The following is a 57,671-nucleotide window of genomic DNA, read 5'->3' as shown; positions in this document are numbered from 1 at the left end:
AATACACGTAATAAAATCGGCAATTTCAACCCTAAATTCATTATGGGTCTGCAAACTGCCATCACTTATAAAAACTTCACACTGAATCTGACCCTCGACTGGAGAAATGGTGGTGACTTCGTTTCCCAGACCTACAGATATGGGGAAGAACATGGTAACTCTCAACTGTTCCTCGATAAACTTACGAATCCGGGTGATATGAAAGGTCAGGAGCTAAGAGATTACCTGGTGGCACATCAGGATCAACTGGTTATTCCAAGCGGTAAGAATTTCCCGTTAATAGGTGGCCCAACACCAGAGTATAATGGATATGGCTTTGCCTATGGACCTTATGTTTTACCATATGGCGGTGTATTTATTCCGGGAGTACGGGCTAAGGGGTACGATACAAATGGTGTTCCTACCGGTTATATCGAAAATCTGGGTAACGATGGTACACTCACACTGCCATATGCAGGTAGTACTGCCTGGTCTTTCACCCGTGCTTTCCTCTTTCCTGCATCATATCTTAAGTTAAGAGAAGTTTCTCTGTCGTATGAGTTGCCAAAAAGATGGATTTCTTCTGCAAAACTGCAAAATGCCAGCGTCTCTGTTTACAGCAGAAATATTATTCTGTGGACAGCAGCCAAGATAGGTATAGATCCGGAAAATGCTTATCAACCTGCCACTTCTGTACAGGGTTCTGGTATGCAGTTTAAACAGGGTATTGAAAGATATAATGTTACTCCATGGTCTATACCTATGGGAGCGAAGTTGAACATCACTTTTTAAGCTTTAATTGCTGAAATATGAAACTAATTAGTAAATCAATCATATTGTGTGCGGGGTTATTGAGTTTTTCGGTGACGTCCTGCAAAAAGGATCTCCTGAAATATAACGTAAATCCAAATGGTTCCAACCCAGGAACCATTAATCCCAACCTGGTACTATCTACCGTACTGACACAAGCCGGTATAGAAATCGTTACGCTTGGGTACCAGGATATGGCCGGTGTTATGCAACATACCCAGAAAGATGGATGGACCACCGCCCATAATGAGTATGACTGGAATGGTAGCAATAGCTGGACAAACTACTACGACATCCTGAGAAACAATCAACTTGTTTATGATCGGGCGGTTAGTTTAAATAATGAATTGCAACAAGGTGTATCATTGGTTATTAAATCGATGATGTTTGGACTGATCACCGATTTATGGGGAGATGCACCTTATACCCAGGCATTAAAAGGACAATTAGGTGGTGCAGAAACCACTCCGGTTTATGATCCGCAGCAGGTAATATACAATGGTATCCTGGCCGATCTGGAGAAAGCCAATACATTACTTTCCAAATCAAAAAGTGAGTATATCAATCCAATTGATGCAGTAGATGTATACTATAAGGGAGATCCAACCAAATGGCGCAAAATGGCCAATTCACTGGCTTTGAGATATTATATGCGCCTGTCGGAGAAATTACCGGAAGTGGCCAGGGCAGGTATTGAGAAGATTGTAGCTGATCCGGCTAAATTTCCGATTATCGCCGATGCTGCCGACGATGCAACTATGGAATTCCCGGGTAACAGCAATGCTGATAGCTGGCCGGCCAATGCAATCTATGATTCAGACAGCAGCAACTACCGTAGATTAAAAATGTGTAATACGCTGGTTACTTATCTCCAATCTCTGAAAGATCCTCGCCTGGGGGTTTGGGCTAATAAAGTACAATGCTTTATTGTGGTAGATAATAATCTTCCTACCGGTACCGGCAACGTGTACAAACCTGTAGATACAGTGGTAAACGGAGAAAACAGGAAAGTACGTTACGTATCTCCTGATGTACTGGCGAGTAAGGGCCTTACAGTTAATGACATTAATCAGAACGTTGATTATGTTGGATTGCCACCTGCAATTCCTGGTCCTGCCGTGTATAATCTGAGTCCGGATGCCGCTCAGGCTTCCAGAAATCCACACGTTTCCTGGCTAAACGATATCTACAAACAGGCTAAAGGTCCATTGCTGAGAGCAAGGCTCATTTCTGCCGCAGAAGTACACTTTATTTTAGCTGAAGCATCAGGTATAAAGGGTTGGGCTGCCGGTGATGCAGAAACGCATTATAACGCCGCTATTAAGGCTTCATTTACAACCTGGGGATTGGCAGGCAGCTATAATGCCTATATCTCCCAAGCGGCTGTAAAGTATAATCACACCCAGCGCCAAATTATCGAACAAAAATGGGCTGCCAGCTGGACAGCTGCCGCAGAGGCCTGGGCCGACTATAAACGTACCGGTTATCCGCAGTTAAAAGCTGGTCCATATGCCAAAGGCCCTGTAGTTCCTGTTCGACTTTATTATATGCTGGATGAAAGAAACCTGAATAAAACTAATTTAGGGGAAGCATTGAAACGCCTGGAAGTTACTACCTATTCCTCCTACGGAGCTAATACCGCACAGAATAGCCCATGGTCCAAACCTTGGGTGATTCAGGGAACTGGTAAACCATGGTAAGATTCTGATTTAACACAATAACTAATCTATTATATTTATGAAGAAACTTTTTATTGCTCTTTCGGCCAACTTGTTTTTCCTGGCCACTGCTGTGGCACAAAATGCAGTCACTCCCTCCACTGCACTTAAAAGCTATCTGAATAATGACGATAAATCTTTCCAGTGGGAAGTAAAAGATTCGTTCAAAATAAATAACACTACCGCCTATAGCATATTTCTCACTTCACAAACTTGGAGGAATATTCCATGGACGCACCAGCTCACAGTTTTTGTTCCTGACAATATTAGTTATGATGGAGCCCTGCTGTTTATTACCGGCGGATCAAATAAGGAAGGTAAGCCTAACTGGAACGGCCCTACTGACGAACTATACCAACAGATAGCTGTTATGGCGAATACCAATCATGCTATTACTTCGGTATTAAGACAAACACCAAATCAGCCGCTCTATAAAAATCTGACCGAGGATGCACTGATTTCCTATACTCTCCATAACTTCCAAAATGATGGTGACTATACCTGGCCATTACTTTTTCCAATGGTAAAAAGTGCGGTACGTGCTATGGATGTAATTCAGGACTTTACTAAAAGTAAATCGACCCCTGTTTCACGATTCGTAGTTTCTGGTGCCTCCAAACGGGGTTGGACAACCTGGCTCACCGGAGCAAACGACAAACGTGTTGCTGCTATTGCCCCAATGGTAATAGATGTACTGAATATGCCGGTAAGCCTGGATTACCAGATCAAAACCTGGAAAGAATACAGCATTCAGATTGAAGACTATGTGAAGCTGGGCATTCCTCAAGCGGTACACTCAGAAAAAGGTCAGGCTATCAATATTATGGTGGACCCTTACTCCTACCGTCAGAATCTGACTATGCCTAAAATGATTTTCATGGGCACCAACGATGAATACTGGGTTGTAGATAACATTAAGAACTATCTGGATAGTATTCCTGGTAAAAACCTGATCAACTATACTCCTAATGCAGGTCATAGCCTCGGCGACAAGGTTCATGCATTTGAAGGTCTGAGCGCTTTCTTTGGTAATACAATTACTAATCAGCCTTACCCGGAATGTAGCTGGACAACCAGTGTACGTCGTGGTACCGTTAAGGTTACTGCCAAAGCCAGTGCCGATAAACTGGTAGATGTAATCCTCTGGTCGGCCAGTTCTACAGATGCCGATTTCCGTAATGATAAATGGGAGTCAAAAAGCCTGAGCATTGCACATAAATCTACTGTTCCTGTAAGTATTGAACTGCCTAAAGAAGGCTACCGTGCCTTTTATGTAGATCTTAAATACGAAAACCCTACTGGTGGTACCTATTCTGTAAGCACCCGTGTATTCGTTACCGATACTAAAAAGATATTGTAAGATGAGGAAATTACTGCTATTTACAGGATTACTTCTGTTCAATTATTCCCTGATGGCGCAACAGCCGCCATCAGGTAGTAATTATATCACACTGCGTAATGTGTCGTATGGTGGAACAGAGGATAATGTATTTGATGCTTATTTGCCGGAGAGTCACGATGCCAAAACAAAAATCATTGTGTATCTGCATGGTGGGGGCTGGACAGGAGGTGATAAGAAAGAATTACCAAAACAACTGATAAATGAGCTGGTTGGAAAAATGCACTATGGTGTAGTATCCATGAACTATCGACTGATCAGAGATGGTAAAAACGTTTATCCTGCACAGTTAGATGATATCCGTAAAGCTTTGTCATTTATTAGCTCCAAAGCAGAAAGATTCCAGTTCGACGGCTCGCAATTTGCGCTGATAGGTGGTAGTGCAGGTGCATATCTGGCATTACAGTATGCATATGCCTACGATTCTTTACGTCAGATTAAAACAGTAGCGGATCTTTGGGGGCCAACCGATTTTACTGATAAAAAAATACGTCAGGAAAATAAGGAAGCAGATGAAAAAGTAGTTAGACTACTTGGTGGAGAAACTGATCCGGGAGCTAAACTGGCTTATGCTGCCAGTCCATTTCATCAACTCTCTGCAAAGAATGGCGTACCTACTCTTATTTTTCACGGAGAGGAAGATCCGTTGGTAGATATTAGTCAATCTGTAAAACTCTATGATAAGCTCACCAGCTTACAAATTCCAGTACAGTTTGAAAAATATCCGGGCGAAAAGCACGGAGTAAGTCCGTTGGCCGCTCTGGATGTATTCTCTAAGCTGATCAACTGGTTGAAACAGTATTACCCGGCTGAATAATTTGAACAGTTGCCAAACCTACAGCGCCGTACTGCTTAATGACAGTACGGCGCTGTTTTTTATGAATAACTTAGTATTACTTACTGCTAATCGCTGTTTTTATCAATAACTAATGATTACCTGCAACAGCTTGTACTGCAAGTGATAATGCAGCAATATCTCCAATATTCTCTGCAAGACTTGCGGGTACTATTTTACAGGCTTCATATGAAGTTCTGATGGTTTCTTTTTCCAATACCTCCCTCATTGAGTTTTCCAATAAAGAGTTGGCCCTGCCATAAATACTGCCAAGTATAATTAGTTCAGGATTCAGGATATCGATTAATAAAGATAATGCCTTGCCAAGATAGCTGCCACAATCCTTATAAATCTCTATTGCAGTTAAATCACCCTGATATGCTGCTTCTGCAACAATTTTCGCTGTTATATCGGGTAACTCATCAAATCCCCGGCAGAAAGATACCGGTTCATTCATTTGCAATTTCTGGCGAACACGTATTTGTGCCAATTGTGCAATTCCACCTCCACTACACCATCCTTCAAATGATCCGGCTTTTCCAAAACCTACAGGCCCCATATCAGATAAGCGTAAATGCCCAACCTCCCCAGCAAGATCAGTAGTACCTGAATATAACTTTCCATCCAAAATAAGCCCGGCCCCCATACCTGTTCCAAAGGTCAGAAAGATCAGATTATTATAACCTTTACCGGCTCCGTACATCCATTCTGCCATTGCACATGCATTCGCATCGTTCTGCAATAACACTGGTTTATTAAACCTTTTTCGGGTCATCTCTACTATTGGAATATTATCCCAGCCCGGAAGATTTGGCGGCGATAATATTATTCCTGCTTTACTACTTAATGGTCCTCCGCAACTAATACCAATACCAGTTACAGCCGCCAGGTCAACATTGTTATTCAGTAACAAAGTTGCAGCATGTTCATATAGTAACTCAATTATTTCATAAACTGGTTTATCTGTGGGTATTACCACCTTATCCCTGATCTCCAGTTTAGAACCCTTAACCTCTTCACCTAATATAACTGCGCACTTAGTTCCACCTATATCAAATCCTAAGATCATTATTCAACAATTTTCTTTTATGGCTTTAATGGAGAAATTTTCAGGTTACTGAAGGTAACTTTTCCGTGTTTGGCAAATAAACCCAGTACAGAACCTTTTTGTTCAATTAACCGATTTACAACACATCTCTTACTACCAATGCATACATCGATTATATCACCTTGCATTACTATCTGAACTTTTGTTTTTTTGAAAAGATCTTCAACTGCATTAATACCTGTACCGGCCAGTTCTACCCGCCTATCTACTCCGGAAAACTTCAATTTATAACCTCCCTCATTATTCTTATTACCACGTAAGTAAAGGCCCCAGTCTTCTGTTATACTACTTGCTTCCATATCAAAAGTGATATAACAATCAGCAGGAACATTTTCAAAAAACACAGCATCAAGTCCATTCGCCACATTAAGTGTATAGCTGCTTGCATTGTTTTTGGTAACATGAGGACCAGGAATGCCTGTTAATGTAAGACTTGCTTCAGTACCCGGTAATCCTTCGACCGGTAAACCGGTATTCAGCGTACCATCCTTTTCCTGAGTTAATTCGCGTAATACAATACTACCACCAAATATCTCATGGCCACCATCCTTATTATCTTTCCTACTTGGAATCCACCCTGCAGCTATTCTGCGATTATTGAATTGTGCAGTTTTGGCAACATTAACCCATTCTTCGTCGAGAGCCTGGTAGCGTGGATATTCCCAGGGGCCGTAAGGGTTGCGGGATTTCAGATAGTAGGTATTTCCACTCCTTCCATAAACCAGGTAATACCAGCCATTCCACAGAAAATAATCGGGGCATTCAGGTACATCTGCCTGTCCGTAAATCAGCGGATCATTTACTTTCCATGTCTTCAAATCTTTGGATGTCAGGTGTACCATTGTACCATTTTCTCTGGTAAAGGCATGATCCAATGCCGAAGATACAAACAGGTGAAAAGTTCCGTCTTTATCTACTATGACCTTTGGATCACGAAAATTTCGTTTATCATATCCCGGAGCCGAAGTATAGAAAGGATTTGGCTTTTGTTTATTGAAATGAATACCATCTTCACTTATTGCGTAGCTAAGCTGTTCATTTACCCTTCCTTCTGCATCAATCAATCTGGTAGCATAAAAAGCATAGAACTTTTTATCGTGATACACTACTGATCCTGTACAGATCGACTTTTCCCAATCCTCATCTATACCTAAAACAACCGGATGATGTTTCCAGGTTTTCAGATCGTTGGAGGTACTTAAAGTCCATTGGTGACCTCCTAGTCCGTTTAACGCCGAGTGATGGGCAGAATCGAGCAACCAATACAGATAATAGGTGCCATCGTGATAAAATGGGATGCAATCACCTACAAACAAATTACCTGAAGGTTTAAAGTATTGTATATTATTAGTTGGCTCCTGGTCTGGATGAAAACTGCTAATGAATTGTGCATTTGCAATTAACGTTAAAAACAGCGCCGCAAATACCATCTTTAATTTCTTCATAAAAACTGATTTAATAATAATTTCGAAAATTGTTACTCGCATTCTAAAAATGCAGCAACTAGACAATTGCCGCTAATCATTACTGCAATTGGTAAAATTTAAATCTCTCTAGGTTTTTTCCCTTGTCGCCATGCCTGCTCAATCTCTTCAAGCGATTTGCCTTTAGTTTCCGGAATGTAAAAATAGCCCCAGAGAATACCTACAATACAAACGAGCGCATAACTTATAAAAGTGGCGGCAACACCGACAGAGTTCACTAATTTTAAAAAAGTAAAAGCAATGATGGCATTAAAACCCCAGTGGGCCAATGATCCTATACTCATCCCAACCCCTCTTACAGATAGTGGGAATATTTCAGAAATCAATAACCATCCTAATGGCGCAAGACTGATGGCAATAAAAATGATATAGCATACAATGCTTAAAACAGCAAAGAATGGTAAGTTAGGGCCTAATGCTTCCTTAAAATAAAAACAACATCCCAACATGGCCAGTGAAGGAGCCATTCCGCTGATCCCAATCAGGTACAGCTTTCTTCTTCCTACTTTATCCAATAATAAAACAGATACAAAGCAGGCAATTACATTTACAGCCCCAATTATAATAGCTGGTAAAATGGAATCGGTATTACTTACAATACCAGCCATTTGAAAGATTATAGGTGAATAATAAATGATTGTATTAACACCCGAAAATTGCTGGAAGAAGAAGATGCCAATTGTAATAATCAACGCCGGGCGTAACCAGGGCTTCAATATCTCCCTTAGCTCGTTCTTTTGTTGTGATGCAATGGCAAGTTCTTTTTTCAGATCTTCCAATACCTGTTCTACCAATCCTTTATCTTCGGTTTTCTGGAGAATGGCCCTTCCTTCCTCCCAATGCCCTTTGCTGGCCAGCCATCTCGGAGATTCCGGCAGGAAGAACATTCCTATTAATAAAATAATAGCAGGAACAAATCCGGCCAGAAACATCCAGCGCCAGGATGCAGGATCTGCATCATTCGACAACAAATAATCGACAATATATGATGCCAGAATGCCAATAGTTATCATTAACTGGTTGAGCGTTACCAATGCTCCCCGGTATCTGACCGGCGATATCTCTGCGATATACATAGGTACAACATAGGAGGTAATACCAATGGCAATTCCGATTACCATCCTCATAATCATTAAAATAACAATGTTCCAGGCAAAGGCACAACCTAAAGCACCTGCAGAAAATATAACTGCATTGAGGATAATCATTCTCTTACGCCCCAGCATATCCGAAAGTCTGCCGCTCCCCAGGGCACCGATAACTGCGCCGATTAATACGGTAGTAGTAACCCATTCGAGGCTTTCATCATTCAACTGCCAATGTTGTTTCAGAAAGGGTAATGCCCCAGATATAACACCTGTATCAAAACCAAAAAGTAATCCACCAGTTGCTGCAATTACAGCAATCAAAAGAACGTTGCGTTTAATACCCATAAAGTTTATGTTGAGCTGTTAAAAAGCTATTCGTTGTGATACCTACCATCCGGTATTTTGTTTGTAAACGCCTCTGCTATAGTTCAGTTGATTGAGCGGTACAGGTAAATATTCATCTTTATTCTTAGTAAATTTGGCGTCTTTCAAATAAACTCGTTTGGAAGATTCTCCTGTAAAATAATGGTTAAGATATTCTGCTGCAATACCCCATCTTACTAAATCAAAGAAACGGTTGCCCTCCATGGCAAATTCCAGTCTGCGTTCCCAAATTAATGCCTGCCATGCAAAGTCTTTGGTCCAGTTACAGTTTACACCTGGCTGGTAACTATTTATTTTATAATTGGAGTAATAGGTGCCATCTGAGTATTTCAGGCGCCCGGTGCTGGATTTTGCTCTCGCTCTGATAGCATTAATAATAGGCAATGCTTCATCCTGCCTGTTCAATTGGATAAGGGCTTCTGCTTTCCATAATAATACGTCATCAAAGCGGATGACATCAGAATTTTTGGAACTAGACATGAATGGAGGTATTTTCTGGAATGATGGATCATCTGGCGCTACGGTTTCTTTTAATGATGAGAAATAACCATAGATCTGTGGAGCTCTTGCCCATGTTTTCTGATAGATAAAACTACTATATTTATAAGGGTGGCCCGGAATTGCAACGGTATGGTCTAACCGCGGGTCAAAAGAGTTATTTGTAAAATCGGCACCTTCTTTTGCATCCTTATCATTGAAATGATCGAACATCGGTAGCCCACTATTATCTGTTTTAAAGGCATTCACCAAATCCTGGCTAGGCAAATGAAATCCGCAACAACCAAATTCCTGGTTCATTGGATAATTGAGCGCTACACCCATGTTGAGCCTTCCTTTAGGTGTACCATCATTTTTTGAGAACTGAACAGCAAAAACGGACTCTCTGCTATTATTGAATTGTGCTAAAAAGTTTTTGGCAAAATCGTCATTCAATTCATACTTCCCTGAAGTAATCACTTTATCACAAAGCGAAAGCACTTCATTTAGTTTCTTTGTATCTACGGAAACCACATTATTCTTATCATCCTGCACATATGCCTGATATAACAATGTTTTAGCGAGATAAGCAGTAGCGGCAAATTTATTGGCCCTCCCTATTTCAGGTTGTGTTTCCGGCAGATTATCCACTCCAAATCTGAAATCATCAGCGATTTTGTTCCAGAGATCATCATTACTCAAAGCTACGTTAGATACAGCTCCATAATCCTTTTCTTCAATGATTTCATCAATAAAGGGAACACGTTTGTAGAGCACCTTCAACATAAAATAAAAATGCCCCCGTATAAATCTGGTTTCTGCCTGACGTATTCTTTTATTAGGAAAAGAAGTGGAGTCTATCTTGTTTAATCTTCTCAAAGCATCATTGGCTCTTGAGATACCAATGTAGAGGTAATACCACATTTCATCTGTATTCCCCAACTCCGGCCGGTTTCCTGAAAATATCTCATAATTGTACCAGTCGGTATTATCTCCCGGACTATCCCCTCCTTTATATGCATCACCACTGCGCATACTGCCCCAGGGCCAAAGTGTAAAGGAGGTGTGGATGTTGTCATTTCCCAATCCGGAATATGCAGCGATCACCATTTTCTCAACATTCTCAGGAGTATTCAGATCCTGCCCGGATATTACTCCCTGTGGGGTCTGATCAAGTGTTTTACCGCAGGCAAATAAGCCCATTAGCCCTGCTATAATATATATGTAGCGTTTCATTTTAGTAAATTGAAAATGATTAAAGTGAAAGATTCAACCCAAACGTATAGATCACCGGAATAGGATAAGTACTGTTAGGCGCCTCAGGATCAGGACCTGTAAATTTTTTATTCTTAATTGTAATCAGGTTGCTGCTTTGGAGGTAAACCTTTGCTCGTTTGATATTAATCTGTTTTGATAACTTACTGAGGTCGTATCCGATTTGAATATTTCTCAATCGGATATAGGAACCAGGTTCCAGGTAGTAAGTAGAAAAACGTCCTTCATCATTCCTGTTTACAAGTGTTAGTGCAGGGATCCCCGAAGATGGATTCTCTGGTGTCCATGCATTTAAAGTTCTGCTACCCCAGTTCGTACCTGGCCAGATAGAGGAAAAGTCGGTATATATTTTTGTGCTGTTATTAACCATTACTCCTTTTACTCCCTGGAAAAACAAACTTAGGTCGAAGTTCTTCCATGAGAAACTTGCATTAAACCCGTAAGTAAAATCAGGATCAGCAGTGCCTATATAATCTCTGTCGTTGCCATTTATTTCACCATCATCATTCAAATCCTTATACCTTATTCTTCCTATTCCTTTACCATTCTGTTTTGCCCAGCTGTCTACGTCTTCCTTATTTTGAAAAATACCGTCGGCCACATATCCGAAATAGCTGTTTACAGAGCGGTTGAGAATTACTTTATCGTTGCCATTACCAGGGAATGCGGTCAGAGAATTTTCAGGCAGCTTGGTAATCTTATTTCTATAAGTAGCAATGTTGAAGGAAAGAGAAAAATTAACTTCATTGCCTATTCTGCCATCATAATTAATAATACCTTCAAAACCTTTATTGAGCATGGAAGCACCGTTGACAGTAGGATCGCCACCTTCACCGATGACTGCCAGACTAGGAGGAGTAAGTAAGATATCAGATGTTTTCTTAACAAAATAATCTACAGACCCGGAGATTTTCTGATTAAAAAATCCGAAATCAATTCCCCAGTTCGACTGCATGGTAGACTCCCATTTAAGAAATTTATTTCCTCGTTGTGATTTGGTAAATCCGGTAGGTAACTGACCAGCATTCCCACCATTAATATTGTAGGCAGTACCCTGATCTCTTGACCAGGTTGGATCTGTTCCATAAATAGCAGAATACAAATCATAGATAGCATTGTCGGCAATAGATTGATTACCGGTAATACCCCATCCATACCTTACTTTGAGATCTGATATAAATGATTGGGAATTTTTAATAAATGATTCTTCGCTCAGACGCCAACCGGCAGAGAAAGCGGGGAAAGTAGCAAAGCGGTTTTCTGATCCGAACCTGGAAGAACCATCCCGGCGAACGATTGCAGAAAGGAGGTAACGTGAATCATATACGTAATTGACTTTGCCGAAAAATGAGAATAATGAATTAGCTGATCCGCCACCTCCATTATCTTTATTCGAGGAACCAGCGCTCAGATAGGCATAATCAATATTTTCCAATGCATACCCTTGCCTGGAAGCATAAAAGTTTTGTGACATAAACTTAATCAGTTCACTTCCTGCCAGAAAATTGAATGCATGTTTGTTTATGTTTTTACTGTAATCGAGAGTATTCTGCCATAACCAGTTACCTGAATAGTTTTGAGAGGTAGATACCTGGTTGGAAGGATCTGAGAGAAAGCCTGATGTATATGATTTACGTAAAGTTCTTGCATAGGAACCGTTATAGTCTATTCCGATACTAGATTTTAGCGACAGACCCGGTGTGATCATTAAGTTGGCATATGCATTCCCGAACAAACGATAAAACCTTGATTTGTTTTGCTTGTTATCTTCAATCAGTCGAACTGGATTTTGCCTGTCGGTCATCCCGGCAGCTGGTCCGCCCCATCCACCACTGATTGTATGAATGGGAACAACAGGTTGAGATAATAAAGCCAATCCAACTATATCTTCAGCTGGCACAGATACTCCGGTAGTATAGGTTGCAGAAAGGTTTTCACCTATAGTCAGGCGGTCGTTCAACAATTTGTATTCAGTGTTTAACCACGTGGTTAAACGTTTTAAAGAGCTACCTTTTATGATACCGGCGTTATCATAATATCCTACAGAAAATAAGGAGCTACCCTTTTCACTTCCGTTGGAGATAGTGATGTCATTATTTTTAATTAGGGAAAACTGTGAAATTTCGTCGTACCATTTGGTATCAGCGGGTTTCATAGTTTTAGCAGCATCCAGGTATTCAGGTAATATTACTTTTAGCAAAACGGGCTTACCATTTTGAGAACCTGTTTCGAACTGGTAGATAGGGCTTGCTGTGTTGGGGTCTACCCCATCGTTGATAGCAGCTTGCCATAAAGCTCTACCTCTTTCTTCAGTATTTAATACACTTAGTTTAGTTTGATAGTTTTGGGTAGATACAGAAGAATTAACATCTATGCGGCTGGCACCTTTCTTACCTTTTTTGGTTGTGATGATGATTACGCCATTTGCGGCCCTGGAGCCGTATATAGTGGCCGAGGATGCATCTTTGAGTACCTGCATGGTTTCGATATCGGCAGGATTAATTTCATTTAATCCTCTTTCGGTAGGGATACCATCAATTACAAACAAAGGGTTATTATTTCCCAATGTACCAATCCCCCTGATTCTGATGGTAGCTCCGCTGGCAGGAGAGCCATCGGTAGTAATGAAAACACCGGGAATTCGGCCCTGAAGTGCTTTTACCGGATTACCGAGAGGAACATCTTTAACCTGTTTGAGATCTACCACCGAAACAGCACCTGTCAGATCAGCTTTTTTCTGGGTTTGATAACCGGTTACCACAACCTGATTAAGGTCGCTGAGGTTACTTTCCAGAGTAACATACATTGTGTTGGAAGCGGGTACCGTGAGCCTCAATGTTTTCATACCAACATAGGAGAAAACGATATTTTCTCCGGTATTTGCTGTTATGGAGAAGCGACCCAGGCTATCGGTAACGGATGATTGGTTTGCGAATTGAACCGAGACACCGGGAAGTGGAGTGTAGGTATCTTTATGTATAACCGTACCGGTTATCTTATGCTGGGCCAATACGCATAGGTTTAGCAGCAGCAACGGGATCATTAATAATGATAGTTTCATAACGTTTTGGATTTGTAAAAGCGTGAAAAAGTGACAGATAAGATCTATCAACCTGGTATATAGGAACTCATAATTTTAATCGTTTAAACTGTCGATTCTTAAAAAAGAAATCTATACTTAGATTTCTTTTAATCGTTTAAAATTTTTGATCGATAAAAAGGAAAATCTATTTAAAATCTTCCTTAATCGTTTAAAATATTTATGCTTAAAAAAACCCGAATACCGGGTTATCTGAATTTTAATTAAGCCTCACCACAGCTTTCGCCCTGAACAAAATCTGATTCAAGGATAATTTTCCTTTTAACTCTGTTATTGTTTATTAAATCCAGCAAAGTTGCTACTGCTTGCTTACCTATTTCCACAATCGGCTGTCGGCCATGGGTGATAGGACAATTGAATAATTCAAAGGCTTCAGACTCATCGAAGCTAACTACACCCAACTCTTTTGGCACTTTTATTTTCAATGCATTGATATTTTTTAAGCCTTGTATGGCTAATATATCAGTTGCAAAAAATACGCTGTCGGCACCCGCTGAAGTAAGTTGTTTTATTCCCTTCTTAATATCCTCTTCCAAATGCTTTTCCCTTACTTCAATAACCAGGGATTCATTAAGCTTTATTCCACTGTCTTTCAATGCTTGCTCGTACCCATATTTGCGTTCCTGCAGGTGAAAGAGTTTTGTTTTATAATTGACAAATGCCGGCCTTTTATAATTATTCTTTATCAAATGCATGGTACATTGATAAGCAGCTTTGTGATTATCGATAGCAACAAGATTTGTATCCAATCCGGGAAAATATCGATCAATCAGCACAAAAGGCACATCATTTTTTTGCAGTAACTCTATCTCCTTTTCTGAATTTTCTACCGGCACTAATATCAATCCATCTACCTGTCGATTAATCAATACATTAACTAACTCCTGGAATTTATCACTGTTCTCATCAGAACTTCCAAAAATAACTGTGTATTTGTTCTTCTTTGCCTCAGCTTCAATAGCTCTGGTAATACCAGTTGTAAAACGATAGGCTATATCTGCTACAACTAAACCTATAGTATAGGTCTTATTGATTTTCAGACTTTTTGCAATCTGGTTTGGCCGATAGTTTAACCGTGCTGCGGCCTCCCTGATTTTTTTAGCAGATTCCTTATTAACCCCCTTTTCAACTTCCTGATTATTCATTACATAAGAAACCAGCGCAGTAGAAACGCCAAGTTCCTTCGCAATATCTTTCAGGGCAACCTTTTTTTTCATAATAGTTTCTGCCTAATAGTTAAGCCATTTCAAAAATAGTATTTTAATCGATTAAAACAAATGTTTTTCTAAAATTATATAAAACAGAATAGTGGCATTATGGAGTAAAGTCATTAATTATAAATACGGTAGGCACTTTTTTTTCAATTGTGGCTATTCTTCACTTTACACCTGTTTCAAGTTAAAACCTCCTATTAACTCACCATGCTTTAATAAAAAAGCCTACGCAATGCGCAGGCTTAAACTTTTCAATAATCGGATTATTCACTTAATTCCAGTTATCGACCTTTACATCATCAGGATTCGGTTGGCCTTTTCCTGTTTCAATCAATGACTTCAGGCTCATCAAAAATATAGCCCATTTAGTACTACAATGATGCATGAATTCTACAGGCTCTTTCCAGTTCAGGTGCTTAAATAATACAATTACATAATCCCCCTCCTGCCTCAGCTCAAACCTGATAATAGTACCTATCCATTCTGCAGGCCCATCTATTACCTCCCATTCTACCAGATCGGGGGCATGAAGCTTTGTAACTTTCATATCAAACCCACCAGCAGCAAACCGGAATTGAATAATATTTCCAACCTGATCGCCTTCTCCTGTTGTGTCTGTAGTCCACCAGGCGGCAAGACCATTCCTGGTGGTTAACGCGCTGTAAACTTCGTCGATCGCTGAAGTTTTAATGCCTACTCGGTGCAAGATATCTGACATAACTAATGTTTTTTCAAAAGTATTTTTTTAGTCCAACTTTCAGGGGGTATAAATTGGACAAAATCGAGTGTTAAATTGGACAATTTCTTTGTTACAAGGCCTACTGTTTCCTCCGGTATTATTATTTTTCCCGATTTTTTTACAACCCGCTTTACCAAAAATGGGAAATGATATTAGGGAACCGGAATGGAAATGAATTGATACAAAGAACCCCGTCCGAGAACAGACAGGGTTTCACAGTTTATCGAATGTAGAATGTTAAGTTATAAAAATTTGACTATCGCAGGAATAATTTACGTACTGCCGAGTTATTCAAATCAAGTATATAGATGCTTCCATCTCTACCCATAGCAAAACCATTTACAGCTGCAGAGAATTTTGCCTGATCAAAACTACCATCCTGGTAGCCATTAGAAGCCTTCATCATCGTACTTACTTCTCCATTGCTGAAATTATATTTACGGATACTATAATTCCATTTATCATAAATCAGCAGGTTTCCTTCCTGGTCAATCAAAGCGCCAACCAGACCCGGACCAAACCTGGCCGACTGACGAGGACCATCCTCATAGCCATCATTCGACTGACCAATGTACTCGTAGGTAGTTCCACCTGTACCAGAAATCATTGATAAGAATGGGTTATAATCATCATTCAAATAATAAATATTACCTGCTGCATCTATAACAGGTCGACAGAAATCCGCCACACTTCCACCAAATACTCGATCCGTAGCACCATTTGCATACAATTTCAGTATACCATAATAAAGTTGCGTGATGTATACTTCCCCTGCTTTATTGAGGAACAACTGTCCCGGATAACTCAAACCTGTTTTATAGTTTGATACAGTACCATCCGGTGTAATCTTTCTGACAATAGCGCTGGAAGACGATTCAGAAACATACATATTATCGTTTGCGTCGATTACTATACTATTGATTGAACCAAAGGTAGCCTCCGCAAGCGTTCCGTTAATATTACCAAAGACATTCGGTGTACCGGCCCAAACAGTCATATTCCCATCTGGTGTAATTCTACGAATAGTAGCATCTGCACGATTAGATACATATACATTACCTTTAGAATCTACCGCAATACTGGTTGATGCATAGTTGATATTATTCCCGCTTCCAGGTCCTCCGAATAAGGTTTGCACACCTGCCCGGAGAAACTCATTTGGTGCACGAGCTTCCAGTGCCGCACGTTTTACCACCAACTGACCGGAAGTCAGACTCGCTGGAGTTATCACCACCAAAGAAGTTTCAGTTGCACTTTCCACCGTTGCAGCAACACCATTGAAAGTCACAATATTTTCTGTTGCAACTGAGCTGAAACCAGCACCTGTAATAGTTACTTTCGTGCCCGCAAGACCGGTGGCCGGACTTACAACGGTAATTCCGAGATTCTGATCTTTAAACTGCGGCCCATCTGCTTTTTGATCATTCACCGATATCATTACTTTTCCATCACCGGTTCCTCCCGGAATTATCAACGTAAGTTTATTGGCTGTAGCCGTTTTAACCGGAGCTACCACTCCATTGATCGTTACTATATTTTCATCGGGAAAAGTGCTGAAGTTTATTCCATTAATTGTCATATCAAGACCTTTGGGCCCACTCAATGGTGTCACTGATTCAATAATTGGCAGCGGCACTTTTGTGAACAAAGGCCCTACGGTTTTCTGACCATTAATGGTTACGGCAACCGGCCCGGTAGCTACGTCATCAGGCGCTTCCACCACAAGTTTAGTCGCTGTAGCTTCCAATACCTTTGCCGTTTTACCATTAAAATCAACAAGGTTGCTAGTTAACACACCTTCAAAGCCTTCACCCGATATAGTTACCTTAGTTCCGGCTCCTCCGGTAAGTGGCTTAATTGTAGTAACAGCCTGGAAGCGAAAATTTGCACCTGTGGATGTCTTACCATTCACCATTACGGCTACCGGGCCACTACCCGCCTTCTCTGGTACTTCTGCCACAATCAGCGTATCACTAACACTAACAATACTGGCTTTAACCCCATTGACGGTTACTTCTGCAGGAGCATTCGTATTACCAAATCCTTCTCCGCTAATTCTTATCTGCATGCCAGAAGCTCCATTCATCGGATAGAAGCTATGAACACTCAAACTCTGGTAGGTGTAATTACCAATTTCTATGGTCTTATCGGTTGTCACAAAAGTCATTTTACCGGTTTGCCCACTTTCAGGCGCACGCACTACCAGCGAGGTATCGTTGAAGTTCAGTACTTCGGCTTCCTTATCTCCAAACATTACCTTTCCTTTGGCAACAAGACCGGTTCCAAGAATCGTGACCAATGTACCAGCATTACCACTGTTTGGGTGGTAGCTGCTAATGGCAAGAGGTCTTTCTATCTGTGGTTCGTTCTTCTTACAGGCTTCCATCAAACCAATTGATACAATCAGCACAAGACTGAATAAATATGTGATTATCTTTTTCATCTGTCAGGATGTTATAGATTTTTTATTAAAAAGTATAGCGCGCACCCAACTGCATCTGGTACCGTGAACCGAAATAATCAATAGAATAAGGTTTGCCCGGATCAGCAAAATTGTAAACCGGATAGCCTTCCTTACCTTGGATCGGCGGATATAATGTAGGTGTCAGACCCACAGAAGCAGTGCTGTTGAAGGTATTGGGAGAAAAGTACTGACGCCCCCAATTTCCATTCAGCATATTGGTGAAATTGATGATATCAGCTGTAATAGTGATGAAATGTGTTTTCAGAGAAGGTATATGGAATTCCTGCGCAATGTGCAGATCTCCCTGTATATTCCAGGGTGTACGGCCCATATTTCTTTCTGTAAACATACCTCTTCTGGTTCGCAGGTAGCTATTTTCATCAACATAAGCATTAAATGCAGCTGCCTGTTGTTCGGCAGTTTGACCGTCATTATCGCGGAAGAATTTAACTGCTTCATCAGCCTTCGGAATGTAAGCCAGACTCACTTGCTGTGGAAGCCCCTGCACACTATTGTTTACAATACCATAGGTAAATGGACTGCCAGATTGCGCTGTTCCAAATAATCCAAGAGTAGTTACAAACACTTTATTCCATTGCTTTCTGTAATTAATGTTCATGACTACACGATGCCTGATATCGAAATTGGAGTATGCCAGTTTTGCATTGTTAGGGCTCAGTGCCTGGTTTAACTGCCAGTTAGATTCCATCGAGTTACGGATACCATTGAACATATCCTTGCTTTCTCCGAAAGTATAGCTACCAGATACATAAAGTCCGGATTGGAATGTTTTAGAAAGAGTACCAGTTATATTATATCGAAAACCCTTAGTGGTATTACTTAACAGATATGCATTGGAGAATGCAGGATTAATGGTTCCTGAATAAATCGGTTGCTCACGGTTTTTATCATAACCATAATATTTGGGGTTATCAGTGATATTGATCTGTTGAAAATATACATCCTTCAGTACTTTCGTCACGATACCTTCTACTGAAAATTTCCACTGATTACCAGTAGTATAATCCAATGCCAGACTTGCACGCATAACCTGTGGCATAGAGAAATTATTATCAACCAGGTCTATTTGTGTTTTACCTGCATTAGGGTTATTGGTAATGGTGCCATTATCCTTGATGAAACCTGCAATACCTTCAGATCCCGGCTTTATAGCATCCGATCCCGGTGCGAATGGTTTCTGATCAACACGCTGATCAAACGAACCATATCCGATTCCATTATTGTAATAAGCATAGGCAAGCCATGCGAAAGGAATACGACCAGTAAATAACCCTGCGCCACCACGAAGAATCAGACTTTGATCTCCCAGCCAGTCATAACGGAAGCCTAGTCTTGGCGAGAGTTTCACCTTATCAAAAAACCTGTTACTGATACGGCTAAGTGGGGTATAGAAATAAGTAGAACCAAAATAAGGATCAGCGGGTGAATTGGTTACTTTTTCACTTATCTCAGGCTTTTCCGGTAACCAGGTATAATCTGCACGTAAGCCAGGCATCAGTTTCAGTTTATCAGTCACCTGAATTTCATCCTGTATGTATACACTATGCAGACTTATATTAAATCTGGCACCCGGATTTGAAAGAATATAATCCCGATTGTTATTTACATAATTGTAGCTTCCACGAACACGATAAGGGTTATTATTAAGATAGTCTTCTATGCTTAGATAATCTACCCTCCCATTCCAACTATTTACAAAACCATAATCGATATGATACATCTCATTATGTGTACCTAACAGAAAAGTATGCTTTCCCTTTGTGAGAGTAATATTATCGCTGATTTCCACAGTGCGTTGCTTCATATTAAAAATAGATGCTTCCCGATCAGTACCCAGATAGATGGTAGTACCCGGAGTACGACCCATGATTTGTACCTGTGGCAATGAAGGATCACTTAAAGGATCGCGGTAATCGTGAACGGTGCTGTAACCTGCTACAAAGCTATTGCTTAAGACATTATTAAAACGACTTTTAAGTTCCAGCACTGTACTGCTTTGATTGTTGGTTTGTTTGAATGCCATACTGCTGAAACGGAAATCCTGCTGGTCGCGATCCATATGCACGGCACTGGAATTAATGGTATTGTTTCGTACTGATAGCTGATGACGGTCATTGATGTTCCAATCCAGGCGGTTAAAGAACTTGGCTGACCTGGAGTTGGTGTTGTATATTCCGGCAGTTCCCGGATCAAAAATATTTCCGTACCTGCTTATCGTTGTGCTACGAATAGCATCTGCATCAGCTGCGCTGAGAATGTGACTGGTTTCATCTTTTCCTGCCATTAGTTGCGTTGGCTCAGTACGACGGGTAATTTCTTCATTTGTAAAGAAGAACAGTTTGTCTTTGATAATAGGGAAACCAAGGCGAATACCTGCCTGATAATCTTCAAAGTCGTTATTCATTTTACCAAGCGTTCCCACTTTATCTTTTCCAGTGATAGCTGCATTACGGCCATATGCATATACTGAACCGGTAAGAGTATTAGTACCACTGCGGGTTACAGCATTAACGCTACCGCCGGTAAAGTTCCCGATCTTTACGTCGTAAGGTGCGAGGTATACCTGCATATCTTCAATTGCATCGAGAGAAACAGGATTAGTACGGGTACTGCTTCCGGGCTGTCCGCTGGTTCCGCTTTGTCCGCCAGTTGAAGGACTGAAACCAATAGCATCGTTATTGATAGCACCATCAATTGTCACGTTATTATACCTGAAGCTCGTTCCCCCAAAGCTGTTATCCTTAGAACCCTGTGGCACCATACGGGTAATATCCTGGATACTGCGGTTCACGGTAGGCATGTTATTGAGCTGTTGTTTGCTGATATTCTGGCCTGCACCAAAGTTATTGGCTCGTGGACCAGCTTTCGTTCCTTTTACAACTATCTCACCCAATTTGGTACTTTGGTCGGCAAGCGTGATATTCAGCAATTGGGGTTCTCCGAGCTTCACCGTAATATTATCAATTGTCTGAGGTTCCATACCCATCATAGTAGCGGTTACCTTATAAGGTCCACCGATTCGCATACCATTGATGCGGTAACGACCACCATTATCGCTGATGATCGGGTACCTTGTTCCTGAAGGGCCATGAACGGCTATAATCGTCACCCCAGGTAAAACTTCACCTTTTGTATTTTGTACCTTACCGGTAAGGCCCCCTCCTGTTTCCTGAGCCTGTACTGCAAATGGCAGCATCAGTAGCAGTAAGAAAAAGCGTATATATTTAAATGTATAAACTTGCATGTCTGAGATCTTAAATATCATTGATGATTATTGTGTGATGCGCAATGTGCTTTCCACAATATGCAATACACCGTTACCTGCAATTACATCCTGTCTGAGCAGGCTCACATCGGTATTGTTTCCCGGGCCTCTCAGTTTAATTCCAATAAAGGCCCCTACCTGTTGCGGATTCGGGATCAGCTTTACTGTAATGGAGTTATTATCCATCATCCCTTGTGAAGCAGATGATTTACCTGTAGCTGTTGTCAGGATATAATCATTGACAAACCGACGATCAGCTACGATGTGGTATTTCACAAAAGCAGCCATTTCTTCTATTGGAGTAGCATTGATCTTCTCCAGAGTAGCATAGCCTCTACTTATCATTGCACTATTATTGGGAGCATACACAGTAATGGGTGATTTCCCACTCAGTAAATCCACAAGTCCGGCACGTTGAATCGCTTGCCAGAAAAGAGTCAGTGAAGATTCTGCGGCTATTGCATCCCCCATGGTTTCGTATAGGTAAGGTTGCAGCATTCGGTCTATTACCTGAACTTGTCCGTTTGAAGCCTTAATAGATGTAGCCAGCAAACGACTGCCATTGATGGTTAGTATAGTATCCTGATCTTTAATCCACCTGGTTACAAAAAGCTTCCCACCTCTGGAAGTAATTTCCTGATTAAACAGGAAAGGCATTTTATTCAGGTCATAATTCCCTTCTACGGTATGGTAGGCACCAATCGCGCTCATTAATGAAGAAGGGGCACTTAATACTGATACAATGGTTCCATAACCCGATTTCGAAAATGCCTCATCGGAAGGAGCAAACACCGTAAATGGACCCTCTGCATTCAGATCGGAATAAATGGTAGAACGACCAACCACTGCATGCATTATAGAGAGGTTGAAGTTATCTGCCAGTACCTGCATTACCCTGTTATTGTCTTTCTTAAGTACTGCATCCTTGTCCTTAGAACAACCGGCAACAGTTACCGATATGATACAACTGGCGGCCAGGATTTTTATATTGATATTGAACTTTCTCATTAGAACTTAACTTTATCGCCAAGAATCAGGTTATCAATGGCATGTAACGGGCCTTGTAATGTTGGTATATCCGCCTCCACTATATTAGCCGCAGGATAGCTGCTACCTTTTACCTTCACCGTAATTTGACCGGCATTTGTACCAAAATCAAATGGCACATAGTAAATAGGTACTACATTATTACCACTGGTAATCAGAGCAAAATTGCCAAGCATCACATTATTCAGGTCATTAGACCAAAACATAGCAGATACCCTATCTCCATAACCTGCCGAGCTTTTAATTGAGAAAAGCCGGCCCCACTGGGAATAGGCCAACAAAGAATCCGTAACAAACATCTCGTTATATAATATTCCTTCTTCCTCATCCAGATATGGCATAGAACGAGCGTTTAACGCCATCAGGTCCTCTACGGAATTGAAACCTGCTTTTTTAAATGCTTCATTGGTTGGAGCAAAGAAGGCATCACTTACAATAAGATTGCCGATCTTGATATTCAATTCCTCGTACATTTTGCGCTCAAACCAACCGTAGGTAACCTCTTCCCATGTACTATCCAAAGCTTTGAGGAGACCCGACAATATGGTAAAACGCGGGTCAGTATCAATGATATTCAACATCGTTTTACGTGGGCGCACCAATGGTTTAGTGATTGGATAGATTACTCCATTGCTTGCATACAAAGGCGAAACTTTACCACTATTCTTCCCATTAATAAGTAGTGATCCATCCGCTGTAGCACCGATAAATAATTTATATGAATATGCTTCAGTGTATAGTACATTAGAACCAAGGCGAGTTACCTGTTCCTTTAATGTTCTGTCTTTCAGCATGGATTTGTGTCGTACATTGCCCTGTTGACTACGTACTACAGCTGAATCGATATACTCCGGAACAACGTGAAAAAGCAGCAGTGAGTCGAGATCGGCCACTTTAGCCACAGCAATTTTATCTGCCGTGTATCCGGCAGCAGTCATAGCTGCATCATCTGGTACAAATATGGTAAATCGAATTCCTTTACCCTGAATATTCAGTAAGGAATCCATGTTACTTCTTTGCCAGGCGGTAAAAAATAATTTTTGTGTTGATCTCCCCAAAAGAGTTTTCAAATCACTGGTGGCAGGGTCTACATACGGCACCTTCTCACCAACCGGAGGCCGTTGATATTCTGCTTTCCTACAGGCCATTGCCAACAACACACAGGTGATTGTATAAAATATGATACGTCTCATATCGATAACTTTTTGAAATGATTATTTCTTTAATGCAACCTTAGGTTTAATCACCAGGTCGGGTAGGTAGTGAACGATACCGTTGTCGGTGAGATTATCATTTTTACGGGATGTATTACCATATACAGTTCCCTGGCTACCCAGCGCCGGGTTTTCAGGATCCTGATAAGCAAGTGAGAATTCTGATGGTGTGACCTGTGATAGATTTTTGGTGGCAGTCAACCGATAAATGAAGTTATCATTTGCAATCTTCGCTTGCAATTGCGGTGTACCGTAAATAGTATTTAAGGCTATAAAATCTGTTAGAAACAGGTTTTTCCCTGGTAATATATACATCCCGAAAAGTCGTGCGGTTACATACTTTTCCGCATTATAGGTCGATAAAGTTTCCATCGTGATACCTTGTCTTTCCAATGCAGCATTATCCGGCGCAAAAATGGTGAACGGACCGGCACCTGATAGTTGTTCCCATAACCCACTTTGCTTAAGTGCAGCTACATAAACACTATATTCGGGTTTAGCAGCCAGAAACTGTTGTACACTACCGGGTATATATTTTATCACCTTATCCATCACATTCAGTATACCATTCGAAAGCACTACATTTTTCTTAACAGCAAAAGAGCCGTTTACAAACAGATTATTTAATGCAAAACCGGGAGATTTAGGGTCCATCGAGGCTAAAGTCAGATACACTTCTCTACCCGCCAGATTCATATATCTTACATCTACACCATTGGTAGGCATATCGGTTAAAGGCAATCTGCGATTAAGAATATGATACTGCATCGCCAGTTTCAGGCTGTCTTTGTTGAGACGCTGAAAGTCTGATATACGTGTAATTCCCAATTCATTAAAAGCATTATTATTAGGAGCAAACAAGGTAAAAGGGCCTTCTCCATTCAGTTCTGTTGCCAAACCGGTATACTCCAATGCGGCATTGAACAGTTGCAGGTCATAATTATTTTTAACAAAATCTCCTGCGGGCCTGTAAGACTCCCTGGCATCAGGTACCACCAGTTCGTTGTGCTTACAACCTGTGAAAAATGCAGGCAGCAAAGCTATCAACATACCGGACTTAATATATTTAAGCATTGTTTTACTTTTTATATTGAATTGAAGTGCGGGTTAGTAAATAGGTTTTGGATACCTACGCTGAATAGTGGTCAGATAGGCCGTTCCGTTTATCACTTCGATGGTATTTACGGTAGCGAAGGAACGTGGGTTATAGGTACCGGAATGAATGTTAACAATCATGCTCGGCAGAAATAAACCACCTCGTTCAAAACTCTGTCTGGTACCGTTTCCATAGAGTGCCAGCAAACCATATTGTCCATCGGCATTAACATCTCTATCTCCATACGGAATTTTTTCAGGATCAAGCCCCGGAACAAGCAAACTAAAACGCTGCCAGATATCAGTAGTGATACGGTTAGATGCCGTATCAGCAAACAACGGGAAACTATAGTATGGAGCCACTCCATTACCAATACTTCTTTTCATCTGGCCCAGATAAGCAAACTTATAACCCGGAATAGTGGTCCATCCCCCCGGTTTACAAAGCGACATCCAGATGTTGATATCATCTCTGATCCCAAAACGCAATAAACCATCTTCGAAATTGTCGAACTTCTCGCTTTTATCTGCACTCCAGAAGCCCTCAGCACTGTAGTTATAAAAATTCACATACACCATAGAATCAGATAGCGGAAGGAGATGGAAATTTTCTTTGCGAAGAATAAGGCCCCTTGACTTTGTTTTAAAATCAGTTTGCAATACATGCATCGTGTAAACCTCTTCAACACCCAGTTCAATAGTTGTATCCACCACTACATTCTTACGGATGGCGGGTTCCAGGCTGAAAAACGGAATGTCGTTCATCGGTCTGTAATAAAATACGATGCGATGCTTACCCGAAGGTATCTGCGCCCAGCTCGACAAATCGAAGCCATTCAGAACTGGTCCGGCAGGTACATTCTCTTTACCTGGATATTCCGGATTCCTTTTACTGGTACTACTGCCGATATGAGAAGGATAAGGCGGAGCATAGGAAGCACGCTGATCCAGGTAATCTCCCTTAATTGCAGCATCAACAGGTACTCCATCCTTATCAAATTGCGGATCAATAAGCATACACATAAATGGCTTCTGCTCATCTTTATTTTCTACGCCGATTTTCGTATTGAAATCATTGAATACTCGCAGATAGGCTGGTTTATCAACCTTCGTATATTCCACCTTACTGCAGGAGCTAAAACTCCATATTAATGCACAAATGGCAAGGAGGTAATTTATCTTGGTCATAACAATTACTTCGTGTGTTTAATAATGATCATTTTAGCTCTCTTCGCTTCCGGCTGGTTTCCATTAAGCTGGCCAACCAATGCTACAGTGTAAACACCTGGCTCATGTACCGGCTTCACCCGTGTATATCTTTCCGGGTGTGCTATAAAATCTGTACTCTTCAGCACCGGAATCGATGAAATCCAGCTACCGGGATATACGGAAGGAGTAGATTTATAAGCCATGATCTGGAAGGCTTCCTGATCCTGTATGCCACGGGCATATGGAAGGTTGGTTACTGCAACTCCCGGCTGCAGGTTGCGTGAAGTGCTTATATCGCCAAATGACTGACCATTATCATAAGTAAAGCTTACATATGGAAGATCCGGACAGAGGTTAAGAAAACGATAGTTAAAAGGATAATTATGTGTCATTCTGTTGAGCGAACCATCCTGTCCTGTATTATCGCCACCCGGCAATGGCTGATACCAGCTACCGGTGAGATTATTGGTTACTATGCCGATAGCGGGCTTTCCTTCAGGCTTCTTATAGAACCATGCTGTAATATTCTGTCCGGCCTGGAAGCGTTGAGTGGCGGTAGCCAAAACATTACCTGAAGCATTTACTGCTTCTATTGTAGCTTGCCCTGCTACATAAATACTATAGTCGGTAGCAGCAGTATAGTTTGCATCTGCCAGTTTTGTACCATTTACCCTAAAACTTATCTGTCCTTCTTCCGGATTTGCCTGAACTCCCTGCAAGCGATAATAATCGGTATTCAAAGGTTCACTAACGTCGGAGAGTACACGAAATATATTCTGATAATAAACAGATGTTTCACCTGGTATACCAAATACATTCAGCATTGTTAAACGATCTATGCCAACAACAATAGTGTAAACACCACCAGGTTGGTACGTTTTAACAGGTGCATAAGTAAGACCGGTACTTACAGCATTCGGAACACCACTAACAGCCCTCATTAAATTCGAACTTGCAGGTTCCGACATGAAGGTATTTTCAAATGCGTCACCTCCGCTGGCTCTTACTTCAATGCCTTCTTGTGTGAGTACCTTAAACTGATAGGTGCCATATGGCAGTTCCACATATTGAGACCAGGATTGAGGATCTATATTACTTGTGGTGGAACTAACCGGAGTGCCGTCAGCATAAGCAAGTGTAAGTGGCTTAGCCACATTTTCGGCATTCCATGCTGCACTTACCTTATCTGCCAGATTTACAATACGGATTTTAAAGTAGCCAGCTTTTGATGGTGCAGTTATTTCACGCGGCACCTCTCGGACTCTCGACACCTTTTCTGCCGAGTATGGCAACCCGTATACCATGAAATAATCCTTTGGCTTATTATATTCTTCAATTACCTTAAAACCAAAAGAATCACGACTCATTGAATATGCCAGATAATCTGTTGAAATCATCGCACTTCCATTAGTAAGAAACTGACGGGGAACAGTAAAGCTGGCTCCCAGCTTACCATTGGTTGGAAACCAATAGGTACCTGGATAAAGGGCTTGCTCTCCTTGCGGTGGATTGATGATCAGGTAGCTGGTTAACTTCTCACCATTGATGGATAACTGGTTATTTTGGGTACAGTTTACCAGGCGGATAGTTGAGCTACCGCCAACACCAATATCAGGACGATTGTCGTAGGAATAATCAACCTTTTCCTTTTTGCACGACAGCATGCTGATTGTCAACAGCATTAAACCAACGGCAAAATATTTATAATACATATCTTCCTTTTTAATAAATTTTAGAACAACTTGTAAGTAAAGCCCATCATTATCTCTGCACCCCGTCTGTAACTGCGGTTTACATACCGTTCGCCATACCAGAGGCCCCCGGTGCCTGGATTGGCATATACAGTTTCAATAGCTGGATTCAGAATGTTCTTAGCATAACCTTTGAACAGTAATCTTTTACTCAGTTGTTGTGAGAAAATGATATCCAGAACGGCAGCAGGACGTGTATACAAATCCGGTTCACCCGTAAGGTTAATCTGTACTAAACGCTCTCCAACCATGTTGAAAGCGGCTGTCAGATCAGTACCCCATTTAGTATTCTTATAATTCAGCCACCCGTTTACAGAATAAGGAGCCTGTTCGAACAGTGGACTGTTCTCAGGTGTATTTCGGTCGAGCGACTTACTGGCTTCATACCTGGCTGCGGTTTTCTTGATAATACTTTGAGCCAGTAACAGATTGGAACCTATGAAGAAGTTCTTAAAAGCAGGTGTTAATCTCCCTAAATCTTTTACCAATTCCAATTCAACTCCCCAAACCGTACCAGTGTTAGGATCATTCTGAAACTGAATGGTTGGATATTCCGGGTATTTGGCCGCCAACCCATCAGTTTTCAGACTGAATACCTTCACCAACTGGTTGTTAATACGCTTACCAAATGCAGATACAGAGATTACTTCCCCTGGATTAGGGAACCATTCCCAACGAAAATCAAAGTTTTCGGTATGCTGGTTTACAAGATTAGGATTACCAACAACAAGCCCCATTTGAAATGCATCAAATTCAAACACATTAGTCAACTCTCTCAGTTCAGGCCTTGCCAGGGTAGTATTGTACGCCAGACGAAAGTTCATATCTTCCCTGTAGGTATAGGTCATATTTACTGCGTAATATGGCTTGTACGCGGTTTTATACACAGTATTCGGATTAATCATTACTACCGGAACACTGTTACCATTATTATCTTTTGCAGTCAGCGAAGGATCAAGAAATACATTAGACGTATCGACGGAAGACTGAATGTTTGTTTTTTCAAAACGCACGCCACCGGATACACGAAGATCGCTTCGTAAATGCAGGTCAAGCATTCCGTAGTATGCATTCGTTTCAAAGAAACCATTATAGTTGTTAGGTGATTTTTGGGTATTGTAAAGGAAACCTCCGATAGCATCAGCCCCTTCTCCGGTACTTCCGGAAGGCTGCTGAATACCAATTATCTTAGGACCAACCAATGCATCCAGATTTCCGTTCACGCTATACAATGCCATAGAACGATTTTGCACAAAGTTGGAACCAGGCAGAAACATCATATTTTCACGGAACTCTCTATCACGATTCAAATAGTTGAATCCGGTTTTAAATTCCTGTTTCTGTCCAAACAGCGGGAATGGAAATATCAGGTCGGCCTTATAATTCCAGTTGGTTTCATTCAACTGACGCCAGCGGCGGCCATTAGGTTCTGCCTGAATAATACCATAAGTACCATATCCATTCACATACCCCGAATTAAGGGCATACAGATGTTCTGAATAGGCTTTCTGGCCACTTCCGTTTTGAATAGTATAGAATCCACCTCCCCGGGGCATATAATCTGTCAATGTCACAAAACGGAAATCGGGATCGTTCTGAGCAGAAGTAGAAGAGGCCAGGTTATAACTCAACTTTGGTGAATATGTTCCTTCAAGAAACTTATGTTCTCCCTGGAGGTTGAAGGTATTCAGGTTACGGCGGGTTTGCTTAAGAGAATAAATAGTACTGTTTACTTCACCCGGTAGGCCTGTATACTCATATTTTCCGTACATATTGATAGCCTGTGCCTCACTTCCCCAACTACCCATATATTGCATACTAATCTCATTGCGTTTGTCGAAACGGAAAGTCAGACCAGTGAGAACCCCGTAGTTAAGCGTTTCTGTACCTGTATTTTCTTTATAGGTCTGGTATTTACCCATATACAGGTTGTTAGGGGTAATATAGTTAGGGATATTCCGTGGACTATAAACATCCGGATTTCCGGTAATTACTCCCTGGTAGATACTATATTGAGTAAGATCTCCACCATATACATCGGTAGTCCGACGATAATAATTACCTCCGACAATAAGACCCAATGTTTTATTTTTAAATACATTGAAGCTATTACCATATGTTGCGGAATACAACTGATTAAGTGGTGCTGTTTTGTAGCGTGTAGTCATCACCGGATCAAAGGCATGCATAATTTTATTAATGCGTGCAGCTTCTTGTTGCATTGCCGCACTGCCATTGCTTTCCGAGATCATTTTCTGGATTTGGCTTAAGCCACCTGGGTACTGATTGGAAAGGTTCAGGAAGTCGCTACTCAGATTTTTATCATTAACCTTATTTCCGAAGAAACCCAGATTGCTGTTATAAAAGGAGTTCATACGTCCACCGGGTCCGATATTGGAGTTGAAGCCGGTTTGTGCAATAATTTCCATTGTTCTTTTCTCAGGAACCGATTTTGTTTTCAATTCCACTATACCGGCAGCAGCATCGGCAGGTTTATCGGGAGTAACAGTTTTATAGATGGTGATGTTATCCAGAAGCGATGCTGGTACAAGGTCCAGCGGGATAGAAGATCTATCGGGATCGGAAGATGCCAGGCGCACACCATTCAATTGACCAATCACACTTCTGTCTCCCAGCCCACGTATTGCCACATATTTATCATCTGTGACAGTTACGCCACTTACGCGTTGCAATGCCTGGGTTGTGGTAATAGAGGCAGTTCTTTCGATCTGTTGTGCAGAGATGGCATCCTGCACAATAGCAGCGTTTCTCCTCTCCTGTAATACCGTAATTTCTGTATTGGTTTTACGACGTGCCTGTACCTGCACTTCTCCAAGAGTACGTGTGCTTACATCCAGCAAAACGGTGATAGGTGCTGAACCACCAACAACTTTCACTTCCTTTGACTCATACCCCATTAGTGAGAATATCAGCACTGCGCCTTCAGCAGGAACTTCAACGGTGAAGTTTCCATTTAAATCGGAGGCGGCGCCACCAGGGTTATTTTTTATACGAACAGATACACCTGGCAGAGGGTCTTTAGTTTTACTTTCCAATACACGGCCAGTTATTTTTACAGGAATTTTCTTTCTGGTTACAACTACATAACCATTTAGCAAATGGTATTCGAGTGAGGTGCCGCTCAACACTCCTGAAATGGCATCTTTCACTGTAATATCATCCTTGTGGAGATTTACTTTTTTGTTGACGTTTGCAAGCAGTGATTCTGGCAGCAGGAAATGCACACCGGTTTCGCTTTCAATTTTCAGCAAACTTGCTCTAACATCTGCATCTTTCAGATCAAGATTCAGGCGGCGGGAAAGATCCTGGCTCTTGAGGTTATCAGCGAACAACAGGCTTACGAAGGTAAACTGTACTGCCAAAACGATAAATGAGCATTTCATCAGGAAGTAAATTTTGTGTCTATGCTTACAGGAGGCAGGAGGGGAATCTGCTGCACCACTGGGCTTTAACACAAATTCAAAGCTTTCGGGCGCAGGTTCCACGAAAAATCCTAAAGGATCTTTTTTTAATCCTTTTTCCATACTTTTGAATATTGATAGTTAAGCCCGGTTTTACACCGGGAAATCTGTTAATAATTCGGCTGCTTTGGGTCCTGAGAAAACTTTCGGCAGTCCGTTAATTTTTTAAAGCGTTCCTTCTGCGGTCCAATGCAAGTAGGAACGTTTTTGTTTTTGTTGTGTACTATTAGTGCATATTGTTTTATTATAGGATTAATAAATAATTACTTCACGGTCTTTTGTTGAATAATTAAAGTTATTTCCCAAGGCGAGGGTTTGCAACGTAGTCTTAAGAGCAGCACCTGCAAATAAGGTGATTGTTACTTTCTCTTTGGCTTTTTGCGAATGACTGAAACTGATCTTTACATCATACCATCTTTCCAAAGTAGTAGCAACTTCCTGCAATGTTTGGTTATTAAACACAAGGCGGCCGGTTTGCCAGCCAGCTACGTCTTCTGAGCGAATATTTTCCAGTGATGCTTTCTCATTAATCCAACTTACTTGTTTACCAGCCGTTAGTATAGCCAACTGTCGTATTTGTCCATTGCTACTATCATCAACCCGTACCTTTCCTGTGGCCACTGATACAACCAGGGGTTGGCCTTCAAATGCAGCAATCTTAAAGGAGGTTCCAAGAACAGTAGTTGCAATACTTCCGGTATGTATAATAAATGGGTGGCCGGGATCAGTCGCAATCTCAAAAAACGCCTCTCCATTAAGGGTAATTTCTCTGGTTTCACCGGTAAATTGTTCGGGATATTGAAGCTGACTCGCAGCTCCAAGGTGAATGGTAGAACCATCACTTAGTTGAATAATCTTACGTTCACCTGCCTTATTTTGTTGCAGGGCTAATGTTGGAACAGTGGTTTTTGATCTGCCATTATTCAACAAAGCAAACAATCCTGCCATCAATAGTACTGAAGCGGCAGCAACTGCTGCTACATAATATCGTTTCCGCATTGGCTTTACTTTATCTTCCCGCCCCATACGAACACGCATATCCGCAGCCCATTGTTGCTGTCTCTCTTTATTCACCGATCCTTCCGTACTTTCCTCTATATCTTTCTCCATTCTTTCTTCCAGGAGGAGGTTAAGAATAGCATTACTTTCCGGCTGTTGCAGGTATGCTTCCACGATAGCCTTCTCTGCTTCATTGCAGTTGTTATCGAGGTATTTTATTAATAGTGCTTCTGTAATATTTGCCATGTTATGCAGGTGAAAAACGATCACCTACTATATAAAGGCCAAAAAAAATACGGGAGGGCTAATGGTAGTAAAAATATTTTTCAGATCAGGAACAGAAAGGTTAAAACCCCTACAATATCAATGTAGTCCTTAAGTTCAGAGCGGAAATAAGTCAGAGATGCCTTGATATGGTTTTTAACTGTAAACAGGGAGAGGTTCATTTCCTTTGCAATCTCTGCATGACTCATATTATTATGCCTGCTGAGGCGAAATACTTTTTGTCTTTGCAAACTGAGGGCATTTAACTTTTCATGATACAAGGCTGTCAGTTCGGTTTCCCGCAGGCGGTTACCAGCATCTTCAATAGCAGCATCACCTGCAAAATCCAGTGGCACAGTTTGCGACTGATTACGGGTCAATACTTTAATTATGGCATGCTTCATAGCCCTAAACAGATATGGAGCCAGTTGAACATCAGGAGCCAATTGGTGACGTTTATCCCACAACCAGAACATCAGATCCATCATGGCTTCTTCTGCCCTGGCTTCATCACGGATATACTTCAATGCATAGTTGTAAAGTTTTCCGGAATATCTGTCGAACAATACATCATAAGCTCTGGTATTGTCTTTCCTGCATTCTTCCAATAATAATACATCCGATAGTTCAGGTAAGGATAATCGCATAGTTTGCCATTATTTTCACAACAGCAAACATAAGCGCAATTTTCAGGTGTGTATATTAAGGGATTATTAACTTTTATACTTATATTATAACACTTATTAATTTATATTTCATGATTTTTATAACAGGCTAACCATTTATTATTCACCCGTATGACTATGCATATAAAGAAACATCTACATTGTTGATCAAACTAAATATCACTCTGGCTGTTTAATCAACAGATCATATCTAAACATCAAAATAGTATGCAAACAATACTCGGGGCTAACGGACAAATTGGTGAAGAATTGGCAAGGGAGCTTAAAAGGAAATATACTTCCGATATCAGAATCGTAAGCCGGCATGCAAAAAAGGTAAATGATTCTGATATTACTTTTTCGGCGGATCTGACTATCAAGGAAAAAGCAATTGAAGCTGTTAAAGGTAGTGAGATAGTTTATTTCACTTTAGGACTTCCCATGAATACAGATTTGTGGGAAAAACAATTTCCAGTTATCACCAGCAACACAATTGAAGCGTGTAAAATCAACGGCGCCAAGCTTGCTTTTTTTGATAATACCTATATGTACCCACAGGATGCCAGGGTACTTACCGAACAAACTCCCTTTGCTCCTGTTGGCAGAAGAGGTAAAGTTAGAAAAGAAATGGCGGAGATGCTGCTGAATGAAATACAAGCAGGCAAAATGGAAATCGTGATTTGCAGGGCACCTGAATTTTATGGCCCGGGCAAGACACAGAGTATCACCAATTCTTTAATCTTCAACATGATTAAAGAACACAAAAAGCTAAAAGTTCCTCTACGTGATGATAAATTAAGAAGCCTGATCTGGACACCCGATGCCAGTAGAGCAACTGCTTTAATTGGGAATACACCAGATGCTTATAATCAGACCTGGCACTTACCGGTTGATAATAACAGGTTAACCTATAAACAATTCATTGAACTGGCCTCAGTAGTATATGGTAGGGAGTTAAAATATTCCGTAATTCCGAAGTTTATCTTTAAGATTGGAAGTATATTCAATAGCCGGGTTAAAGAATTACAGGAGCTCCTTCCCAGGTATGAATACGACAATATTTTTGATGACTCGAAATTCATAAATCGATTTCCTGATTTCCAGGTAACAACTTATCAGAAAGGGATTGAGCAGATAGCCTTTGAACAGCAAAACGCTAAACCATGAAAAAGCTTTTATTAATAGTGACCAATATTGATATGTATGCTAGTGGCAAACTGAGAACCGGTTTATGGCTAAGTGAACTTACCCATATTTATCACAGTGTGAAAGAAAAAGGCTGGAATATTACTATTGCTAGTCCTAAAGGTGGAGCTGTGCCAATTGATCCTGAAAGTCTTAAACCTTTAGTGTTAGATAAAATTTCAAAAGAGTATTACGAGAATCCTGTATTTATGGATGAACTAAATCATTCCAAAAGCCTTGAAGAAGTAAAGAACGATTCTTTCGATTGTATTTACCTGGCAGGCGGGCATGGTACTATGTATGATTTTCCTGATGATACTAACTTACAATACATCATCAGTAAACAGTATGAAAGCAATAAAATGGTAGCCGCTATCTGTCATGTTGTTGGTGGATTGCTGAATGCAAAACTTAGTAATGGCGAATATTTAATCAAAGGAAAATCGATGACCGGTTTTAATTGGTTCGAAGAAACTATTGCAAGAAGAAAAAAAGAAGTACCTTTTAATTTAGAAGCAGCAATCAAGGAAAGAGGGGCTGATTATAGTAAATCATTTATTCCAATGACTTCGTATGTAGTAGCAGATAAAAATTTTATAACCGGACAAAATCCTTTCAGCTCAAAGGAAATGGCAAAGATCGTGATTCGGGAGCTGGAAAAAGTATAAGGTTATTCAAGATATTGAACTAAAATATGATTTAATAACAAAGGTGCTTAATTCTTCAAGCACCTTTGTTATTAAAATTGAAATAAAATGAATTAAAAATCCCTAATCAGGAATCCTATACCTGACTATTTAAAAATGGATAATCTGTATATCCTTTCTCATCACCACCAAACATTGTATTCCTATCGGGTTGGTTCAATTCTGCCCCTACAGCAAAACGTTGTGGCAAATCGGGATTAGCCAGATATAATACACCGTATGAAATCATATCTGCTATTCCTCTTTGTAATTCTGCTTCCCCTGTTTGCTGGTCATAGCCGGCATTTGCAATTACCAGGTGATGACTCATTCTTCCGAAAGTATCTATTACATCTTTAGGATAATGAGGATATTTATCCAATGGATACATCGGATTCATCAGATGAATATAAGCCAGTGACATTTTATTCAAAGCTTCTATAAGCGGTTCGAACTGTGCAATGGGATCAGTATTCTCAATATCTGAATAAGCATTGGTAGGAGATAATTTAATACCTGCTTTATCTTCACCCACAGCACTTACCAACTCTTTCATCACTTCTATCACAAATCTGTTTCGATTTTCAATACTACCACCATATTCATCTGTTCTGTGATTTGCACTTTCTGCAAGAAATTGATTTGGAAGATAGCCGAAAGCACTATGTAGTTCCACACCATCAAACCCTGCTTCCATTGCATTTTTGGCAGCTATTCCATAATCTTTAATAACCTGTTTGATTTCAGCGTTGCTGAGTTCATGTGGCACTTCATAATCCTTCATTCCCTGAGAAGTGAAATGCTGACCTTTAATGGCTATTGCTGAAGGAGCAACAGGCAGGTTACCCTGTTTATCGATTGAATGACCTACACGTCCAGTATGCCAGAGTTGTGCATATATAACACCACCATGATCATGTACCGCTTTTGTTACTTTTTTCCATGCTTCAATTTGAGCATTGGTATATAATCCCGGAGTCCAAGGACTACCTTGTGCCTGTTCTGAAATATTAATTCCCTCAGTGATAATCAGTCCTGCACTCACCCTTTGAGTGTAATATTTCACTGTAAGTTCACTTACTTCACCGGTAATGGAAGCCCGACTCCGCGTCATCGGTGCCATAGCCATTCTGTTCTTTAGTTCTGTTTTTCCAAGATTAACTTTCTCGAATAATTTCATGCTAATATTTTTTTATTGATGAGATATCTTGTTTCCGCTAATATTCGGAAATCCATTCCAAATGAATAAATTTTATTTATATATAATTATATTAAAACCAATAATATAAATACATCTCTTATTTAAAACAAAGTTACCACATATTGGTTTACCTTTGTAACCAGTTACATAATTGTAACCAGTTACAAAAATGTTACCATGTCAAAACGGATGAACTGTATCCTCGTTAGTGAGGAAGATTGCAAACTGGCAAGATTAACTATCAGAGATACCTTAGATGTAGTTGGAGGTAAATGGAAATTGATTCTGATATCAATTCTTAGGGATGGAAAGCTGCGCTTCAGAGAATTGGCCAGAGAAGCCAACATCTCTACACGTATATTATCGAAAGAATTACAGGAATTGGAAATGAATGGACTTGTAACAAGAACCGTCACCAATTCAAAACCTGTGGCTGTAGAGTATTCCTTAACACCTTATAGTGAAACATTGTCTGACGTAATTACAGCTATGCATAATTGGGGTAAACAGCACCGGGAGAGGTTAATACGACAACTAGAGCCAGTAAAGGAAGAAGCAAAAACATAGTCATTTTCTGCTAACCAGTTTAAAAAGTATTGGGTTTTAGTATGATTTTATCTTTTTATTATTGATTTCTATCAGCTAGTTAAAATATCATAATTAATTACAATAATTTAGGTAGATATATTCCTGTTGAAGTAAAAGTAAACCCTAAGTCTTTCGGGGGTTGGTTGCTACAATGGGAAGTAACTGACAATTTATATTTTGTAACCTAAAGTTAACTAATCATGAAGTTTAAACTAGTTTTATCGTTTTTGCTTTTAACTACTTGTTTTGTTGCATTTGGTCAGGAACAACAATCTGGAAATTCTAAAAATCAAAATGCTTCTGTTTCTGAAAAAGGTTTAATAAAGATATCTATCATGTACCCTTTTGCAGAAGGAAAAACCTTCAATATGGAGTATTATGAAACGAAGCATATGCCTATGGTTGCGGGTTTTTTAGGATCAAATCTTGTTAAATATACTATTGAAAAAGGGCTCTCCAACGGCATTCCTGACCAACCTTTACAATACATGGCCATTGGTACTTTTTATGTAAAAAGCCTCAGCGACTATAAGGCAGCGGTAGCTCCACACAGAGATGCCATACGTGCAGATTTTGTTAATTATACCAATACTATTCCTCTCATTTTTGTAAGCGAAGTTGTAAAATAGAAACAGGAATCATTATTCAACTTTAACACCCAAAGGCTAAACCTTTGGGTAATATCCTTTTGTTTACTTAAGTCGGTTTATATCACTGTCTGCGAGGCCTACAACCACAACTAAATCCCGATATCTGGCTTTTGAATTAGAAATTTCTTTTTTCAAAATGTTCTCATACTCTTCCAAAATAATAAGCCTGTCAAATTCCAATGATTCTTTACCTAATGAAATATAGTTTCGGGATGGCCACCATTTTTCATCAAATAACCATAAATCGTAATCATCATACCAGGTATGTCCGGTAAGATACAGCTCAAATCCATGATCTACCAGTTGAGCGCCGAAATTTAAAGCTATAATTTCTTTTGCCAAATGCTCTAGGTCGGAATTCCATTCACTTACAATATTTGTTATCCTATTCTGAATTACTTCAATCATTAGTATCTCATTAATTTGGATTGCAGATATACAATTATTTTGTCATAATTATTCATGCAGATGAAAAGGTTGACCAAATCCCTCCTCCCTCTTATTACCATCCATCATCATCACTACCAAAATCCGTAATTTTTTTCTACTTTAGAGCCGATCAACCAAACACTTACATTGTCAGACCATCCAACTCAATCCGTTAGTGAAAGTCGTACATTGCTGTTTAAAGACGGTAGCAGGTTGGCATTTGAGCAATTTTACCTGGAAAATATTATTGCCCTCTGCTATTTTGTAGAGAAGATGGTAAACGATAATGCTGTGGCGGAAGATATAGCCGCTGAATGTTTCATCAAATTGCTGGACCGCCTTGACACCTTCGAAAATAGCCGGAAACTAAAATCTTTTTTATTTGTGACTGCCAACAATTCGGCTGTAGACTATATCCGGATGCAGAAAAGACATCAGGCCTCCCATGAAGAAATTGCATGGATCAATAAGCGCTCCCAGGAAGATATAGAACGGGAATTTATCCGTGCGGAAGCCTTACAGGCCATTTACCAGGAAATAGACAAACTTCCTGAAAAAAGCAGGCAGGTAGTATACCTCTCTGTTATAGAAGGTCGGTCGATCGACGAAATAGCTGTTCAGCTAAATATGGCCTACAAAACCGTTCAGCATTATAAAACTCAGGGATTAAAAACACTGCGCACATCTTTACTGAAAAACAAACATCTGCCATTAGTCGCTCTGGTGGCGGCATTACAACTAATTTCCTACCATTCTTAAAAAAAGTTCGGAAATCTTTCAGACAATTCTTTTTCTGATTCGTTCTTATGATATCAGCTATGAATGATCATGTACAATATATAAGTCAACTTATTCAAAAGAGCTTCCGCGAACCACTCAACGCAGAAGAAGAACTGGCATTAAAACAATGGCTGTCCACTCCTGCCAATCAGGAGATGTACGACCAGCTGAGAGATGCTGCCTTTATTGAACCAGAACTTAAAAAACTTTTTTCGTACGATAAAACAGCCATACTCGATAAAATTCTGTTGGCACCTGTAACTATTACCAATCAACCTGCAAAGATTTCCAGGCTGAATTACAAATGGTGGGCTGCTGCTGCGGCTTCCCTTTTTATAGGATTGGGAACCTGGTATTATATTGCACATCAGCAACCTTTATCACAAGTAATTTCAAAAACCAACTATGCTTCTGATGTAGAACCAGGGCATGAAGGCGCTATCCTTACTCTTTCCGATGGCTCCAAAATCACCATCGATAGCTTAAATAATGGATTAGTCACCACTCAGAATGGGGTGAATGTTACTTTACAAAATGGTCAGCTGGCCTACAACTATTCAGGAAAAAGCAATAACGACGTTGTCTATAATACTATGTCAACGCCTAAAGGCCGCTCTTTTAAACTAAAATTACCGGATGGTACTTCCGTCTGGCTTAATGCACTCAGCTCTATTCGTTATCCTGTAGCGTTTAGCGAGCATGAAAGAAAAGTAGATATTACCGGGGAAGCATATTTTGAAATTGCACCGGATGCATCCAGTCCGTTTTATGTTAATATTAATAATAAAGCCAGGCTTCTGGTACTGGGAACAAGTTTTAATGTGAATGCCTATGAAAATGAGAAGACCATTAACGCCACACTCCTTGAAGGAGCGGTAAGCATACAGCATGGTAATTCAGCCGCTATAAAGCTGAATCCAGGACAACAGGCACAAATATCAGACAGGATACAGGTAGTAACACTTAATGAAACAGAGTCCGATAAAATAATGGCCTGGAAAAATGGCCTGTTCAATTTTGAAGGAGCGAACCTGGAACAAGTCATGAGACAGGTCGAACGCTGGTATGATATACAGGTAGTTTATGAAAAATCAATTCCAGACATCCAGTTTTTTGGAGAAATCAGCCGAAATATCAAACTATCAGAATTAATTGATGCATTAAAAATGTCTGATGTCCACTTCCGGATTGAGAAAGACAGGAAGCTGGTAGTATTACCTTAAACAGGGAAATTTTATTCAACAATAAAGTTTGTCGCTAAAAAAACCGCTGCAGGTGGCACCCCGCAACGGTAAAATTTAGTCGATCTAGTTTCGTATTGTGTACAATTTTTATCAACCAAACAGATGCAATTTATGCAAAAAAACGCTTTTTGGTCAGGGGATTCTATTGCTGTAAACGAAGTAACGGCATCTCCTGTTCCACCACCTGAATACCTAATTCGGAGGCTTTTCGCCAAAACCATGCTAGTTATGAGACTGACGTTTATTCTTCTACTAACATTCATCATGGGCGTGCACGCCACAGGCAATTCGCAGACCATCATCTTTGTAGGGAAAGATGTGCCCTTACCAAAAGTCTTTTCAGAAATCAAAAGACAAACAGGCTTCGTAGTATTTGGCAATTCCAGCTTTCTCAAAAGTGCTGAACCGGTTTCTGTAAATGCCCGTAACATGCCGCTTACCGACTTCCTCGACCTGGTGCTTAAAAGCCAGTCAATGGAGTACAAGATCAGTGAAAAGACCATTGTGATAACCGTACGAACAGAAAAACCAGCAGCTGACCCTGAGACGCAGCAACAACCTGTTACCGGTTATATCAGTTCTCCAAAGGGAGAACCTATGCAAGGTGTTAGCATCCGGGTAAAAGGAACCAATATCGGTGTCGTATCTGATGCCAAAGGTAATTTCACTATCGCGGCAACTCCCGGACAAGTACTTGTATTTTCTTTCGTTGGTATGGAAACGCAGGAAAGTAAAGTATCAAAAAACGGTTACACAGTTACCATTGCAATGAAAACTTCTGAAACCGCCATCAAAGATGTAGTAGTTACAGGGTATAGCAACATTCGTAAGGAAAGCTTCACAGGTAATGCCATCAAAATTACGCAGGAACAATTAACACAAGTCAGCAATCGTAACGTACTCGCCATCCTGCAGGTTTATGACCCCTCCTTCCGCCTGGAGAAAAATAACCTGAGAGGCTCCGACCCTAATACAATGCCCGAGTTTTATGTAAGAGGAAGGTCTGGTATTGGTGTCAAGGAACTGGATAAAAGCAGTACCGACCTTTCCCAGGCTGCCCTTACAAATAACCCTAACCTCCCGATTTTTATCATGGATGGTTATGAAGTAACGGCTCAAAAAGTATACGATTATGATATCAATCTCATTAAAAGCATCACAATACTAAAAGATGCTGCTGCTACAGCTGTTTATGGTTCCAGAGCCGCAAACGGAGTTATTGTGATAGAAACAGTACCGCCGGCAGCCGGCCGACTCAGGATCAATTATACCGGTTCGGCAACCCTCACTGCTCCCGACCTTTCTGATTATAACCTGATGAATGCAGCAGAAAAACTCGAAGCAGAACGACTGTCCGGCGCCTACATCCCAGGCCCGAACCTTCCAGCAGCTAACGTTGCCGCCCTGCAGGATGAATATATTAAAAAACAGGCTGCTATCGCAAAAGGTATCAATACCGATTGGATCGCACAACCAATTACCAATGAAGTGAACCAACGCCACTCTCTATACGTAGACGGAGGTAGCCAACAAATACGTTTTGGCGTATCCCTGAAATATGACAACCAGAATGGCGTCATGAAAAAATCGCACAGGAACCGTCAGGGCGCCGGCCTAACACTCGACTACCGCGCCAAAAATATTTCTGTTAGAAATGATGTTAGCTACGATGTAGTAAACGCACAGAATTCTCCATATGGCAGTTTTTCAGATTATACCTGGAAAGCTCCTTACGACAGGATCTATGACGACAACGGACAATTGCTAAAAAATACCACGAACTGGCACACAGGTGCGACCGCTGAACTTAACCTTGTCAACCCCTTATTTGAAGCACTTAAAACACAAAACTATAGCCGTAACTCAATTAACACACTTACCAATAACCTCGCAGTGAACTGGAATGTAATGAAACATCTTCAGTTCAGGGGCCAGCTCTCTGTAACGAAAATGGAAAATAAAACAGAGAACTACATAGATCCGGCTTCCGGCAGGTACCTGATCAGTGCAAGTACCGATTACACTAATATCGGGCAGCTAGGCATGGGGAGCAGCGATGCATTAAATATGAACCTGAATGCATTTGCAAACTATGTCAACTCAATACATGGTCATAATATCAATATTTCTGCCGGTGTAAATGCCTTACAGTCAAAATCCACCGCCAGCAATGCTACCTATACAGGCTTCACTTCCGGTAGCCAGCACTCTCCTAACCTGGCAGCCAAGATAGTTGATAAACCAACCTATCAGCAAAACCAGACACGCCTGTTCGGTACTTTCCTGACTATGAACTATTCGTATAAAGACATATACCTGTTAGACGTTTCTACCAGGCTGGATGGCTCTTCCGAATTCGGAACAGAAAATAAGTTCGCTCCTTTCTGGTCTGTCGGTACCGGTATCAATCTGCATAAATATGCCTTTATGCAAAACAACAGCCTTATTAACCGCGCACGCATCACCGCCAACATGGGTCAGCTGGGAAAGATCAACTTCCCTCCATATGCCGCAAAAGATAATTACAAGTTGTCTCCTAACTGGTACAGCTCTGGTCCTGGCGTTTCTCTTTATGGCATGGGAAACCCATTGCTCACCTGGGAAAAAACCAATACCTATGATCTGATCTTTGATATGGGATTACTCAACAACCGTGTCTCCTTCAACTTCAACCTGTATAAAAAAATCACCCGCGACCTGGTAAATGATGTAAATCTCCCGCTTTCAACCGGATTCACCCAGTATAAAGACAATATCGGTAAAGTGGAGAATAAAGGTTACGAAATACAGGTACGCGTGGAAGTATTGAAAAAGAAAGACATGCTGGTAGCGGTTTACGGAAATTTTGCCGCTAACAGAAATACCCTCCTCAACATCTCAAATGCACTAAGAGAATATAACAAACGTGTAGATCAGGAATATGATAACTATACTATTGCATCGTCCGACAAAGCGCCTCAAAATAAAGTTAAATTCTCCACCCCTCACATTAAATATGTAGAAGGCGGCTCATTAACTTCTGTTTTTGGAATGAAATCACTGGGTATTAACCCGATGAATGGACAGGAAGTATTCCTACGTAAGGATGGTACTATTATTTACGACTGGAATGCTGCAGATCAGGTGATCATAGGTGATCTCACACCTAAAGGACAAGGCGCTTTTGGAGTGAACGCCAGCTATAAAGGCTTCTCTCTCTTCGCTTCATTCCTCTATGAATTCGGTGGCGACGAATACAACTATACCCTACTTAGTAAAGTAGAAAACGTAGACATCTATAACCGGAATGCCGACAGACGACTGCTTTCCGACCGTTGGAAAAAACCTGGTGATATCAGCCAGTACAAAGATATAGCAGACAGGATATATACCACCCGTCCAACTTCCCGCTTCATGCAGCAATACAATGCAGTGACCTTCAACTCACTCAGCATCAGTTATTCCCTCAAACAAAAAACTCTGAAAAAAATGGGTGGGTTTAATATGATGAGAGTGCAGCTGACAACCAACAACGTTGCTAAGCTTACCACCGTAAAGCAGGAAAGAGGATTGGATTATCCTTTTGCCAGAACCTTCGACTTTTCCATCAACCTAGGCCTTTAAACATCCTATCATGAAAAAACATGTGCTTAATATATCGGTTGCATTACTTTCTATCCTTTTAGTTTCATGTAACAAATGGCTGGAGGTACAACCACAAGACCGAATCAGTGAAGAAACGCTGTTCAGCACCCCTTCTGGTTTCAGAACTGCCCTGAATGGCATCTATCAGCAGCTGGCGCAAGCTAAACTTTACGGACGTGAACTGACCTGGGGAATGTTGAGTTCAATGAGTCAGGATTACAACACCAGCAAAGTTACATTGGAATATAAGGCAGCAACTAACAGCGATTTCAAAGATCCGAATACGCTTACACCGATAACAAATATCTGGAGTAACGCCTATACCGCTATCGCCAATTGTAATAAGCTCTTAAATGAATTAGATAAAAAAGATGAAAAATTCTTCCTGGCTGGTAAATCAGAACGTGATCTGATAAAAGGAGAAGCAATAGCCATCCGTGCATTGTTGCATCTTGACATGGTAAGGATTTTCTGCGTTTCTCCGGCCAAAAACAACCAGGATGTGGTAGTACCATACCAGGATACTTACCCTGCACATACTGCAACTGCAATGCCTACCACAGAAATCATGAAAAAGATCACTGCCGATCTGAAGAAAGCACAGGAGCTGGTGGCAACCAATGATACCATTAACAATATCGGTTCCCTGAGTAATGGATTAAGTACCCTGATTAGTGGCGGCGGCGGATCTGGTGGAATATTCTTCGGTTTCAGGATGAACCGTCTTAATTATGTGGCCATCCACGGATTGCTGGCAAGAGCCTACCTCTATATCGGAGATATGCCAAATGCGAAAGCAGAAGCCGAATATGTATACAAACAATTCGGCCCGGCAGGGAAAAAGTGGTGGACATTTACACCAGAGTATTTAACCAATACTTCGTCACGGTATCCAAAGATGGCCAATGACATCATTCTGGCATTCTATGATCCTGCATTGATTAAGAATATTACCTCTTACACGAATGCTTCTTACAACTTCCAGCTCAATGACGTAACCAGTGTATTTCCCGGAACAGAACGCGACTATCGCCGCAATCTGGTATCCCCGGACAATACCTCCTACAAGTGGCTGGAAGCAACAATGCAGGCTGAACTTGTGCCACAACAGAATACTATTATGCCAGTACTAAGGATGAGTGAGATCTACCTTATTTACAGCGAATGCCTGTTCCGTGAAGGTAATTCAACAGACGCCCTGAAAATCCTGAACGCCTTACGCAATGCACGTGGGAAGTCTTCCTCCTTTACAGACAATTCTGACTCTGGATTTTACAGCGAGTTGCTGATGGAATATCGAAGGGAGTTCCTGGCAGAAGGACAAACCATCTTCGCACACAAACGACTCAACAAAGCCATGCAAATCGGAACTAAACGCGTAGAAGTAGATGGCAGGTTTACACCTCCGTTACCAGAAGGAGAATATTAATCATTAACCAACCAGGTCTAACAATTCAATATGCAATACATTAATAAATCTATTATAGCTATTCTCATAGGCATTACGCTGGGAGGATGTAAAAAAATTAGTTTAACAACATATGATGCCGGCAGGTATTTACAGTTCACGGGTGATTACAGGGATACCATCTCCTTGTCGTTCTTCCTCTATCCAAAACAAGAGCAGTTCAATATTGCCTTACCTGTAAAGGTTACAGGTAAAATGACAGAACAAGATCTTTCCTATTCCCTGAAAGTGAACGATGCTACAACTGCCGTGACTTCACTGTTCACTGTACCCGCAACCTATACCTTACGCAAAACTTTACCTATCGATACTGCCTATGTAACTATCAAAAAGTTACCAGAGCTGAAAGGGAAAGAAGTATTGCTGGTACTGGATATGGCCGGAGGACCTGAACTCCAGATTGGACAAACCATCAATTCAAGACGTGTGATCCGAATCAGCGACAAAATCAGCAAACCTTCCTGGTGGGATGCAGTAATGGAAAGTACTTACCTGGGCAAGTATACCGACAAAAAATTCTCCATGTTCATACAGGTAGTCGGGGAAGGTAATATCAGTATCTATTCCGATGAAAAGAAAAGAGATATGATGTTGCAGTTCAAATACTATCTGATCAAAATGCGCGATGCCGGCACACCGGTACTGGAAGATGATGGAACAGACATGCTTTCCACTATTCCACTCATTGGATAATCATAATTGATCACCGGGAGAAAATCAAACAACATGAAATTCAATAAAACTTATACATATTTACTGGCGGCAACAGCGTTGCTCTCTTCCTGTATAAAAGATAAAGGGAACTACAACTATTTAACAGGAAACAAGGTTGACATCCGTTATCCTGCCAGTTCTTTAACAATATATGTGGGCGACACATTAAGATATAGTCCAAGCCGCACCTTTTCGAACCCAAGCGATACCAGCGACTTTGATCATGCCTGGTATCTGAACGGTAAACTCTATTCCAACAAACCGGTACTCGAATACGCAGCCACCGAAGTAACCGGTTTCAGCGTCGCGTATTATATGACAGACCGTAAAACAGGGATTACCTTCACTCCTCCTACTTTCCTGATTCTCTCCATCAGCTCTCCTTTTGTGCTGGGTTGGGGTTTCCTTTATCAGGATGCCGCAGGAAATTCAGAAGTCGGGCATATCAATGTAAATGCCACTACCGGTGCATATGTTGATTATACAGATCTATATAAAAAAGCTAACGGTAGTCCGATGGGTACACAACCCTTTAAATTAGCGCCTTATATCATGCGTGGAACTCCGGGTATTTTTGTGATGCAGAAAGGTACACCCGGGCCGCTGGATCTTAGTGGCAACGATATGAAGAAAAAGCTGATTGCTTCACAGTCTTTTACCCGTGGCGCTCCTGATAATTTTGAGCCCGTAGATTTTGCAACTTTCGCCTCAGGTGATCTTTTTGTAAATAAAAATGGTGATTTGTATGCCCGCTTCTTCAACGGCGCTGCTGTTTTCACTATTCCATGGATGAGCTCTCCTGTTAGCATTGCCAAAGGCATGCAAATTACCGACATATGGGATTCCTGGTACAAGACCACTCTTACCGGAATGTTGTATGACCGGTTAAACAAACGTGTTGTTTGGGTAGACGGAAGCAGGTTTTTCCCCGGAGGAGGTGTAGTAATGGATTCGCTCCCTCAACCAGTGACCCCATATCCGGCCAATTACACTTCCCTTCATAATCTCGGCAGCTGGGATTACGTATGGGGTGGTACTTTCAACGATGCCTATGGCATACTTAAAGGAGGCATGCTGATTAAAAACCCTGCTGATCAGCAAATCTATTACGAAGACTTCAATTTCAATAACAGCCAGGGTAAAGGTACACTGACTCCCGGAAAACGTATACCCTTCACCGGTACCTCACTCGTGAATAGCAACAGCAAATATGTGGCTGTAAAACTGCGGGATTACATCGTTTTCAGCGGAGGTGCCAATAATACGAATTTATACTACTTCGATGCCATTGCCGGTACTGTTACACAGTATACCTCTTTCGGCAGCAGTATCAACAGCATCACATGCAGCGATGATTCACAACAGATTGCAGTGGCCCTGGAAGAAGGCGCTGTTATCATCTATGATATTTCCAACGAAACCATGCTTTCCGGTAAGCCCAAAGAGCTGCACCGCTTGAATAACCTGGGTAAGGTAATCGACGTATTCTTCAAAAGCTATAAAACTCAATAAAAAATACGGAAATCTATATATGAAAGAACCAATTATCAAGGTGAGTAATTTATCGCATCGCTATAATATACAATGGGCGATAAAGGACATCAATTTTGAATTCAACAACAAGGGAATTTACGGTTTGCTCGGCGCCAATGGCGCCGGCAAATCAACCCTTATGAACATCATATGTGGGGTATTAAACCAAACAGATGGTGATGTTTTTATCAATGGCATTAATCTTCGTGAAAATCCTGTGCAGGCCAAAAAACACATTGGCTTTTTACCACAGCAACCACCGTTACAGCCGGAGTTAACCATAGAAGAATACTTAACCTATTGCGCTTACCTGCGCCTGATGCCTGAGAACACCATTAAACAGGCTGTTCAGGAGGTGATGGAAAAGTGTAAAATCAGCCACTTTGCCCAGCGTATTATCAAGAACCTCTCCGGTGGTTATCAACAAAGAGTGGGCATTGCCCAGGCAATTATTCACCGACCAGATTTCATTGTGTTGGATGAACCAACCAATGGTCTCGATCCCAACCAGATCCTGGAAGTTAGATCCCTCATCAAAGAAATTGCCGAAGAGAGAACTGTATTACTGTCTACCCACATCCTGCAGGAAGTACAGGCCCTCTGTGATGATATTTGGATGATTAACGAAGGCCAGATTATCTTCTCCGGCACACTGGATGAATTTGACCATTATGCAATGCCAGGCCTGTTTAATGCAACGCTGCTGGCGGCACCATCACCGGAAGAACTGGCAACAGTTCCCGGCGTACTTGGAGTAGAAGTTGCAGGTAACAATAAGTATCGCCTGCAGTTTGACAATAACCGCGAAGTACTGGAAACCTTTGTAAAAATGAGCATCGCCAACGACTGGCGCCTGATCGAAATATATCTCGAAAAGAATTCACTCAATACCGTGTTTGCAGAACTAAGCCGAAAAAAAACAAATCAACTTAACTGACGCCCATAACCAAGAGTAATGAAAGTAATATTTAAGATTGCCAAAGCAGAGCTACAGGTATTGTTCTTTTCGCCAGTGGCCTGGTTGGTACTGGTCATTTTTTCTTTCCAGTCGGCCATCCTGTATAACAACATTTTTGATGAAATGGTAAGAAGCCAGGCCCTGGGCCGCGACCTTTTCAGCGCCACCCTGGGTATCTTCTCCGGCATGCTGGGCTTTTACCCTAATATCGCCAAATACCTGTTCCTATATATACCTCTGCTAACCATGGGGGTAATGAGCAGGGAATACAACAACGGCTCCATTAAACTATTGTTATCATCGCCTATCGACAGTCGCCAGATTATCTTCGGAAAATATCTTTCCCTGATGATTTATGGCCTGGTGCTGACGGGCATTGCAGCCGTATTTTCCTTCTTCTCCATTGCTACAGTAAATAATGTAGACACACCGGTTGTACTGAGCGGATTACTGGGTATTTACCTGCTTATCTGTGCCTATGCAGCTATTGGGTTGTTTATGTCCAGCATTACATCCTATACAGTTGTTTCTGCCATCGGTACCCTGGCTATCCTGGCCTTCCTCGGGTATATCAGCGGAGTAGCACAGGATGTACCTCTCGTAAGAGATATCACCTACTGGCTTTCGATCTCCGGCCGTTCAGATACTTTCTTCGGAGGTATGATTACGGTGGAAGATGTGCTGTACTTCGTACTGGTAGTGGGCCTATTCCTGGGTTTTGCTACTTTGAAATTGCAACTGAGCAGGAGGAAAACCACCTGGATTTCTGCCTCACTGAAGTACGTAACAGTTTTTCTTGTGGCAGCAGTCATCGGTTATGTAAGTACCCGTCCTAAAATGATGGCCGTATTGGATGTTACCCGTAACAAGACCAATACCTTATCAAAGAGCAGCCAGGAGGTAATGAATCATTTAAACGACAAGCTCACTATCTATACCTTCACTAATATGCTGGCACAGGATAACTTCCTGGCGCTGCCTATTGGGCAAAAAATAGATATAGACCGTTTCAAAAGATACCTGCGTTTTAAACCGGATATCAAATTGAATTACTACTACTATTATCATAAAGCCGATAACCCGTTCCTGGATAAAAGATATCCTAATAACTCCGACAGGGAAAGATTCGATTCACTGAAACGTATCTATAACTGGAAATTTGATGCCATACCATTTGAACAACTGGAGAAAAAAGCAGACCTGGGTTCCGAAGGTTATCAGTTTGTAAGATTACTGGAGCTGGGTAATGGAAAAAGGACTTTCCTCCGTGTGTATGACGATATGATGCGCTATCCTTCAGAAGCAGAGATCACCGCAGCTGTTAAGCGTATGATTATGGATCTTCCGGTAGTTGGATTCGTTACAGGGCATTCTGAACGCAGCAGTACAACAGACAACGACAGAGGATATAAAATGTTTGCCCAGGAAAAGCGCTTCCGTTATGCACTGATCAACCAAGGTTTCGACTTCCAGGAAGTAAACCTGGAACAAAGTATTCCTGATAAAATCAAAATACTGGTTATCGCCGATCCTCGTAAACCATTATCAGCAACTGAACTCGAAAAACTACAGGCTTACATTAATAAGGGAGGCAACCTGGTAATTTCAGGAGAACCGGATAAGACCGAAAATATCAATCCGGTTGCTGCATTAGTAGGTGTACAATTCTTACCGGGGTTACTTGTAAATCCAACAGCCGATTTCCCACCAGACCTGATGATCATGCGCCCTACCAAAGAAGCAAGAGCTATGTCTTATTACCTTGAATCACAAGGTAAAAACAACCTCCCACTCATTATGCCAGGCGCGGCTGGTTTACAATATACCGGTAAAGACTATACGGCAACTACCCTTTTCCGTTCCGACTCCAGCAGCTGGAATGAGATGGAAACTAAAAACTTTATAGACGATACAGTTATATATCACACCAATGCCGGTGAAATACAGCAAAGTTATCCGACCGTTCTGGCCCTGAACAGAATAGTAAATGGCAAGGAACAAAAAATCATTGTAACCGGAGATGCCGACTGGTTAAGTACAGGCGAATTAAATATGCGTCGTGCTAAAGTGATGGCGAGTAACTATTCGCTGATCAATGCAGCTTTCTCCTGGTTATCAGACGGGGAAGTGCCTATTGATACCCGCAGAGATCCGTCTATTGATACCTCACTGAGCATTGGTGAAAAAGGTTGGGCAACTACTGCCTTCATTTTTAAATGGGTGATACCAGCCCTGCTGATTATTGCAGGAGTAGTCATCTGGCTTCGCCGTCGCGGAAAATAACCAGCTGTAAGATGAAAACTTTTGTAACAGACAAACAAACCCTGGAAGACCTGAATATCTTCGGAAAAAAAGCAGGTAATTCCATTTACGGATTATTCAACAGAACCCATACCCGTGGAGGCGCAGAGGCACTGGAACAAATGTTCCAGCTGCCCCTGGCCGACAGGGAAGCTATTAACCGGCGAAGTGCTGCTTTCCGCTATTTCCAGCAATTGCAGATTGCCTTTCCTTTCCAGGGTGAATGGCTGGATACTGCCGAAAAATACCTGGAAAATACGGATGAAAGAAGTAAACTTTCCGCGCAGGACAACAACCTTGGCAGAAAATTCAGTCAACTACTCGGATCAGACGATCAGTTCCAACTAATTACGAAAGGTATACACGCCATTACCTCCATTCTTACTGCACTAAAAAAATACAGGGAAGTAAGCAATGATTCTCCTCTGGATAAAGAAATTGATATAACCACCGTGCTGGCAGCACTTCACCAAAAAACAGATGCCTCCGGCTATGTACCAGGTAAAGAGAATTTCGAACAGATAGCAGCACTGGACCAGTTGTTCCGCTTTACATATACAGCCCAACTAAAATTGTTGTTACAGTATATCTACCTGCTGGATGTGTATATCAGTGTTGCACTGGTAGCAGAGAAGAAACAACTTCATTATGCCACAGCACTTCCGGGTAACATCAACGCGTGTACGAAAGTTGAGGGTGTGTATCACTTGTTGGTAGAAAATGCCAAAGGGAATAATATCAGCCTTACAGGAAAACAAAATGTGTTCTTCCTTACGGGCGCCAATATGGCTGGTAAATCTACTTTGATGAAATCCCTCAGCATTGCGGTATTCCTTGCACATATGGGGTTTCCGGTACCAGCCACTAAAATGGAGTTTACTGTATTGGATGGGATGTTTACCACTATAAACCTCTCTGATAATCTCGACATGGGATACAGTCATTTTTATGCAGAGGTTAACCGGGTCAAAAAAGTGGCTAAGTTATTGGAGCAACAGAAAAAGTTATTTGTTGTTTTTGATGAGCTATTCCGTGGCACCAACGTAAAAGACGCCTATGAAGCAACTGTTGCAGTGACTGAAGCCTTCACCAACTGTCATTCCAGTCTTTTCATCATCTCTTCCCATATTTTGGAAGCAGGAGAAACGCTTAAAAAATCTTCACAGATCCAATTTGGTTGCCTGACCACAAAAATGCAGGGCAACAAACCCGTGTATACTTACCAGTTAGAGCCTGGCCTATCGGCCGACCGCCACGGGATGATTATCGTTCGTGAAGAAGGTATACTGGAGCAGCTGACTAAATTCAATACCTCGAATACAGCGAAAGAATTTATCACAGATACACAAACAGTTGAAGACCTAAACCTGTTTGGCAAATACCGGAATACTTCCATGTTCAGCATCTTTAACCGAACCCAAACTACCGGGGGAGAAAGATTGCTGGAACAGCTGTTCCGCCATCCGCTGACAGATGCAACCGCTATAAACGAGCGAAGTAATATGTTGGCGCTTTTCAGCCAATTATCGCTTAAACTCCCTGTAAGTAATGACACCCTAAGCCTGGCGGAAGATTTCATGAAAATGGGAGGCAGTACCTCCTTACTACAAACTTTCTCGCAGCGCTCCCGTAACCTGTTCATGAAATATCTTGGATTACCCCAGGAAATGGAGCAGGTACAGAAAGGGTTAAATGCACTGATTACTTTCCTTCGTCAAATACAGGATTTTCATCGGCAACTAAAGAAACTCGCTCCAGACCACCCGTTTCTGGCAACATTCAGTCCGGCAGTCGCCTTCCTTGAAAATGAACGTATGACAGGACTGTTGGGTAATCCGTCGGTTGATCAAATCTGGAAAATAGCCAGGTATGATTACCTTCTGCGTAGCGAGTTATCAGAGGAAGTTAAAGCACTTTTCAGAATCACTTACGAACTGGATGTATACCTGGGCGTAGCAGCGGTAGCAAGCGAAAAAAAATGGGTATTTGCCAAGGCATTACCAACCACTGAAAATCGCCTTAGCCTGATCAACTTCCATCATCCTGCGATTGTCAATAGTGTTACCAATAGCCTTACAGTAACAGGGCAGAACCCGATGATTTTCCTTACAGGTGCCAACATGGCCGGTAAATCAACGCTTATGAAAGCCTATGGAATTGCTGTATACATGGCGCATATGGGCTTCCCGGTTGCTGCCCGAGAGATGGAGTTCTCGGTTAAAGAAGGTATTTATACCTCCATCAATGTGCCCGACAATCTGAAAGAAGGTTACAGCCATTTTTATGCGGAGGTATTAAGAGTAAAAATGATAGCAGAAGAAGTGAGTCGATCTGGCAACCTACTAATCATTTTTGACGAGCTATTCAAGGGAACCAACGTAAAGGACGCATATGATGCTACACTGGCAGTTATAGCTGCGCTCACCAGCCATCAACAATGCGTATTTATGGTTTCTACACATATAACGGAAGTGGGAGAAGCATTACAGGTACAATTACCAGAGAAAGTACAATTCGTATATCTGCCTACGATAATGAACGGACAGGTACCAACTTACCCACGTATCCTTGCCCGTGGTATTTCTGAAGACCGACACGGAATGAGGATTATACGGAACGAAGGAATACTTGATATTATTCCGCAGACAAGTATAGTATAAAATTTAAACGGTATCTCAAAAGTGATTTTGAGATACCGTTTTTAATAGTAAATTATCAGAATTGTCCGAGTATCAAGTTATCGGTGAGATAGGGATTATGGTAGCAAGTTCTACTGTACCAACTTCAGTTTCCATATAGCACCATTTTTGGTAGTGTTTTTTTCTAAACGTCCTGTTGCTACTTGATTGTCAAGTACTTTGTCAGCTTCCATTCTTGGTGTTCCTGATAATTCAGAAAATTCCTTAGCTGTAAGCGTTGGATAGGTTGAAAACAGCCATTTCCAATTTTTATCATAATTGCTTTTTACCGCATCGGGAAGTAGTTTTATAATAGCATTTTCATAGGCGGCATAAGGCTTTGAACCATACACCAATTCTTTATGCCCTGCGCCATCAACAAAAAACAATGTAGGAAAACCTCTTACACCATATTCCCTGGCTAATTGTAAATCCTTCTCAAAATCAGTTTTCGCCTGACCTTCAAAATCAGCTTTCAATTTGTTTACATCTAATCCTACTTTGATTGCAGCAGTGGTAATATGTTCCCACTTAGCAATATTTTTTTTGTGCAGGAAAACAGATTCTCTCATTTCCCTTAGAAATAAAATGGCTTTTTCCTTGTTTTGCAACTGCGCAGCTTTGAAGGCTATTGATGGCGGGTAGGAAGAATTTAAAGGGTCTTCCAGCCATATATCTCCGTCGATAGGCATATCATAGTAACTGCTTACCTCATCCCAGTGATGGGCTACGTCTGATGGTTTGCTTATACCTCCGCTGTTATAACTCCAGTCGGGTAATAAACCGCCCATACGGTATTCAATCTCGAAATTATTGCCAAATTCCAGTTTCAGTTTTCTTAGTTGGGGCTCTATGCCCCAGCATGAAGAACAAATAGGATCAGTAAAGTAAATTATTTTAACCAGTTTATCTTTAGTTTGATGATTGTTTGTAGCTCCTCCTTTATTTTGGCCATTCGGCATTTCACAAATCCCTGTTTCGGGATCACATAAAAGCGGGTTGCTATTTTCTATTTCGTTTTTCATTTTCTTATTATTTTTTTTCTGTGCTGTACAGTTTGTGAAGACTGAGAGCAGAATAGATGTTATTATTAGAATTTTCATATAAAAATTTTACATCCCAATTATTTTCAATCTTATAGCCATTTTCAGGCATCCTGCGCATAACCTAAATAATCAAAAAACATCCATTATACTTTTCAAATAAGATTTCATTTTTTCTTCGCTTTAGAATTACAGTGTAAAGTTATTTTACTAATAGTTTACAAACACTATTCGTTACCCTTTAGAAACTGATTACCTTTTGGTAACTATGTGTCTAAAAAGCGTATTTTTGTATAGTAGGATAAATAATAAAACTTGATGAAAAAACAGGCGACTTGCAATACCAGCACACAATGCAAGAAACGGATTTTAGCAATTAAAGATGCTATGGAAATATTATCGGGCAAATGGAAATTCCATATCCTGGGAACATTGTTGCTTAATGAAAAAATGCGTTTTATGGATTTGTTGCGTGAGGTTGAAGGCATTGCACCGAAAATGCTGTCCAAAGAATTACAGGATATGGAAATGAACAGATTAATCACCCGGTCCGTCATTAACACCAAACCTATTACCGTGGAATATTCCCTGACAGAAGCGGGAAGGACAGTTGAACCATTGGTCAATGAATTGGCGACATGGGGAGAAGCCTACAGAAATGAGCTTTATAGCTGAAACTATTTTGTTTTACTGCTGATGGATAAATGGAACTAAAGGTGGATAATCAGCATGTTTGCTCTTCTACAATTTTATCAATCTCTTTAATTATTTTATCTCTATTTTGATAAAATGCTTTAGGAAAATCCTCGTCAGGATCTCCTGATGTCTTTTTACCTTCTTTAAAATACTCCCTCAAAGCAATAAGGTTTTCAAGGGTTCTAGCGTATAAAATTCGTTTTCCAACGAGAATCTGATAATAATAGTGCTTATTACTGAATGCAAAGTGACTGTTAAATCCGCAGTGAGAACATATAGCTTTTCCTTCCAAACCAGGAACAACCTTCATGTTTAAGGTAATTGTCTCACTATAAAAAAACGCCTTAAGCTCACAATTTGGGCATCTGATTTCTATAGGAGGAAGTTGCATATAATTAACTTTAGGGAAAAATACTGAAAAAGGAGGTAAAACAAATTATCTCAAATTAAAATCGTGAAACATTCTTTCGAATTGTAGCACGATTTGTGATCCCGTTGAAACTATATCAAAATCTCTATCAGAGACAATTTTCACGGATTATAAAGCTTGTGTATTAGAACTAATATTCTTCTGGATTGGCTTACTTTGTACCGGATTGTTAAGAACTCTACTTATAATTAATGCTCTCCACAATTCCTTATGTCTACTCTTTATTTTTAATTTGCTCGCGAATAAATTGTTTCTCGCGCTCAAGCTCAAGGCGCAATTCATCCTCGGTTGGTAGTACAGCCGATACTTTGATGCAAACAACTGCTTATTTTCTTCTAATACACTATATTTCACTATTGTTTGATCTTTCTCAGTGCATAAAATAATTCCAATTGTCGGATTATCTCCTTCTGTTTTTATACGGTCTTCAAACAAGCGCACATACATATCCATTTGACCAATATCTTGATGAGAAAGCTCTTTAATTTTAAGATCAATAAGAACAAAACATTTTAATATGAAATTGTAAAAAACTAAATCAATATAAAAATGTTTAGTTTCAGTAGTTATGCGGTACTGTCGACCAACAAAAGAAAAGCCCTTACCCAGTTCCAATAAGAACTGCTGTAAATTGCTTATAATGGCTGATTCAACATCACTTTCAGAAAATTTGGATTGCATATCCACTCCCAAAAACTCAAGTACATATGGATCCTTTATAAGATCTACTGGGTGTATTTTCGCCATTTTCTCTTGCTCTCTAAGTGCTTCCTGCTTATTTTGTGTAGAAAGCAATCTCTCATAATACAAACTATTAATATTACGCTCTAATACGCGCGTACTCCAACTTTCTGTGGAAGCTTCACTAAGATAATATTCCCTCGCCTTTGGACTTTCCACTCTCATAATCAAGCGATAATGAGTCCAACTCAATTGGCTACGCAGTGCGTAGCTTTTATCCCAATCAGGAAAAGTCAGGTAAAATTGTCTGAAATTTTTCAGGTTAGCAATCGAAAATCCTTTTCCTAATTCTTTAGAAAGTTGTTTAGAAAGTCCATATATAAGAAATTCGCCATAATCTGCCCGATCCTTGCCATGCTGCTCTTCATTAAATATGCGCTTTCCAATTTGCCAATATGCTTCAACCATAGCAGAATTAATGGCAGAATAAGCATTCCGCCTCGCTGCCTCGAATATACTTTTGATATCTGTTATGAATGATTTTTCAATTAGCATACGATAAATGTTCTCTATTCAAACATACATGAATTATTCTATTTGGTACTACTTTCGTTATCTATCATCTGATGAAATAATCACACTAATTCAAACCTTGCTGGGCGTAGCCTTATATTTTATTATTGTATCCTTTCAGATTCGTTTTGTATGATTTATCTTTTTACCAAAACAAAAAAGCCTTCTCTCCTGTGTAAAAACGGCTTAAATTTTTTGCTTGTTGTGATTCCCGTTGGAACAATTCACGAACTCTTTATTGGAAGATTTACAGCGATTAAATCAATTAAAAGATATTGTAGCAATCAAAAGTAAGTGATAATTCTTTTAGACAACTATTTTTGAGCCGATTGAGCCTTTCCTGGTTATGTTGCAAACTTTCCAAAAAAACTGTAACTTAAGCTAAACGACCATAAAATGATCTTGAGTGATTATTTACTAAGTCAATAAGTGATGGAGTTTGTGCATTGCTACAGGATTGTTCATTTAAAGTTTGACCGACCAGGTGATTTTCCTTTTAAATGATGAGGGTAAAATAACCGAACACAGAGGCGTCTTATTCAGCAGGGTTTTAAGAGAACTGGCCGCAAAAACTGATTGAATCGATCAGACAAGACTGTTACCTCTAAACCAAAATCAGCTGATCTCTATAATCGGATTTTGCAGATAAGGATAATAGTAAGTTCGATGTTCCTAGAATTTCTGGTATTGGGCAGTACAAGATATCGAACTAAAAGAATTATTATCCTTCAAACCTGTTGCCTCAACTTCTTTAACAACAGAGCCACTAACGCAGCACCAGAATCATTTAATGCTAAGATTAAGTCATTTAGAAATGCTCTTCGTGGGGTGAGAGATGTGGAGTTTTTTCCGTTTAGATTATACAGGCTGTATGCGTAAAATTTATGCCATCCCATAAGTTTTCAAGGATCAAGTTGAAAGCTTGGGGATCAAATTAAAATTCTTTGATTTGCAGTCTAATTAGATAAGAAATCGTGGATAAGAATTTAAATCTCCTCTTGGAGGCCCTTTTGCCAGAAGGCATACTCTATTATTTTGAACTGACCGATGCATCTCAAACAGATACAGAGATTAGTATTTACTTAGAAGAAAAGAATATCGCTCCTGCTGAGCATCAGCATAA

At 40.7% G+C, this 57,671-nt stretch carries 41 protein-coding genes (1 of these 41 running past the window's edge); 19 read left to right on the top strand and 22 right to left on the bottom strand.

Going from position 1 to position 57,671, the window contains the following annotated elements; translation table 11 throughout:
* The 4 genes in view from DVR12_RS13775 to DVR12_RS13760 are tightly spaced (at most 37 nt apart) and all read left to right on the top strand, a layout consistent with a single transcriptional unit that may run on beyond the window.
* A protein-coding gene (locus tag DVR12_RS13775; protein WP_116976270.1) for a SusC/RagA family TonB-linked outer membrane protein crosses the window boundary here: on the top strand, positions 1-771 show its end. The gene continues 2,685 nt to the left of window position 1, outside the view; only the last 771 of its 3,456 coding nucleotides appear in the window; its start codon lies off the left edge, out of view; the stop codon is at positions 769-771.
* Positions 772-788: 17 nt separating this feature from the next.
* The gene (locus DVR12_RS13770; RefSeq protein WP_116976269.1) at positions 789-2,489 is read left to right on the top strand and encodes a SusD/RagB family nutrient-binding outer membrane lipoprotein; all 1,701 of its coding nucleotides are present in this window, start codon (positions 789-791) and stop codon (positions 2,487-2,489) included.
* Between the two features lie 37 nt (positions 2,490-2,526).
* Complete coding sequence (locus DVR12_RS13765; RefSeq protein ID WP_116976268.1) at positions 2,527-3,867, top strand: PhoPQ-activated pathogenicity-related family protein; 1,341 nt, start codon at positions 2,527-2,529, stop codon at positions 3,865-3,867.
* Between the two features lies 1 nt (position 3,868).
* The gene (locus DVR12_RS13760; RefSeq protein ID WP_116976267.1) at positions 3,869-4,723 is read left to right on the top strand and encodes an alpha/beta hydrolase; all 855 of its coding nucleotides are present in this window, start codon (positions 3,869-3,871) and stop codon (positions 4,721-4,723) included.
* A gap of 109 nt (positions 4,724-4,832) precedes the next feature.
* Here the strand turns inward: DVR12_RS13760 and DVR12_RS13755 are convergent, their stop codons facing one another.
* From DVR12_RS13755 to DVR12_RS13675, 17 genes are all read right to left on the bottom strand, one after another.
* On the bottom strand, positions 4,833-5,810 hold the full coding sequence (locus DVR12_RS13755; protein ID WP_199417108.1) for an ROK family protein: 978 nt from the start codon (positions 5,808-5,810) through the stop codon (positions 4,833-4,835).
* Positions 5,811-5,827: 17 nt separating this feature from the next.
* Positions 5,828-7,294: a family 43 glycosylhydrolase gene (locus tag DVR12_RS13750; protein ID WP_158563268.1), complete on the bottom strand. Its 1,467-nt coding sequence runs from the start codon at positions 7,292-7,294 to the stop codon at positions 5,828-5,830.
* 98 nt (positions 7,295-7,392) lie between these two features.
* On the bottom strand, positions 7,393-8,766 hold the full coding sequence (locus DVR12_RS13745) for a sugar porter family MFS transporter (RefSeq protein WP_116976265.1): 1,374 nt from the start codon (positions 8,764-8,766) through the stop codon (positions 7,393-7,395).
* Positions 8,767-8,808: 42 nt separating this feature from the next.
* Positions 8,809-10,518, bottom strand: coding sequence for a RagB/SusD family nutrient uptake outer membrane protein (locus tag DVR12_RS13740; RefSeq protein WP_116976264.1), 1,710 nt, complete (start codon positions 10,516-10,518; stop codon positions 8,809-8,811).
* A gap of 19 nt (positions 10,519-10,537) precedes the next feature.
* Complete coding sequence (locus DVR12_RS13735) at positions 10,538-13,618, bottom strand: SusC/RagA family TonB-linked outer membrane protein (protein WP_116976263.1); 3,081 nt, start codon at positions 13,616-13,618, stop codon at positions 10,538-10,540.
* A gap of 242 nt (positions 13,619-13,860) precedes the next feature.
* The gene (locus DVR12_RS13730) at positions 13,861-14,874 is read right to left on the bottom strand and encodes a LacI family DNA-binding transcriptional regulator (RefSeq protein WP_116976262.1); all 1,014 of its coding nucleotides are present in this window, start codon (positions 14,872-14,874) and stop codon (positions 13,861-13,863) included.
* Positions 14,875-15,142: 268 nt separating this feature from the next.
* Positions 15,143-15,589 carry an SRPBCC family protein gene (locus DVR12_RS13725; RefSeq protein ID WP_116976261.1) on the bottom strand — a complete coding sequence of 149 codons (447 nt, stop codon included), beginning with the start codon at positions 15,587-15,589 and terminating at the stop codon, positions 15,143-15,145.
* Between the two features lie 277 nt (positions 15,590-15,866).
* The gene (locus DVR12_RS13720; protein WP_116976260.1) at positions 15,867-18,053 is read right to left on the bottom strand and encodes an IPT/TIG domain-containing protein; all 2,187 of its coding nucleotides are present in this window, start codon (positions 18,051-18,053) and stop codon (positions 15,867-15,869) included.
* 25 nt (positions 18,054-18,078) lie between these two features.
* Positions 18,079-21,339 carry a TonB-dependent receptor gene (locus DVR12_RS13715; protein WP_116976704.1) on the bottom strand — a complete coding sequence of 1,087 codons (3,261 nt, stop codon included), beginning with the start codon at positions 21,337-21,339 and terminating at the stop codon, positions 18,079-18,081.
* A 27-nt stretch (positions 21,340-21,366) separates the two neighbouring features.
* The gene (locus DVR12_RS13710) at positions 21,367-22,368 is read right to left on the bottom strand and encodes a fasciclin domain-containing protein (RefSeq protein ID WP_116976259.1); all 1,002 of its coding nucleotides are present in this window, start codon (positions 22,366-22,368) and stop codon (positions 21,367-21,369) included.
* The gene (locus tag DVR12_RS13705; protein WP_116976258.1) at positions 22,368-23,600 is read right to left on the bottom strand and encodes a fasciclin domain-containing protein; all 1,233 of its coding nucleotides are present in this window, start codon (positions 23,598-23,600) and stop codon (positions 22,368-22,370) included. Before DVR12_RS13705 ends, DVR12_RS13710 begins: the two co-directional genes overlap by 1 nt.
* A 21-nt stretch (positions 23,601-23,621) precedes the next feature.
* A complete protein-coding gene (locus tag DVR12_RS13700) occupies positions 23,622-24,695 on the bottom strand; it encodes a fasciclin domain-containing protein (protein WP_116976257.1) in 1,074 nt (357 codons plus the stop codon).
* Positions 24,696-24,728: 33 nt separating this feature from the next.
* Positions 24,729-25,904: a hypothetical protein gene (locus DVR12_RS13695; RefSeq protein WP_116976256.1), complete on the bottom strand. Its 1,176-nt coding sequence runs from the start codon at positions 25,902-25,904 to the stop codon at positions 24,729-24,731.
* 5 nt (positions 25,905-25,909) lie between these two features.
* Positions 25,910-27,637 (bottom strand): DUF4397 domain-containing protein, encoded by a 1,728-nt coding sequence (locus DVR12_RS13690; RefSeq protein ID WP_116976255.1) that lies wholly within the window; start codon positions 27,635-27,637, stop codon positions 25,910-25,912.
* Between the two features lie 20 nt (positions 27,638-27,657).
* Complete coding sequence (locus tag DVR12_RS13685; protein WP_199417107.1) at positions 27,658-31,221, bottom strand: TonB-dependent receptor; 3,564 nt, start codon at positions 31,219-31,221, stop codon at positions 27,658-27,660.
* 189 nt (positions 31,222-31,410) lie between these two features.
* Positions 31,411-32,403, bottom strand: coding sequence for a FecR family protein (locus DVR12_RS13680; protein ID WP_116976254.1), 993 nt, complete (start codon positions 32,401-32,403; stop codon positions 31,411-31,413).
* An 80-nt stretch (positions 32,404-32,483) separates the two neighbouring features.
* Complete coding sequence (locus DVR12_RS13675; RefSeq protein WP_116976253.1) at positions 32,484-33,068, bottom strand: sigma-70 family RNA polymerase sigma factor; 585 nt, start codon at positions 33,066-33,068, stop codon at positions 32,484-32,486.
* A gap of 246 nt (positions 33,069-33,314) precedes the next feature.
* Between DVR12_RS13675 and DVR12_RS13670 the strand changes: the two genes are divergently transcribed.
* Both DVR12_RS13670 and DVR12_RS13665 read left to right on the top strand, forming a co-directional pair.
* Positions 33,315-34,253 carry an NAD-dependent epimerase/dehydratase family protein gene (locus DVR12_RS13670; protein ID WP_116976252.1) on the top strand — a complete coding sequence of 313 codons (939 nt, stop codon included), beginning with the start codon at positions 33,315-33,317 and terminating at the stop codon, positions 34,251-34,253.
* Positions 34,250-34,939 (top strand): type 1 glutamine amidotransferase domain-containing protein, encoded by a 690-nt coding sequence (locus DVR12_RS13665; RefSeq protein WP_116976251.1) that lies wholly within the window; start codon positions 34,250-34,252, stop codon positions 34,937-34,939. Before DVR12_RS13670 ends, DVR12_RS13665 begins: the two co-directional genes overlap by 4 nt.
* 115 nt (positions 34,940-35,054) lie before the next feature.
* On the opposite strand, the gene DVR12_RS13660 is transcribed toward DVR12_RS13665, so the two are convergent.
* Entirely contained in the window at positions 35,055-36,137 is a 1,083-nt protein-coding gene (locus DVR12_RS13660; protein ID WP_116976250.1) for an alkene reductase, read from the bottom strand.
* A gap of 198 nt (positions 36,138-36,335) precedes the next feature.
* Between DVR12_RS13660 and DVR12_RS13655 the strand changes: the two genes are divergently transcribed.
* Both DVR12_RS13655 and DVR12_RS13650 read left to right on the top strand, forming a co-directional pair.
* Positions 36,336-36,725, top strand: a complete 390-nt coding sequence (locus DVR12_RS13655) for a winged helix-turn-helix transcriptional regulator (protein ID WP_233522389.1) — start codon at positions 36,336-36,338, stop codon at positions 36,723-36,725.
* Positions 36,726-36,946: 221 nt separating this feature from the next.
* The gene (locus tag DVR12_RS13650; protein ID WP_116976248.1) at positions 36,947-37,375 is read left to right on the top strand and encodes an EthD family reductase; all 429 of its coding nucleotides are present in this window, start codon (positions 36,947-36,949) and stop codon (positions 37,373-37,375) included.
* A gap of 63 nt (positions 37,376-37,438) precedes the next feature.
* Here DVR12_RS13650 and DVR12_RS13645 read toward each other — a convergent pair whose 3' ends face one another.
* Positions 37,439-37,804, bottom strand: a complete 366-nt coding sequence (locus tag DVR12_RS13645; protein ID WP_116976247.1) for a hypothetical protein — start codon at positions 37,802-37,804, stop codon at positions 37,439-37,441.
* Positions 37,805-37,972: 168 nt separating this feature from the next.
* Between DVR12_RS13645 and DVR12_RS13640 the strand changes: the two genes are divergently transcribed.
* The 9 genes from DVR12_RS13640 (at position 37,973) to DVR12_RS13600 (ending at position 53,107) form a co-directional block, all read left to right on the top strand.
* On the top strand, positions 37,973-38,584 hold the full coding sequence (locus tag DVR12_RS13640; protein WP_158563267.1) for an RNA polymerase sigma factor: 612 nt from the start codon (positions 37,973-37,975) through the stop codon (positions 38,582-38,584).
* A gap of 59 nt (positions 38,585-38,643) precedes the next feature.
* Positions 38,644-39,828: a FecR family protein gene (locus tag DVR12_RS13635; RefSeq protein ID WP_158563266.1), complete on the top strand. Its 1,185-nt coding sequence runs from the start codon at positions 38,644-38,646 to the stop codon at positions 39,826-39,828.
* Positions 39,829-40,077: 249 nt separating this feature from the next.
* Complete coding sequence (locus DVR12_RS13630; protein ID WP_199417106.1) at positions 40,078-43,452, top strand: SusC/RagA family TonB-linked outer membrane protein; 3,375 nt, start codon at positions 40,078-40,080, stop codon at positions 43,450-43,452.
* Between the two features lie 10 nt (positions 43,453-43,462).
* A complete protein-coding gene (locus tag DVR12_RS13625) occupies positions 43,463-44,902 on the top strand; it encodes a RagB/SusD family nutrient uptake outer membrane protein (RefSeq protein ID WP_116976244.1) in 1,440 nt (479 codons plus the stop codon).
* 30 nt (positions 44,903-44,932) lie between these two features.
* Positions 44,933-45,634: a DUF4843 domain-containing protein gene (locus tag DVR12_RS13620; RefSeq protein WP_116976243.1), complete on the top strand. Its 702-nt coding sequence runs from the start codon at positions 44,933-44,935 to the stop codon at positions 45,632-45,634.
* A gap of 33 nt (positions 45,635-45,667) precedes the next feature.
* Positions 45,668-47,167, top strand: a complete 1,500-nt coding sequence (locus DVR12_RS13615) for a PKD-like family lipoprotein (RefSeq protein WP_116976242.1) — start codon at positions 45,668-45,670, stop codon at positions 47,165-47,167.
* Positions 47,168-47,186: 19 nt separating this feature from the next.
* Positions 47,187-48,125, top strand: a complete 939-nt coding sequence (locus DVR12_RS13610; protein WP_116976241.1) for an ABC transporter ATP-binding protein — start codon at positions 47,187-47,189, stop codon at positions 48,123-48,125.
* An 18-nt stretch (positions 48,126-48,143) separates the two neighbouring features.
* Positions 48,144-50,429 carry a Gldg family protein gene (locus tag DVR12_RS13605; protein ID WP_116976240.1) on the top strand — a complete coding sequence of 762 codons (2,286 nt, stop codon included), beginning with the start codon at positions 48,144-48,146 and terminating at the stop codon, positions 50,427-50,429.
* A gap of 11 nt (positions 50,430-50,440) precedes the next feature.
* On the top strand, positions 50,441-53,107 hold the full coding sequence (locus tag DVR12_RS13600) for a MutS-related protein (RefSeq protein ID WP_116976239.1): 2,667 nt from the start codon (positions 50,441-50,443) through the stop codon (positions 53,105-53,107).
* Positions 53,108-53,217: 110 nt separating this feature from the next.
* On the opposite strand, the gene DVR12_RS13595 is transcribed toward DVR12_RS13600, so the two are convergent.
* Positions 53,218-54,150: a ClpXP adapter SpxH family protein gene (locus DVR12_RS13595; RefSeq protein ID WP_116976238.1), complete on the bottom strand. Its 933-nt coding sequence runs from the start codon at positions 54,148-54,150 to the stop codon at positions 53,218-53,220.
* Positions 54,151-54,486: 336 nt separating this feature from the next.
* Between DVR12_RS13595 and DVR12_RS13590 the strand changes: the two genes are divergently transcribed.
* On the top strand, positions 54,487-54,843 hold the full coding sequence (locus DVR12_RS13590; RefSeq protein ID WP_116976237.1) for a winged helix-turn-helix transcriptional regulator: 357 nt from the start codon (positions 54,487-54,489) through the stop codon (positions 54,841-54,843).
* Positions 54,844-54,892: 49 nt separating this feature from the next.
* Here the strand turns inward: DVR12_RS13590 and DVR12_RS13585 are convergent, their stop codons facing one another.
* On the bottom strand, positions 54,893-55,255 hold the full coding sequence (locus DVR12_RS13585) for a hypothetical protein (RefSeq protein ID WP_116976236.1): 363 nt from the start codon (positions 55,253-55,255) through the stop codon (positions 54,893-54,895).
* Between the two features lie 147 nt (positions 55,256-55,402).
* Entirely contained in the window at positions 55,403-56,530 is a 1,128-nt protein-coding gene (locus DVR12_RS13580) for a PDDEXK nuclease domain-containing protein (RefSeq protein ID WP_233522388.1), read from the bottom strand.
* A gap of 684 nt (positions 56,531-57,214) precedes the next feature.
* Between DVR12_RS13580 and DVR12_RS28130 the strand changes: the two genes are divergently transcribed.
* Positions 57,215-57,427, top strand: coding sequence for a transposase (locus DVR12_RS28130; RefSeq protein WP_233522387.1), 213 nt, complete (start codon positions 57,215-57,217; stop codon positions 57,425-57,427).
* The last annotated feature ends 244 nt before the right edge of the window (positions 57,428-57,671 follow it).

The organism is Chitinophaga silvatica, from assembly GCF_003419895.1.
Taxonomy (GTDB): domain Bacteria; phylum Bacteroidota; class Bacteroidia; order Chitinophagales; family Chitinophagaceae; genus Chitinophaga; species Chitinophaga silvatica.
This window is presented reverse-complemented; position numbering and strand designations above follow the sequence as displayed.

Bases quoted from the DNA above. Each gene is read 5' to 3' on its own strand.
- DVR12_RS28130 (WP_233522387.1), top strand. From the start codon at position 57,215: ATGTTCCTAGAATTTCTGGTATTGGGCAGTACAAGATATCGAACTAAA.
- DVR12_RS13690 (WP_116976255.1), bottom strand. From the start codon at position 27,637: ATGTATTATAAATATTTTGCCGTTGGTTTAATGCTGTTGACAATCAGC.
- DVR12_RS13650 (WP_116976248.1), top strand. From the start codon at position 36,947: ATGAAGTTTAAACTAGTTTTATCGTTTTTGCTTTTAACTACTTGTTTT.
- DVR12_RS13735 (WP_116976263.1), bottom strand. From the start codon at position 13,618: ATGAAACTATCATTATTAATGATCCCGTTGCTGCTGCTAAACCTATGC.
- DVR12_RS13595 (WP_116976238.1), bottom strand. From the start codon at position 54,150: ATGAAAAACGAAATAGAAAATAGCAACCCGCTTTTATGTGATCCCGAA.
- DVR12_RS13600 (WP_116976239.1), top strand. From the start codon at position 50,441: ATGAAAACTTTTGTAACAGACAAACAAACCCTGGAAGACCTGAATATC.
- DVR12_RS13745 (WP_116976265.1), bottom strand. From the start codon at position 8,766: ATGGGTATTAAACGCAACGTTCTTTTGATTGCTGTAATTGCAGCAACT.
- DVR12_RS13635 (WP_158563266.1), top strand. From the start codon at position 38,644: ATGAATGATCATGTACAATATATAAGTCAACTTATTCAAAAGAGCTTC.
- DVR12_RS13770 (WP_116976269.1), top strand. From the start codon at position 789: ATGAAACTAATTAGTAAATCAATCATATTGTGTGCGGGGTTATTGAGT.
- DVR12_RS13585 (WP_116976236.1), bottom strand. From the start codon at position 55,255: ATGCAACTTCCTCCTATAGAAATCAGATGCCCAAATTGTGAGCTTAAG.
- DVR12_RS13680 (WP_116976254.1), bottom strand. From the start codon at position 32,403: ATGGCAAATATTACAGAAGCACTATTAATAAAATACCTCGATAACAAC.
- DVR12_RS13625 (WP_116976244.1), top strand. From the start codon at position 43,463: ATGAAAAAACATGTGCTTAATATATCGGTTGCATTACTTTCTATCCTT.
- DVR12_RS13630 (WP_199417106.1), top strand. From the start codon at position 40,078: ATGAGACTGACGTTTATTCTTCTACTAACATTCATCATGGGCGTGCAC.
- DVR12_RS13750 (WP_158563268.1), bottom strand. From the start codon at position 7,294: ATGAAGAAATTAAAGATGGTATTTGCGGCGCTGTTTTTAACGTTAATT.
- DVR12_RS13605 (WP_116976240.1), top strand. From the start codon at position 48,144: ATGAAAGTAATATTTAAGATTGCCAAAGCAGAGCTACAGGTATTGTTC.
- DVR12_RS13675 (WP_116976253.1), bottom strand. From the start codon at position 33,068: ATGCGATTATCCTTACCTGAACTATCGGATGTATTATTATTGGAAGAA.
- DVR12_RS13645 (WP_116976247.1), bottom strand. From the start codon at position 37,804: ATGATTGAAGTAATTCAGAATAGGATAACAAATATTGTAAGTGAATGG.
- DVR12_RS13610 (WP_116976241.1), top strand. From the start codon at position 47,187: ATGAAAGAACCAATTATCAAGGTGAGTAATTTATCGCATCGCTATAAT.
- DVR12_RS13715 (WP_116976704.1), bottom strand. From the start codon at position 21,339: ATGCAAGTTTATACATTTAAATATATACGCTTTTTCTTACTGCTACTG.
- DVR12_RS13705 (WP_116976258.1), bottom strand. From the start codon at position 23,600: ATGAGACGTATCATATTTTATACAATCACCTGTGTGTTGTTGGCAATG.
- DVR12_RS13685 (WP_199417107.1), bottom strand. From the start codon at position 31,221: ATGGAAAAAGGATTAAAAAAAGATCCTTTAGGATTTTTCGTGGAACCT.
- DVR12_RS13695 (WP_116976256.1), bottom strand. From the start codon at position 25,904: ATGACCAAGATAAATTACCTCCTTGCCATTTGTGCATTAATATGGAGT.
- DVR12_RS13615 (WP_116976242.1), top strand. From the start codon at position 45,668: ATGAAATTCAATAAAACTTATACATATTTACTGGCGGCAACAGCGTTG.
- DVR12_RS13710 (WP_116976259.1), bottom strand. From the start codon at position 22,368: ATGAGAAAGTTCAATATCAATATAAAAATCCTGGCCGCCAGTTGTATC.
- DVR12_RS13725 (WP_116976261.1), bottom strand. From the start codon at position 15,589: ATGTCAGATATCTTGCACCGAGTAGGCATTAAAACTTCAGCGATCGAC.
- DVR12_RS13660 (WP_116976250.1), bottom strand. From the start codon at position 36,137: ATGAAATTATTCGAGAAAGTTAATCTTGGAAAAACAGAACTAAAGAAC.
- DVR12_RS13655 (WP_233522389.1), top strand. From the start codon at position 36,336: ATGTCAAAACGGATGAACTGTATCCTCGTTAGTGAGGAAGATTGCAAA.
- DVR12_RS13700 (WP_116976257.1), bottom strand. From the start codon at position 24,695: ATGCTTAAATATATTAAGTCCGGTATGTTGATAGCTTTGCTGCCTGCA.
- DVR12_RS13670 (WP_116976252.1), top strand. From the start codon at position 33,315: ATGCAAACAATACTCGGGGCTAACGGACAAATTGGTGAAGAATTGGCA.
- DVR12_RS13665 (WP_116976251.1), top strand. From the start codon at position 34,250: ATGAAAAAGCTTTTATTAATAGTGACCAATATTGATATGTATGCTAGT.
- DVR12_RS13740 (WP_116976264.1), bottom strand. From the start codon at position 10,518: ATGAAACGCTACATATATATTATAGCAGGGCTAATGGGCTTATTTGCC.
- DVR12_RS13730 (WP_116976262.1), bottom strand. From the start codon at position 14,874: ATGAAAAAAAAGGTTGCCCTGAAAGATATTGCGAAGGAACTTGGCGTT.
- DVR12_RS13760 (WP_116976267.1), top strand. From the start codon at position 3,869: ATGAGGAAATTACTGCTATTTACAGGATTACTTCTGTTCAATTATTCC.
- DVR12_RS13755 (WP_199417108.1), bottom strand. From the start codon at position 5,810: ATGATCTTAGGATTTGATATAGGTGGAACTAAGTGCGCAGTTATATTA.
- DVR12_RS13620 (WP_116976243.1), top strand. From the start codon at position 44,933: ATGCAATACATTAATAAATCTATTATAGCTATTCTCATAGGCATTACG.
- DVR12_RS13590 (WP_116976237.1), top strand. From the start codon at position 54,487: ATGAAAAAACAGGCGACTTGCAATACCAGCACACAATGCAAGAAACGG.
- DVR12_RS13580 (WP_233522388.1), bottom strand. From the start codon at position 56,530: ATGCTAATTGAAAAATCATTCATAACAGATATCAAAAGTATATTCGAG.
- DVR12_RS13765 (WP_116976268.1), top strand. From the start codon at position 2,527: ATGAAGAAACTTTTTATTGCTCTTTCGGCCAACTTGTTTTTCCTGGCC.
- DVR12_RS13720 (WP_116976260.1), bottom strand. From the start codon at position 18,053: ATGAAAAAGATAATCACATATTTATTCAGTCTTGTGCTGATTGTATCA.